This window comes from Stenomitos frigidus ULC18, assembly GCF_003003795.1.
Classification (GTDB): Bacteria; Cyanobacteriota; Cyanobacteriia; order Leptolyngbyales; family Leptolyngbyaceae; genus Stenomitos; species Stenomitos frigidus_A.
The window spans coordinates 1-53,553 of record NZ_PVWK01000133.1; the positions used below are offsets into that span (position 1 = coordinate 1).

49 protein-coding genes are annotated in these 53,553 nt (G+C 51.4%); 26 read left to right on the forward strand and 23 right to left on the reverse strand.

The features are described from left to right. Window positions 1-51: 51 nt before the first annotated feature. Both C7B82_RS24530 and C7B82_RS24535 read right to left on the reverse strand, forming a co-directional pair. Window positions 52-255: a response regulator transcription factor gene (locus C7B82_RS24530; protein ID WP_146141254.1), complete on the reverse strand. Its 204-nt coding sequence runs from the start codon at window positions 253-255 to the stop codon at window positions 52-54. A 193-nt stretch (window positions 256-448) separates the two neighbouring features. Then, window positions 449-1,543, reverse strand: coding sequence for a cysteine peptidase family C39 domain-containing protein (locus C7B82_RS24535; RefSeq protein ID WP_219904676.1), 1,095 nt, complete (start codon window positions 1,541-1,543; stop codon window positions 449-451). A gap of 586 nt (window positions 1,544-2,129) precedes the next feature. On the opposite strand from C7B82_RS24535, the gene C7B82_RS24540 reads away from it, so the two are divergent. Next, the gene (locus C7B82_RS24540; RefSeq protein ID WP_106259394.1) at window positions 2,130-4,616 is read left to right on the forward strand and encodes a tetratricopeptide repeat protein; all 2,487 of its coding nucleotides are present in this window, start codon (window positions 2,130-2,132) and stop codon (window positions 4,614-4,616) included. Here the strand turns inward: C7B82_RS24540 and prmC are convergent. From prmC to C7B82_RS24555, 3 genes are all read right to left on the reverse strand, one after another. Beyond that, window positions 4,604-5,566 (reverse strand): peptide chain release factor N(5)-glutamine methyltransferase, encoded by a 963-nt coding sequence (gene prmC / locus C7B82_RS24545; RefSeq protein ID WP_245940076.1) that lies wholly within the window; start codon window positions 5,564-5,566, stop codon window positions 4,604-4,606. The two genes, C7B82_RS24540 and prmC, sit on opposite strands and share 13 nt — an antisense overlap. A 17-nt stretch (window positions 5,567-5,583) precedes the next feature. Then, window positions 5,584-6,387, reverse strand: coding sequence for a Tic22 family protein (locus C7B82_RS24550; protein ID WP_106259395.1), 804 nt, complete (start codon window positions 6,385-6,387; stop codon window positions 5,584-5,586). Between the two features lie 780 nt (window positions 6,388-7,167). Beyond that, a complete protein-coding gene (locus C7B82_RS24555; protein WP_106259396.1) occupies window positions 7,168-9,795 on the reverse strand; it encodes an O-antigen ligase family protein in 2,628 nt (875 codons plus the stop codon). 102 nt (window positions 9,796-9,897) lie between these two features. On the opposite strand from C7B82_RS24555, the gene C7B82_RS24560 reads away from it, so the two are divergent. Both C7B82_RS24560 and C7B82_RS24565 read left to right on the forward strand, forming a co-directional pair. After that, window positions 9,898-10,374 (forward strand): (2Fe-2S) ferredoxin domain-containing protein, encoded by a 477-nt coding sequence (locus C7B82_RS24560; protein ID WP_106259397.1) that lies wholly within the window; start codon window positions 9,898-9,900, stop codon window positions 10,372-10,374. 608 nt (window positions 10,375-10,982) lie between these two features. Further along, entirely contained in the window at window positions 10,983-11,630 is a 648-nt protein-coding gene (locus C7B82_RS24565; protein ID WP_106259398.1) for a response regulator transcription factor, read from the forward strand. 95 nt (window positions 11,631-11,725) lie between these two features. On the opposite strand, the gene C7B82_RS24570 is transcribed toward C7B82_RS24565, so the two are convergent. The 4 genes from C7B82_RS24570 to cysT form a co-directional block, all read right to left on the reverse strand. Next, window positions 11,726-12,103 carry a hypothetical protein gene (locus C7B82_RS24570; protein WP_106259399.1) on the reverse strand — a complete coding sequence of 126 codons (378 nt, stop codon included), beginning with the start codon at window positions 12,101-12,103 and terminating at the stop codon, window positions 11,726-11,728. 239 nt (window positions 12,104-12,342) lie between these two features. Further along, a complete protein-coding gene (locus C7B82_RS24575) occupies window positions 12,343-12,684 on the reverse strand; it encodes an NIL domain-containing protein (RefSeq protein WP_106259400.1) in 342 nt (113 codons plus the stop codon). Continuing rightward, window positions 12,685-13,563 (reverse strand): sulfate ABC transporter permease subunit CysW, encoded by an 879-nt coding sequence (cysW, locus tag C7B82_RS24580; RefSeq protein ID WP_106259401.1) that lies wholly within the window; start codon window positions 13,561-13,563, stop codon window positions 12,685-12,687. After that, window positions 13,556-14,407: a sulfate ABC transporter permease subunit CysT gene (cysT, locus tag C7B82_RS24585; protein ID WP_106259402.1), complete on the reverse strand. Its 852-nt coding sequence runs from the start codon at window positions 14,405-14,407 to the stop codon at window positions 13,556-13,558. Before cysT ends, cysW begins: the two co-directional genes overlap by 8 nt. Before the next feature lie 138 nt (window positions 14,408-14,545). Between cysT and C7B82_RS24590 the strand changes: the two genes are divergently transcribed. Next, window positions 14,546-15,028 (forward strand): gluconokinase, encoded by a 483-nt coding sequence (locus C7B82_RS24590; protein ID WP_106259403.1) that lies wholly within the window; start codon window positions 14,546-14,548, stop codon window positions 15,026-15,028. Between the two features lie 90 nt (window positions 15,029-15,118). Here C7B82_RS24590 and C7B82_RS24595 read toward each other — a convergent pair whose 3' ends face one another. Both C7B82_RS24595 and C7B82_RS24600 read right to left on the reverse strand, forming a co-directional pair. Next, complete coding sequence (locus tag C7B82_RS24595) at window positions 15,119-15,601, reverse strand: CYTH domain-containing protein (protein ID WP_106259404.1); 483 nt, start codon at window positions 15,599-15,601, stop codon at window positions 15,119-15,121. Window positions 15,602-15,719: 118 nt separating this feature from the next. Then, on the reverse strand, window positions 15,720-16,703 hold the full coding sequence (locus tag C7B82_RS24600) for a carbohydrate kinase family protein (protein WP_106259405.1): 984 nt from the start codon (window positions 16,701-16,703) through the stop codon (window positions 15,720-15,722). A gap of 329 nt (window positions 16,704-17,032) precedes the next feature. Here C7B82_RS24600 and C7B82_RS24605 point away from each other — a divergent pair, with 329 nt between their 5' ends. Then, window positions 17,033-17,341, forward strand: coding sequence for a hypothetical protein (locus C7B82_RS24605; RefSeq protein ID WP_106259406.1), 309 nt, complete (start codon window positions 17,033-17,035; stop codon window positions 17,339-17,341). A gap of 180 nt (window positions 17,342-17,521) precedes the next feature. Beyond that, window positions 17,522-17,716 (forward strand): hypothetical protein, encoded by a 195-nt coding sequence (locus C7B82_RS24610; protein ID WP_106259407.1) that lies wholly within the window; start codon window positions 17,522-17,524, stop codon window positions 17,714-17,716. A 416-nt stretch (window positions 17,717-18,132) separates the two neighbouring features. Here C7B82_RS24610 and C7B82_RS24615 read toward each other — a convergent pair whose 3' ends face one another. Next, entirely contained in the window at window positions 18,133-21,735 is a 3,603-nt protein-coding gene (locus C7B82_RS24615; RefSeq protein ID WP_106259408.1) for a sensor histidine kinase, read from the reverse strand. A 381-nt stretch (window positions 21,736-22,116) separates the two neighbouring features. Next, window positions 22,117-22,599 (reverse strand): hypothetical protein, encoded by a 483-nt coding sequence (locus C7B82_RS24620; protein ID WP_106259409.1) that lies wholly within the window; start codon window positions 22,597-22,599, stop codon window positions 22,117-22,119. Between the two features lie 390 nt (window positions 22,600-22,989). On the opposite strand from C7B82_RS24620, the gene C7B82_RS24625 reads away from it, so the two are divergent. Beyond that, entirely contained in the window at window positions 22,990-23,463 is a 474-nt protein-coding gene (locus C7B82_RS24625; protein ID WP_106259410.1) for a globin family protein, read from the forward strand. A 97-nt stretch (window positions 23,464-23,560) separates the two neighbouring features. Beyond that, window positions 23,561-24,268 carry a phycobilisome rod-core linker polypeptide gene (locus tag C7B82_RS24630; protein WP_106259411.1) on the forward strand — a complete coding sequence of 236 codons (708 nt, stop codon included), beginning with the start codon at window positions 23,561-23,563 and terminating at the stop codon, window positions 24,266-24,268. A gap of 240 nt (window positions 24,269-24,508) precedes the next feature. Here the strand turns inward: C7B82_RS24630 and C7B82_RS24635 are convergent, their stop codons facing one another. Together C7B82_RS24635 and C7B82_RS24640 are read right to left on the reverse strand one after the other, a co-directional pair. Next, complete coding sequence (locus C7B82_RS24635; protein ID WP_106259412.1) at window positions 24,509-25,330, reverse strand: alpha/beta fold hydrolase; 822 nt, start codon at window positions 25,328-25,330, stop codon at window positions 24,509-24,511. Window positions 25,331-25,334: 4 nt separating this feature from the next. Continuing rightward, window positions 25,335-26,057, reverse strand: coding sequence for a lysophospholipid acyltransferase family protein (locus C7B82_RS24640; RefSeq protein WP_106259413.1), 723 nt, complete (start codon window positions 26,055-26,057; stop codon window positions 25,335-25,337). Window positions 26,058-26,602: 545 nt separating this feature from the next. On the opposite strand from C7B82_RS24640, the gene metG reads away from it, so the two are divergent. The 3 genes from metG (at window position 26,603) to lptC (ending at window position 30,259) form a co-directional block, all read left to right on the forward strand. Beyond that, window positions 26,603-28,210: a methionine--tRNA ligase gene (metG, locus tag C7B82_RS24645; protein WP_106259414.1), complete on the forward strand. Its 1,608-nt coding sequence runs from the start codon at window positions 26,603-26,605 to the stop codon at window positions 28,208-28,210. A gap of 69 nt (window positions 28,211-28,279) precedes the next feature. Then, entirely contained in the window at window positions 28,280-28,885 is a 606-nt protein-coding gene (locus C7B82_RS24650) for a LabA-like NYN domain-containing protein (protein WP_106259415.1), read from the forward strand. A gap of 189 nt (window positions 28,886-29,074) precedes the next feature. After that, complete coding sequence (gene lptC / locus C7B82_RS24655; protein WP_106259416.1) at window positions 29,075-30,259, forward strand: LPS export ABC transporter periplasmic protein LptC; 1,185 nt, start codon at window positions 29,075-29,077, stop codon at window positions 30,257-30,259. Between the two features lie 96 nt (window positions 30,260-30,355). Here the strand turns inward: lptC and C7B82_RS24660 are convergent, their stop codons facing one another. After that, window positions 30,356-31,057: a uracil-DNA glycosylase gene (locus tag C7B82_RS24660; protein WP_106259417.1), complete on the reverse strand. Its 702-nt coding sequence runs from the start codon at window positions 31,055-31,057 to the stop codon at window positions 30,356-30,358. Window positions 31,058-31,156: 99 nt separating this feature from the next. Further along, complete coding sequence (locus C7B82_RS24665) at window positions 31,157-31,882, reverse strand: phosphoribosyltransferase (protein ID WP_106259418.1); 726 nt, start codon at window positions 31,880-31,882, stop codon at window positions 31,157-31,159. A 553-nt stretch (window positions 31,883-32,435) separates the two neighbouring features. On the opposite strand from C7B82_RS24665, the gene C7B82_RS24670 reads away from it, so the two are divergent. Continuing rightward, window positions 32,436-33,335: a DUF2259 domain-containing protein gene (locus C7B82_RS24670; RefSeq protein ID WP_181357649.1), complete on the forward strand. Its 900-nt coding sequence runs from the start codon at window positions 32,436-32,438 to the stop codon at window positions 33,333-33,335. Between the two features lie 235 nt (window positions 33,336-33,570). Here the strand turns inward: C7B82_RS24670 and C7B82_RS24675 are convergent, their stop codons facing one another. The 3 genes from C7B82_RS24675 to C7B82_RS24685 form a co-directional block, all read right to left on the reverse strand. Beyond that, window positions 33,571-34,218: a hypothetical protein gene (locus tag C7B82_RS24675; protein WP_181357650.1), complete on the reverse strand. Its 648-nt coding sequence runs from the start codon at window positions 34,216-34,218 to the stop codon at window positions 33,571-33,573. Window positions 34,219-34,275: 57 nt separating this feature from the next. Further along, entirely contained in the window at window positions 34,276-35,031 is a 756-nt protein-coding gene (gene pyrF / locus C7B82_RS24680; protein WP_339375112.1) for an orotidine-5'-phosphate decarboxylase, read from the reverse strand. A gap of 195 nt (window positions 35,032-35,226) precedes the next feature. Beyond that, a complete protein-coding gene (locus C7B82_RS24685) occupies window positions 35,227-35,409 on the reverse strand; it encodes a hypothetical protein (RefSeq protein WP_425443663.1) in 183 nt (60 codons plus the stop codon). A gap of 329 nt (window positions 35,410-35,738) precedes the next feature. Between C7B82_RS24685 and glyA the strand changes: the two genes are divergently transcribed. Then, window positions 35,739-37,022, forward strand: coding sequence for a serine hydroxymethyltransferase (glyA, locus tag C7B82_RS24690; protein ID WP_106259439.1), 1,284 nt, complete (start codon window positions 35,739-35,741; stop codon window positions 37,020-37,022). 69 nt (window positions 37,023-37,091) lie between these two features. Here glyA and C7B82_RS24695 read toward each other — a convergent pair whose 3' ends face one another. Further along, a complete protein-coding gene (locus C7B82_RS24695; protein ID WP_106259421.1) occupies window positions 37,092-38,123 on the reverse strand; it encodes an AEC family transporter in 1,032 nt (343 codons plus the stop codon). A gap of 102 nt (window positions 38,124-38,225) precedes the next feature. Next, window positions 38,226-40,580 carry an IMS domain-containing protein gene (locus C7B82_RS24700; RefSeq protein ID WP_106259422.1) on the reverse strand — a complete coding sequence of 785 codons (2,355 nt, stop codon included), beginning with the start codon at window positions 40,578-40,580 and terminating at the stop codon, window positions 38,226-38,228. 235 nt (window positions 40,581-40,815) lie between these two features. On the opposite strand from C7B82_RS24700, the gene pdhA reads away from it, so the two are divergent. The 5 genes from pdhA (at window position 40,816) to C7B82_RS24725 (ending at window position 44,216) form a co-directional block, all read left to right on the forward strand. Then, a complete protein-coding gene (pdhA, locus tag C7B82_RS24705; protein ID WP_106259423.1) occupies window positions 40,816-41,850 on the forward strand; it encodes a pyruvate dehydrogenase (acetyl-transferring) E1 component subunit alpha in 1,035 nt (344 codons plus the stop codon). 31 nt (window positions 41,851-41,881) lie between these two features. Then, window positions 41,882-42,148 (forward strand): ssr2422 family thylakoid membrane protein, encoded by a 267-nt coding sequence (locus C7B82_RS24710; RefSeq protein WP_106259424.1) that lies wholly within the window; start codon window positions 41,882-41,884, stop codon window positions 42,146-42,148. Between the two features lie 97 nt (window positions 42,149-42,245). Continuing rightward, entirely contained in the window at window positions 42,246-42,461 is a 216-nt protein-coding gene (ndhO, locus tag C7B82_RS24715; protein ID WP_106259425.1) for an NAD(P)H-quinone oxidoreductase subunit O, read from the forward strand. A 158-nt stretch (window positions 42,462-42,619) separates the two neighbouring features. Then, window positions 42,620-43,597: a malate dehydrogenase gene (gene mdh / locus C7B82_RS24720; RefSeq protein WP_106259426.1), complete on the forward strand. Its 978-nt coding sequence runs from the start codon at window positions 42,620-42,622 to the stop codon at window positions 43,595-43,597. 73 nt (window positions 43,598-43,670) lie between these two features. Further along, entirely contained in the window at window positions 43,671-44,216 is a 546-nt protein-coding gene (locus C7B82_RS24725; protein WP_106259427.1) for a nuclear transport factor 2 family protein, read from the forward strand. 66 nt (window positions 44,217-44,282) lie between these two features. Here the strand turns inward: C7B82_RS24725 and C7B82_RS24730 are convergent, their stop codons facing one another. Next, on the reverse strand, window positions 44,283-45,971 hold the full coding sequence (locus tag C7B82_RS24730) for a serine/threonine protein kinase (RefSeq protein ID WP_106259428.1): 1,689 nt from the start codon (window positions 45,969-45,971) through the stop codon (window positions 44,283-44,285). A gap of 91 nt (window positions 45,972-46,062) precedes the next feature. Between C7B82_RS24730 and C7B82_RS24735 the strand changes: the two genes are divergently transcribed. The 8 genes from C7B82_RS24735 to C7B82_RS24770 all read left to right on the forward strand — a co-directional run bounded on the left by C7B82_RS24735 (window position 46,063) and on the right by C7B82_RS24770 (window position 53,511). Further along, a complete protein-coding gene (locus tag C7B82_RS24735; RefSeq protein ID WP_245940077.1) occupies window positions 46,063-46,911 on the forward strand; it encodes an ATP-binding cassette domain-containing protein in 849 nt (282 codons plus the stop codon). Between the two features lie 13 nt (window positions 46,912-46,924). Next, window positions 46,925-47,575 carry an ABC transporter permease gene (locus C7B82_RS24740; RefSeq protein ID WP_106259429.1) on the forward strand — a complete coding sequence of 217 codons (651 nt, stop codon included), beginning with the start codon at window positions 46,925-46,927 and terminating at the stop codon, window positions 47,573-47,575. Next, window positions 47,572-48,477, forward strand: coding sequence for a glycine betaine ABC transporter substrate-binding protein (locus tag C7B82_RS24745; RefSeq protein ID WP_106259430.1), 906 nt, complete (start codon window positions 47,572-47,574; stop codon window positions 48,475-48,477). Before C7B82_RS24740 ends, C7B82_RS24745 begins: the two co-directional genes overlap by 4 nt. Window positions 48,478-48,574: 97 nt before the next feature. Then, window positions 48,575-49,555 carry an acetyl-CoA carboxylase carboxyltransferase subunit alpha gene (locus C7B82_RS24750; RefSeq protein WP_106259431.1) on the forward strand — a complete coding sequence of 327 codons (981 nt, stop codon included), beginning with the start codon at window positions 48,575-48,577 and terminating at the stop codon, window positions 49,553-49,555. Between the two features lie 459 nt (window positions 49,556-50,014). Continuing rightward, on the forward strand, window positions 50,015-50,737 hold the full coding sequence (locus tag C7B82_RS24755; protein WP_106259432.1) for an SDR family oxidoreductase: 723 nt from the start codon (window positions 50,015-50,017) through the stop codon (window positions 50,735-50,737). A 116-nt stretch (window positions 50,738-50,853) separates the two neighbouring features. After that, window positions 50,854-51,555: a GTP cyclohydrolase I FolE gene (gene folE / locus C7B82_RS24760; protein ID WP_106259433.1), complete on the forward strand. Its 702-nt coding sequence runs from the start codon at window positions 50,854-50,856 to the stop codon at window positions 51,553-51,555. A gap of 209 nt (window positions 51,556-51,764) precedes the next feature. Then, window positions 51,765-51,983 carry a KOW domain-containing RNA-binding protein gene (locus C7B82_RS24765; protein ID WP_146141255.1) on the forward strand — a complete coding sequence of 73 codons (219 nt, stop codon included), beginning with the start codon at window positions 51,765-51,767 and terminating at the stop codon, window positions 51,981-51,983. A gap of 256 nt (window positions 51,984-52,239) precedes the next feature. Continuing rightward, complete coding sequence (locus C7B82_RS24770; protein WP_106259435.1) at window positions 52,240-53,511, forward strand: IS4 family transposase; 1,272 nt, start codon at window positions 52,240-52,242, stop codon at window positions 53,509-53,511. Window positions 53,512-53,553 lie beyond the last annotated feature (42 nt).

Genomic DNA, 53,553 nt, shown 5'->3' on the forward strand with positions numbered 1-53,553 from the left:
ATTGTCTTTGATGAGTTTCTACCGCAATGGAATTACACGGCTAAACCAGAATTACAGGTTATTTAATCCACGTTCCTTAGGAGGTGATGCTTCTGCCTTTGCTAACGCGACAGTGCCATTATGGGCAATATCAACGGTGTAACCCTCAGATTCTAAAATAGCTTTGAGTAAGAAGCAGTTATCTGCCATGTCATCAACAACCAGAATGTATCCAGTCTCGATGGGTTGGTGTCCTTGAAGGAGCGGCTTGGTCATTAATATCATCACAACAAATGGTTGTATAAGTGATCGGGATTTTTAAAGTGCTTTCGCAAGCTTTACGTATAGCTTTAATCATCGTTCCGATGCTACTGCTCCAGAGGGATCATCTCAGGCGGCTCAAGCGATCGCACGGTCTGCGCTCAAATGTACGGCGCTAGAATCGGTCGATCGACAATCGCTGTGCGGTCTACTGCGGCGGTGGCTGGTTAGGGGTCAGGGTCGGGACACCCTGTAAGAAAGGGCCGGCTAGTAAGAGCACTGTTTCAGTATTTAGTTTGCCTGTAGCAGCGATGCCAACAGCCGTTTGAAAGCGTCGGATAGCCCGACTAAGATCCTGTGAGGGTGGCCTGAGATAGCCAAGCCGCTGTAGATAATCAGTGGCTTGCTCGGTTGTAAGAGTACGATCGCTGCCTCGAAAAATGGGTACGTACTGCTGTCGCCAAATCTCAGCAAACTGGGCTTGGTTCAGGGTGTAAATTTTGCCACGCGCCGGATCGCCGATCGCTACATGTTCGTTATCCATCGCTAGCAGGGCGACTGCATGAGGCAATTTATGTCCACTATCCAATAACCAAACACCAAGTACGCCGGGACGATTAATCCGCTGCATCTGCTCCCACGTTGGCGATAGCTCCATCCCATCCAGTCCTAGCTCATGGGCAGCGACAATTAACTGTGGCATTGAGGTGCCTAACCGACTGGTGCCAGCCAGCCGCGCGACCCCCGCTTCGGTTGCCTCAAGCTGCCAGCGCCGCAGCACGGTTGCTAGGGCAGCAGGCGCACAACTGCTCATGGAGGTCTGCTTATACACCCCGTTCGGCTGCAGATTGTTGTAAAGCGAGGCGTAAATCGGAGCCAAAAAGTAGGCTTCAGCACCACTAAAGCCAGTGACACCCAACACCCCAATCAGCACGACGGCGACCACCTGTACCCGCGCAGTCTGCCAACTGACGATGTATGCCAACCCGCAAAAACCGAGCAGAACAGCACGCATAATCGTCCAGGTAATGCGCATCCCATACACACGCCAATCGATGGGGAGAAACTGCATTTGAGGCACATTCAAAGCCAGTAAAATCAGCCCAATGTAAAACCCCAAGAACAGCAGCGAAAGGGATGTTTTGCCTTTGAACAAATCATTTGCTGTCGCACCTTTACGCAGCATCAGTGTGCCAACACGCATGCCCCAGCGAAAAAACAGACCGCCCAGCAGTAACGTAGCGATAATCTCTAGCAGCATGTTGGCGATCGCATCCAGTGAGTGCAAAACGGCAGAATGCAAACGTCAGCCAGAAGCAACGCCTGCTCCACAGGCTTCTGTTGCGTTGCAAGAGTAGATTGTGGCGACCCTGCCGCACCAGCACATGTGCCGTTGAGAGACTCTGGCGCTCTTGCCAGTGTAACGCTTGAGTTTATGCGTCTCAATCCGTCACATCACCGAGAAGGCGAGGTGGTCATCGCCACTTGCCTGTCTGTTATAGCAATAGACAGATGGGTTAGGACGGGGTGCAGGGGTTCCACCCCTAGCTGGGGGCAACGCCCACACACACCCTTTGATCCCCATGTCCTAAACGTTGTGACGATCGCCATAACAGAACTACAGCCGTTTTGCAGGACGATCCGTAATTAATGGTTCATTTGGAAAAGGATTCAGTATCCTTACATAGGTTCATTTGCCGAACGATGGCACCCACATTAGATGAACGCGCTTTGAAGAACGCTAATGCAGACAGGAGTTTGGCGTTACTCAGATCAGGCTGTGAGATCAAGCCGATCGATCGGTTGATTTGCTATCGATCGGTTAATTTGCTTCTGTCAATTGAACGTGTGCCGACTAACGTGTGCAGAGGGAGACCGGAAGTGATGAGATGTCCAGAGTAGCGCTACTAATGGGGGTAAGTCGGTATGCAGCGGGTTTAGACCCCTTACCCGGCGTGCAAAAAGATGTGGAAGTGATCAAGCGAGTGTTGAAACAGCCGCGTTTTCGGTTTGAATCAGTGCAGTGCTTGTGCGATCGTCCACTGCAAGAGATGCAGGAAGCCATTGAGCAATTCTTTAAGCAACGGAGCGCTGATGACCAGCTTGTCTTTCTGTTTTGCGGCCATCTTTTGACAGAGGCAGATGGCAACCTTTACTTTGCAACCCCCAGCACTACGTTGAATGAGCAGGGTGCGATCGTCAAAGCCCAAACGATTCCTGCTAGCACTGTACAGGAGGCCATGAACCAGAGCCTTGCCAAACAGCAAGTGTTTATTTTGGACGCCTACAGCCAGTCAAAGTTGGATGAGCCTGTCATAGCAGAGTCAACGTTTGATCTCGCGGCTTCTTTAGATCTAGCAACTCATTTGGGGGGTGCAGGGCGCGTCATTTTAGCGGCTTCAAACATCAGCCAGCCAACTCTAACGCCAACCGCACTCGATCTTTGGACCTATTCGCGTTATTTAAGCGAAGGCATTGAGAGTGGCGCTGCTGATACCAATGATGATGGCATGCTGACGGCGGCTGATTTGCATCATTATGCTGCTCAGAAACTGCAAGTAGCAGCTCCAGCGCTCAAATCTCAACTGTACGGCAGTGCAGAAACCGCTCAGCTTACCCTGTTAGAGGTGCCGAACAACGATCCACAGCTGCACTATCGCAAAGTACTAGAGATAGCGCCGATCGCGCTTGATGCATCTGGTACACCCATGCTGGAGGGGCTGCCACTCCTAAAGGATCTGCGTCAGAGTTTGGGCGTATCGCCGCAGGAGGCTGAGGCACTTGAAGCGCAGGTGTTGCGTCCGACGCGGGAACATCACCAACGCACGGCGTTGTACCAGGAACAGGTGACAGCATTGGCACGATCGCACGATATTGCCGATCCGCAAGTGCGTCAGACGTTGAAGCAACTACAGCAAGCCTTGTATCTCAACGATCATGATGTTGCTCTGCTAACGATCGCGCCTTCTCTGGTCGGGCAGCAACGTCAGCAAGTGCACTATCAAAACAACCTGGCCCAGTACCAGCAGGTCTTGCTGTGGGCAATGCAGCGTCAGTATCCTCTGAGAGAGGGCGATCGCACAATGCTCCACCGCTTGCAGCAGACACTGCAATTAGGGGATGATGACGTTAAGACAATAGAAGCAAACATTACCGCGCAAGCAGAGCAATTTACAGCGTCCGGCTTGAGTGGAAACCCAGAGGTGGAACCCACAAACCCTCCAGACTCGCCCCCTGCCAGCGCGCCTAGCCTGACTTCGCCAGCACCCGAAGCGCTCAGCTCACTGCCTGCTTCACTGCCATTAGAGGCGTCTGAAACAGCACCTGCAGACGATTCGCGAACGAAAGAGGCCATTCTACAACGGTTGTTGAGCCTGAACGAGCCAGTCACGCCAACGTTGGCGCCTACGCCACCACCAGAAACGCACCTGAGACCCATACCCGTACGAGAAGAACCGCTTCCTATTCTGCCCAGCGCGGAGCCAAATCTTATGGATAGAGTTCGACGCTCTGCTTCTAACTATCAAGCTTTGATTATTCCGGCGCTCCTCCTGGCAGCCATTATTGGGTTGCTAGCAGCAATTCTGCCGTCGTCCAATCGTCCTAATTGGCTCAAATTTGGGCAAACACCTCCCGATCCTGCCGCTGCTCAACAGCTCAACCTTGCAGGACAAAAAAAAGCGCAGGCAGGCTACAACAAGGCAGCGATCGGTGACTATGATCAGGCAATTGAGAAAAACCCCAATGATGTTGCAGCGTATACGAATCGTGGTGTTTCTCAGCATCGACTGGGTGACACAGGTGCGGCCATCAGAGACTACGAGAAAGCGCTGAAACTTGACCCCAAATCGGCCCTGTTGCACAGCAATCTGAGCTATGCCTACTACGATCGCCAGAATTACGACAAGGCCCTGGAAGCAGGCAATCAAGCGGTGGCGTTAAACGGTAGTTTGGCGCAAGCACATATCAATCTGGCCAACGCACGGTCTAAAAAAGGCGATTATGAGGGTGCAACACGGGATTACGCGCAGGCGATCGCGCTTAGACCGCCTGCACCAATTTTGGCGGGTGCTCACAACAATCGGGGCAATGTCCAGCTTGCAATCAACAATCTTAGAGGCGCGATCGGAGACTACAGAACAGCGATTCGTTTGAAACCAGACTATGCCGATGCTTACTACAATCTTGGGCTAGCGCAACAGTCGTCGGGTGATGGGGCTGCGGCCATTCGCAGCTTGCGGATGGCCGCAACCCTTTACCAGCGTCAGGGTAAGGAAACATTACAAAAAGAGGCGACCGATCGCGCTAACACATTGCAGCAGAGCAATGTACAAAGCCTCTCAGAATCGCCATCGACAGTGGCTCAATGGCGGTAAGCCAGAACAAAGCGGTCAATGCCTGCCAAATCAGGGTAGATCTGAATCTGATGGTAGCTGCCCTGCTGTTGCAACAACGCAGCCACCGCGATCGCCTGTCCAGTCATCGTTTCCACCAGCCAGACACCACCAGGCTGCAAATAATCCGGTGCAGCGGCGACCAGATGTCGAAGGCAATCGAACCCATCCATACCGCCATCTAGAGCCAGGTGTGGTTCATGTCGAGCCACCTCGGGCTGTAAATCTGGCACCATCTGGCTGGGAATATAGGGTGGGTTGGCAACCATGCCGCTTAACTTGCCCTTGAGATGAGCCAACGGCTGCAGCCAGGAACCCTCATAAAACCGTATGCGATCTGCCAGGTTCAGCTTTTGGGCATTAGACTGCGCGATCGCCAAGGCTGCCGCACTGTAGTCAACGGCATGCACCATCGCAGCGGGAAAGGCTGTTGCTAGGCCGATCGCGATCGCGCCGCTGCCCGTGCCAAGATCAGCCCAATGTCCGTGGGTGAGGAGGGACGTCGGGAGGGGAGAGTCGGGAGGTGGGGTTGCCGCCGCGATCGCTAGATCGATCAAACACTCTGTTTCGGGCCTTGGAATGAGTACTGCGGGCGAAACGTTGAGTAGAAACTCTCTCCAAGGCGCAACCCCAGTGAGGTATTGCACCGGAACACGGTCTTGAATGCGGTGTTCCCAAAGGGTTGTAAGTTCAGAGAGGGGTAGACAGAGTAGGATTTCTGCCCTGTCTTTAAAGGTTTCTAGCCGCAGCGAAAGTCGGTCTAATCCAGCCAGATCTTGCAGTAACCAGTCAACTTCTTCAGCGGAAATATTGGCAGTGATCGCCTGTTGACGTGCCGCTGTCCGCCATTGCCAGAGCGTTTGCCCAGACACACAAAACTCTTGCCTCAATGATTGAGGCAAGAGTTTGTCTGAGTCTTCTCTAGCGGTCACCCGTCACTCCGTGCTGCCTACTTTTTAGGGGCAGGAGCGGCTGCAGGTTTGTTCGTTGCTGGTGCAGGGGCACCTTGCTGTGGTGTGATCGATTTAATAAATTCGATCGACTTCTGGGGCGGCACCAACACAATCTGGTTCAGTTGGGGATCGTCCTTCGTCCGTAAGACTTCCATGAGCCCTTCCAGATTCAGTACCTGAACCTCAATACTCGATGCCATGTTGGGCTGTTGCTGCTTAAAGCGATCGAGCAGATTCTGCAATTCTTCCTTGTTGAAAAACATCGGAATGATTGACTTACCATCCTGCTGAATCGTCAAATAGCCTTTGTCTTTGCCACCACGAGCGACAAACAGTGGTGTGCCATTAAACTGCTGTGGCTGCTGTCCACCTTGTTGCTTTAACAACGAAACGGCAGTATCAACCTGCTGTTTTGAGGGCACGTAAGCAAAATCGAGCTGTTCGGGCTTGCCTTTGTTAGTTTGGTTGAGCTGGTAAACCTCAGCCAAGGAGACCGGTACTACCTTGACATTCTTTGCCAAGTCGGGATTTTTGGTCTTGAGGTTGTTCAGAAAGTCTTGAGCATCTTTCTGGTTGATAAAGACACCTGCTACAGCCGGTCCTTTCTGCCCAGTGGGGGGAGACGCTACTAGAGGGGCACCCTGCGCGTTGGCGATCGTAAAGACAGGGACGGGGCGAAGCTTCTGGATAATTTGCTCTTGGGGAATAGCAAGCGCCTGCAGGGTACCGACTAAAAACGACCCCATGAGAGCGCTTCCAACTAGCCCAGCGGTTGCACTCCAGCGAACCAATGATTTCATGACTGCTCCTGGCACTTAAACGGCAAAAAGTTTACGGGAAACTGGATGTATGTCATTAATCCAGATGAACGAAGAGACGGCTAAACTCTATGGCGCTTGTTTGCCTAACCATTCTGATGCATCAGGCGCGATTTGTAAAATCAGCGCCACAGTTAGCAATGACGAATGTCTAGACCAAACGATGCGCTCAAGACAGCCCAATTTAACCTTTACATTTAATCCTTACGTGATCATGCTTTAACTCAGAAATGAAATTGTAGCGCTTGCATGATCAGTGCGAACATGTGCCTTCTTTTGGCGATCGCACAGCCAAACTTTGACAGCCCACGTTGCCGCAGCGTGACCGGATGGCACTGCCGAGACAAGTTCTTGGTATCGCACCAGGTCAATCGAGAACACGTTTCATGGACACACTATCGTCAAAGCATCATGGTTCGAGCTCTTCCCTACTGACCCGATCGGGCTAGAAAAGTTCCAACGATCAGTAGTCAGCGGCCAGCAGTCAGCAGTCAGCAGTCAGCGGTCAGCGGTCAGCGGTCAGCGGTCAGCAGCCAGCGGCCAGCGGCCAGTAGTCAGCGGTCAGCAGCCAGTAGTCAGCGATGAGTACACTTCTGAGCAGTAAAGCTGTTGAAGGCTGGCCACTCATTGCTTGCTCGTAGGAGATTTCTAGCAAAAAAGATACCCACAGGAACAGGTTTGGCACCAAAGCGATTGGCTGGATGCAAAAACGCTGGCAAAACCTGTCCCCTACCAAACGGTTTATTTTTCTCGGAAATCAGCTTATAGCTTTAAGACCCTCTGTACCAGAGCATCCCGTTTTGCTTGCAAGGCGACGTCCAGATCTGGCGCATAGTCGAGCGACAGGATCAGATTCTTGCAGAATTGGGCAATGGGAACATTGTCTACCACTGTCATAAAGTCGATCGGAATGGGGCCGTCAATATGACGACTAAGCACACCAAAGCCAGCGCGTTCACGCCGGTATTGCTGACTAGGGGCGTTTTGTTTCAGCCACTGGTCAAACGTTGCCGAACGTGACATCGTGGCCGTCAGCGTAGACACAAGTTGGGGGGGTGGATCAGTGCGATTTGCCATAATCCAGGCTTGCTGGAGCAGATTCTGGCGGTTTGTGGGGTCTAGCCATGCCGCGATCGCCAGAGCGCCACTCCGATCCGCTGAGTTCCCAGTACTGCCCCAGGAGGTTGTAAGGGGTGATGACACAGGCTTCCCTTCCGCTAAATCGAGCACAAGATGGCTCAACTCTGTCCCAAAGGTTGTGAGATCGAGCCGTGCACCAGCAATGTCTCCTCGCCACCAGCGCAGCCCACCGCGAATCTGGTGCAACCATGCTGCCAGCAGTTGAGTTTCTTGAGTGCTGGCGAGCAAGGCAGTCAGATCGGTCTCAACGCGACGGGTGACGGGTTCATATAAAGGTTTTAGCTCCGGCAATTGCCAGATGGGGCTAGTCAGCAAGATAGGGTTGCGGATTGCTTCTAGCGTTATAGCAGCGATCGCCAGCTCCGACTCTTTCTGTGCCAAAAGGCTCAAGCCTAACCCATAGAACACGCCTCGTTTAGCTGGCACTAACTGAGCAGACTGAGCAAACGCATGACTAGCAGCCTTTGGTTCGCGGTTTAGCAAAAGCCACGCCAGACTCGTATAACCAAATTCCTGGTTTGGTGCACTCTGAATCCCCTGCCGCAACCAAGAAATGCCCTCTCCGAGCCATTGCTGCTGCTGTTTGGGGTCACGGGTCTGGAGACCCAGGTTCCCTAGATTCCAACCCAGTTCGTAAGCGTAGTACGGTTCCCAGTTTGCTAACTGATGCGACCGGCTCAAACGCTGGACAAAAGTTGACACATCCCCTCGACTAAGTGCTGAGAATCCTTGACTAGAGAGAAACCAGGCACGATGGACGGGAATCAGCCAGATCACGGCGGCAAGGAGAATACCGCCACCCATTAAAGGAAGAAAGGGGAGGGGGAGCAGTCGCAGTGAAACAAAAGGAGGGTGCGACGGGGCAGAAAGTTCAACGGGAAGCAACTCGTCCCTTGTTGGGTTGCTGAGACTCCGACGATCGCGAAACTTGGCTATCAAAACGGCTAAAAACACCACAAGCGTGCCGCTAATGCAGACGTTATCGAGTTGGTAATCCGTTAGACTCACCACACTGTAGCCAAGCAAGCTACTCAAAAGGCAACCGATCAGTACCGGTGGCGTTTGAGCTGGTGCTTCAGCGTCCTGCAGCCAGGTAATCGCTAGAAACCCTAGTAAGCCGATCGCGCCCACACTTACCACGATCGCCCAAAGTCCCAACTCTGCCCATAGTTGAGCAGGCGTGCTGTGTAGCTGGTAGGCCCACTCTGCCTGCTGCCCCGCCCACCCTGGACGATAGCGCTGAAATAGCAGTGGCACGCCTCCTGGCCCCGCGCCCGTTGGCAAGTGGCTCCAGCCCATCAACCAGCCTGTTGTCCCTGTAATCAGCCGATAGGCTACCTCACCGCCAATTTGTCCGTTGAAGCCACCTGCCAGCAACAACCGTAAGCGGCTGTTTGTCAGTGCTAAGCCGCCTAGCAACGTCAGACCTGCCACACCGATCGCGCTCAGCCAACCGCGAGGCAGCCGACGACGCCAAAGTAAAACCCCAAAGGCGACGATGGCGATCGTCAACAGGCCAGCCAACCCACCCCGTGAACTGGTGGTATAGAGGTCAAGCAGTCCCAACCCCAAGCCCAACAGCCACAGTACCCGTCGCCAGCCAGTTTGCAGGATTCCCAAGCCCAAGAGCAGCGGTAGAGCCAGTACGAGGTAACCTGCTACGTAGTTTTGGTGCCCAATCGGTGCCCAATTGCGAAGCTCGACGATCGAGAAATCGAACGGCAATGTCACCCCATCCTGCTGCCAGACTTGGAGGCGAGCCAGTTCTGGCACCCACGTGGTGTAACTCCAAAGTGCCAGGCTGATCACAATGAACGCCAGACTCAAATAGCCTTGGGAGACCAGCAAGGTCGATCGTCGTCCGGGTACATTCAACCAGCTACTTAGTGCATACAGCGCCGCTAGAAAACAAAACGTCGCCCAACTATACCAATGTGCTTGCATGGGGGCTGGTGCCAACCCAGCTGAAAGCACCAACCCCACAATTAACAATCCGACCAGCCAATCGAGCCGACGCCCCAACCAAAGCAGTCGCCGCTGCCACAATAGACCCAGCAGCCACAGCACCGGGCAAAAGAGCCCAATCTGCCAGACAAACACCCAGGGCCATGCAACCATCAGGCTATTGCTGTTCGGCAAGAGCGTAAACAAGCCGTAAAAAACAGCGGTTAGCAAACCAATCAGGTTGCCTTGAGCAGCGTTATCGACGCTAGGGGTAGAGAGTTTGGCTGGAAAGTCAGGATTGGTCATCTAAGCTTTAGAGTAAAGTTGGCAGCTTGATATCACAATATTATTGCCCCTTGTACGCCTAGCTTTACCGTTGCCACAATAATCGTCCATGCACGATCGCCCATGACTTCCCACACACCGCTTCCGTCCTCAGAAACTCCAATGCTGCCTCTAGCGGCTTGCGCGCAGACATTAGGGTTACCCTACATACAGCGCCACATCTTCCTTTGCGCTGATCAAACCAACCCCAAATGCTGTGCCAAAGCGGTTGGCTTAGAAGCCTGGGACTATCTTAAACGCCGCCTTAAAGAATTGAACCTTGACCGACCGAATGAAACGACGCCGGGCTGTCTCTTTCGGACAAAAGCAAATTGCTTGCGAGTGTGTCTACAGGGTCCCATCTTGGTTGTCTATCCAGATGGGGTGTGGTATCACAGTGCTACGCCTGAGGTGATCGAACGGATCATTCAAGAACATTTGCTTGGTAATCAAATTGTGCAGGACTACGCCTTCCTAGTTCATCCTTTACCCCAAGCCAGCCCTATAGAAGAATCACAGGAACCCTCAGTCGGGGCAAGCAGTGAAAAAGGCGATTCCTGAGCGCTCAGTCATTTCACATGGCATTGCAGTCGCTTTGTTTCAATTGTAGCAACACACATTTCACAGCTGCGATAGGGTAGCTTCACTGCTCTAAAGCCTTGTAGTCACTCTTTGGGTGTAAAAATCATCATTGAGCGCGATCGCCACACTCACTTCTAGGCCAGGCTCAACGCCTTGTACGATGTAGGCTTTGACAGCGCAGTCAAACTCTTGTTGGCTAGAATAATAAGACCGAAACTGCCTGGTTCACATCAAAAAGTTTAGCTTCATCAGGCTATGGAACAATCTCATCACTCAAGGAAAGTAGCATTCCTTTAGGAAAGACCATATTTTCAAGGAAGCTATATAATGACACAGTGAAATACGATCTAAAATTGTGCTCCTACCCCAGTAGTCAATTAGGATTCAATCAGTATTTAGATTTATTGAGATTTCAGCGATTCTCTTGATGCTACCGACAATAATGTTTCAAAGGCTAGAGCCCATATGGTTTGCGCAGGTTCATTATCCGTTCAAACGTTTGTAGCAAATTTAGGGAATTTGTCCAGAAATTTCAGAGAGCTTATTGCCATCAAAGATATCGACCCAGGAATAGTGAGTAGCACAGCATGAAGGAAACCAGCGTGGGCAATCATAAGCGACTGCTGCTGATTGACGATGACCCTAACCTAATCTTGCTCGTCAAGGACTACCTGGAGTTTCGGGGCTATGAAGTCGTCACTGCTGAGAATGGGCGAGAAGCTCTAGAAGTCTTGGAGCAAGAGATTCCAGACATGATCATCTGTGATGTGATGATGCCTGAGATGGATGGCTATTCGTTGGTGAAGCATGTTCGGGAAAATCCTCGCACCAGTTGGGTTCCAGTGCTTTTCCTGTCTGCGAAAGGGCAGAGTCAGGATCGCGTCAAAGGGCTCAATACGGGTGCAGACGTTTACATGGTCAAGCCGTTTGAGCCCGAAGAACTCGTCGCTCAAGTCGAGTCATCGCTCAAGCAGGCAGCGCGCATTGCCGATCGGCCTGGTAAGGGAAATGATAGCGGACCCAAAATTCAGGTGCCGTTTGATGTAGAGCTGACACCTACCGAGCTGCGGGTTGTGCAGTTTGTGGCACGAGGGATGGCAAACCGTGAAATTGCGGATCAGCTGAATGTCAGCCAGCGTACCATCGAAAGCCACGTGAGCAATATGTTGGGCAAAACGGGACTACACAACCGCACTGAGCTCGCTCGCTGGGCGATCGAAAACAGCATGGCGTAAGCAAACAAAACCACACGAATGGGTGAGGCATAATCATGATTTACGAATCAATAACCTCATACCGTTTTTACTGGTAATTGCTTTGCTCCAATGTCTCATCCACTGGTTGCGCCCATGCTGCGATCGGTAGTCGGCTCACAGCATGGATGCAACAGCGCGACCCAAAAATCAGATTGTGCTGCATCATAGTCAATTTCATCAACTTGATAGCGAGCATCATAAGAGGCATTTTGCAGCACAATGTAGTCGTCTCGCTGAATTGTGCTGCCGCCACAACCCCGCAGACAATGCTTGTCACCAGCAAACGACAAAAAAGTGAAATTCTGTTCCCAGTCGCGTTGAGCGAAGCGATGCACAACCCGCACAGAAACAGCCTGAAAGGCTTTCGCTTTTGACGACAACACGATCATCAAGGTTGCTAGTCGCTCAATTTGTTCCGCATTCGTCTGAGTTGCATCAAGCACAAGCTTCATCATTCTGCTCTCTCCTCGATTGCCAAAGTGACACGTTGATTGCGCTTCTTGGGATGCTGCAACACTTTGGCTGCAAAGGTAGTGCGGCTATCATATGAAAACAATAGACTCACTAGGCTTAGTACTGGACATTTTTTTTACTGTCCTACGGTGACATCTACTGAGCTTGTAAGGCGTTCTCTAACATGTGAACCGGATGGAATGTGTGCCGCAAAGGTGGTTGCGATCGTGGCATGGCGCTACCAGCCATCACTCTGATCCTCGGTGTTCTCCTTCCAAATTTCTAGGTCAAGCTCGTTAAAATACAGCAAAGCACTGCGAATTTGCTCACTGGTGCCTCGAAGCTCAAGATCAAACCAGCCATCATCTCTAGCGTTTGCGCCCAGCAAGGCAGCCGTAATATTGACAGTCAAACCGTAGTGGGATGTCAACCGCGAGATCACAGGCTCATCTTGATAGTTTTTAGGAATTCGGATTCTGATGCGAGTTTGAGTGGGACGTCTATCATCCTCATTGCCATTAGTGACAACAGCATCCGGTTCTGCCGCTGCCCGTGAGTCGTCAGAAACGCTGCCTGACATTTATGCCTCCTCTTTGACGTCTTTGATACGAGTTTTTCGCTCCAAAATTTCTTTTAAGACAAGAGTAACAACCGCCAAAAGCGCTAACAATACAGCCGCAGAGTAAGCCGCTTCTGTCTGATATTGTTTATAAGCCTCTTCTACAAATAAGGGTAGAGTCTGAGTTTTGCTGGCAATGTTGCCCGAGACCACGGAGATGGCCCCAAATTCACCCATCGCTCTAGCATTAGTGAGTAGAACACCGTAGAGCAAGCCCCAACGGATGCTGGGTAGAGTGACGCGCCAGAAAATCTGCCAATTGTTTGCCCCTAAGGTTTGAGCCGCTTCTTCCTGATCAGTCCCAATCTCTTCAAGTATTGGAATCACTTCACGCGCTACAAAGGGTAAGGTCACAAAGGCCGTTGCTAGAATCATGCCCGGCAGCGCAAAAATGATTTTGATGTCGTGAGCTTCTAAGAAGGGACCAAACCAACCGTTACGTCCGTAGAGCAGCACAATCATCAGACCCGCAACAACAGGCGATACGGAAAAGGGAACATCCAGAATACTGATTACAAAGGCACGACCTCGAAAGCGCTTGCGAGCAATCACCCAAGCAGCGCATAGCCCAAAGACGGTGTTGACGGGTACCGCGATCGCAGCAATGATAAAGGTCAACCGCACCGCATTCTGAAAGGCTGGCTCAGTCAGGTTAGTAAAGAATGGCCCGAGACCTTTACTGAAAGCTTGTACAAACACATTCAGCGCGGGGATGAACAAAATTAGGGTGAGGTAAAGCACCGCCACCGCAATCAAACCAATCTTTGCCCAATCACGCTGCTCTACTTCCACAGGTGGGGATACAGGTGGCCTGTTGAGTGATGAACCAAGATTAGTCATAGCGACGCCCCCAAGCCTGCAGAAGATTAATCAGAATCAACAATGTTAGCGAAATGCCGAGCAAAACCGCTCCAATAACGGTGGCTCCCGCGTAGTCATACTGCTCTAGCCGCTGAAAGACCAGAACGGGTGCAATCAAATCTTTGTAAGGCGTATTGGACGAGACGATCACAACTGAGCCATACTCACCGACCGCACGCGAAAAGCCCAGAGCGACGCCAGTTAAAGCGGCTGGCAAGATCGGGGGGAGCAACACACGCCAAAACGTTTGCCATTTGTTGGCACCCAAACACCAGGCAGCTTCCTCAATCTCTCGTTCTAAGTCAGCTAGAACGGGCTGCACAGTCCGCACGACAAACGGCAAGGAAATCAGCAGCATGGCGATCGCAACGCCCCATTGGGTAAAAGCCAGCTTGAGGCCCAACGGCGCAAAGATCGAGCCAATCCAACCGTTTTCGCTGTAAACCGTCGCTAATGTCAAACCGGCCACTGAGGTTGGCAGTGCAAACGGCAAATCAACCGCAGCGTCAATGATTTTCTTAAAGGGAAACTCATAACGCACCAGTACCCAGGCAACAAGCAAGCCGAAAATACCATTAATAAAGGCTGTGATCAAAGCCGTTACAAAAGTAACCCGATAAGCATCCAACGCGATCGGACTAGTAGCAATGCTCCAAAAGCGGGCAGGCCCTTCAGTACTAGCCTTCAGCAGAAGCGCGATCGTCGGCATCAACAGCATCACAAAAAGATAGGCTGTCGGCAGAATCCAAATCCAGGGAAACCGTGCAGTAACGCCCAGCCATTTGCGCCAGATTGGAGTAGAGTGCGAAGACGTGGCAGTCATAAGCAGGAAACAGCAGCGATTGATAGGATGACAGTCTGAAAAGTTCGGGCAGGCTTCAAGGAAAACTACTATAAGAAAGTAGGAATACCGTACTTATCATACACGAAACAGTTCTTCTGCATGAGTATGAGTGCAGCAATGATTATTTTGATCATGGGTGTCTCCGGTTCTGGCAAAACCACGATCGGCAAGCAGTTGGCAGAAACATTACACTGGCAATTTCAAGATGCTGACAGCTTTCACCCCGCTGCCAACGTTGAGAAAATGCGTTCTGGCCTTCCTCTAACCGACACTGACCGCATGCCCTGGCTCTTAGCACTGCAGCAGGCGATCGCAATCTGGCTACAAACGCAGACCAATACCGTCCTTGCCTGTTCTGCCCTCAAAGCTGAGTATCGCCACATGCTTTCCCAAGCATCGCAGGTGAAGCAAGTCTATCTCAAGGGGTCATTTGCACTCATTCAGCAGCGCCTACAAAAACGCCAGGGACACTACATGAAGGCCGCTCTACTACAAAGCCAGTTCGGCGCGCTGGAAGAGCCTACAGAGGCCTTCTGGGTTAATATTGATCAGTCTCCTGAAGCGATCGTGTCGCAGATCAGGAAAGCGTTGCATGTTTGAAGGAGAGCGATCGAAGTCACGAGCCAGGAGTTAGGGCAAACTTAGAACTCAAAACTCAAAATTTAGAACTCAAAACTTAGAGCGCAAAACTCAAAACGCCTCGCCCTTCTCCCACCGACTAAATGGATGTTTCGCTAGATTGGCATTAAAGTAGCGGGGATCGTCAGAGACTTCGCGGTCGATCCAATCGGGTAAGGTGATTGCCTGGTGCGGATCTGTCAATTCCACTTCCGCTACAATCAAGCCCTGATTGTCTCCTTCAAATTCGTCCACTTCCCAAACCAAGCCCGCGTAGGCGATCGTGTACCGTTTCTTTTGAATCAGCGGCGGATCGCACAGTGTACTCAATAGCTCCAATGCATCGTGCAAAGGAACCAGGTACTCAAATTCTGCCCGTGTAATACCAACGGTCGAACCTTTAATAGTCAGGAAACCTTGCTCTCCCACCACTCTTACGCGCACAGTGCGATCTGCAGACGAAGCAATGTAACCCTGACAGTAAGCAATGCCTGTTGCGAGCGATCGCCAAGCATCCCCTTTAACAAGAAATTTACGCTCAATTTCGGCTGGCATAGTGTGAGGAGTGAGGGAGCAGGAATGAAACGTTTTGAGCTGTGAGTTGATACTGACCACTGACTGCTGACCATCAACTAATTTCCTTCACTAACAACTAACAGCCAACCACGCACCCCTACCCCGGCTGTTGCTGCAGATACTGAAACGCTTCCACCTCAGCAGCAGTGGGTTGGGCAGCGATCGCGCCAGGCCGTGTTGTGGTCAAGGCACCCATCGCACTGGCATAGCTAACGATCCCCCTAGCTACATTGGGATCGGTTAGATTTTTGAGCCCGTACTGACACAGTTGATGCAATAAGCCTGCAACAAAACTATCACCAGCGCCAGTGGTATCTTCTACCTCAATCTTGAAAGCTGGAATGTTACCTTCATTGCCACCCAAGTAATAAGCACAGCCTTTTTCACCTGCAGTTACCAGGACACCTTCAACACTGCCGAGTCGGTGAGCAATCACGCCTGGATCGACTGTACCGTAGAGCCATTCGGCTTCTTCTTCAGACAGCTTGAGGAAATCAGCATGGCGAATCAATTCGTGAATGAGCGGCAAAGCAGTGGCTTCATTGTTCCAGAAAACAGGTCGCCAGTTCACGTCAACCAAAATTTTGACATAGTGCTGGTTCGCCGCCTGGAGCGCTCGACTGATTGCTGCTCGGCTCTCAGGGTATGCCAGCTCCAGAGTGCCTAAAACAAGGAAATCTGCTGTTTCAAATTGAGCGATCGGCAGTTGATCTGCTTGTAGATGCGTGTCAGCAAAGTCAGCCGTGTTGTGGTCTCCAAAGCCTGCAAACGTGCGATCGCCCGTGAGCGATCGCACCACATAGACGGCGCGAGTTGGTGCTGTAGGATGCTGCTGGATGCCAGTACTATCCACTCCGATCGACTGCAGCAACTTCACCAGGTCAAGGCCTAAAGTATCTTGACCAACACAGCCAATAAACCCGGATGGTGTACCCAACTTCGCCAATCCACACGCAACGTTAGCAGGTGCGCCGCCCGGATAGGGCGTCCAAGATTGCACCTGTTCAAGCGGTACTCCTGGCTGATCGGCCAAAAAGTCATACAACACTTCGCCAAGGCAAAGAACACGTGGCTGGCTCACAATAGCATTCCTTTACAAACTAATAGCAGCGTATCAGACGGCTGGGACGACGTTACAACTTGGTTTACTAGTCAAGTGAAATCAATACAAAGATGAAGATTGGCACAAGCACATCAATCTTTACAAGATGCTGCCATCATCAGCTTCACAATCGGTTATTCCTTTGAAGAGCCCTCGCAACAGAAAATTGAGCGCTGCAAGGCTCTGAAAAACCAGTAAATTTCCTTAGATAGCGATCGCACAGTTGCATTAAAATCCTGGGATCTACCGTAGGGAAGAATTCTGTCAATGAAGTTAAATCAGGACATCTTCGCTTGAGGGTTATTGTTATGTCCCTGGAATTAACTGTTGAAGATTCGCTCATGCTCGAAAAACATCGTCTAGAGCGTCTCCGCTCGTTTTTTGCCGATACCTTGGCAAAATGCTTTCTGCATCTTGATCAAAAGAACGTATTGACGATTCATTGCTCAGAACCCTGTCTTGTGGATCAGTTACTGAGCGAGGTCGAGCAGCTTCGCTGGTATGTCTGGATTATAGTCGGTGCACAACGCCTATCCATCTGTTTTGCTGAAGAAGAAATCTATCGCGCATCCACACGCAAGCCGAGAAAAAAAGCTCAGCGAGTGCACACGGCCTAGATGCTCTAGATCGTGACCGTATCGATCACCTCTAAACTTCATTTGGTAGAAAGTTCCCCCAATAAGGTGAATCCTTTAGGGGTGCCAATCGCATGAGCATTGAGAGAAGCTAAGTCTGTAAAAATTACATGAAGTTAGAGGCTGTTAATCCCACACTTCATGAGCAGGAGGGGCTTTCTCATGCCCGTACAAAACGACTCACCTCAATCGACGATCGCTCAAATGATCGATCGCATCGTGCGCTTTGGTAGCATTACCCGCGTTGACGAAAACTATTTCCTTCATGCACTGGTAGCTGAAACGCCGCTCAGTCAACAAGAGCAGAGCCAAGCTAGAAATGTTTTTGACCAGGATGGGGCTCTTGCAGGGTGTTGATTAACCGACTTAGCGACTTGCATACAAAGCGTACCCAGCGTAGGAGCATTGCAGTGCAATGCCCTACCAGCATTCATGGTGAACTGATACGTTATTCTGCCCCTGTCCTCAGAGGCTGTAAAGAATAACTTCACTGGTTGATCGCCTGTAGGGTGCTGTATAGCCGTTGGCGTTCAAGAAAAACGCCGCGTAACGCACCACCATAAGGTTATTTTTTAACAAGCCCTTATGATCAATCGACAACTTAGTTTCAGGTAGGGGCGCAGGGCTCGTATGCCCCTACGAGAAATACCGGAGTGATTAAATTCTTGTTCCTTAGGAACGCGAATTTAATCAGGTGGAATTCTTGCTGTAGGGACGTTCCATGGAACGTCCCTACAGACGGGGAGTGGTTCAGGTTAATTAATCCACGATCCTTAGCGACCGAGTACTGCTAAGTTTGCTGCTGGCAATGAACATTTAATTAAGGGCAGTTGAATGGAAAAGTGCGTCCAGCCGTTGCTGCTTTCAACCAAAATAGCGCCTTCAAGTTGCATAATCAGGCGTTGCACCAATGCCAGCCCTAGTCCTGTGCCTCCTTGCTTCCAGGGATCAGCATTGGGGACTCGATAAAACTTTTCAAAAATATGGGGTAGTTCTGTAGTGGGAATTTCTGCTTGATTGCCGATGGTGAAGGTAATGAGTGGTGCAGCATCCAATGCAGCATCAAGCGGTTCGTCACAGTGCACCGTTAAGGTGACTGCATTACCTGGAGAGGTGTATTTGCAAGCATTATTCAGCAATTCTGCCAGCACTCTCTGTAGGGTTGCTTTATCAGTCGTGATTACAGGCAGATGAGTCGGTAGATGCACAGTCAGCCTTTGTTCTCGATCGCTGGTGCGCGAGTAAAACGGTTCAATAATAGCGTTGAGGCACGCCTGTAAATCAACGGTTTCAAGCGAAACAGGATAAGCCGACGCCTCCAAACGTTGCAAATCAAGCAAGTCGTTGATAAGTTCAATCTCGCGTGAGCATTCCGACTGCAGAATATTAAGGTAGCGGGCTTGTCGATCGGTGGTCGAGACGGTTTTCAGCATGTGGATGGCCATCTTCATATTCGACATGGGTGTCCGCAGTTCGTGGGAAACCGTGCTGAGAAAGTCGTCTTTGAGCTGATTGAGTTCTTCTAACGCGGCGACTTGCGCTTGGGCAGCCTGGTAAAGCCGTGCCTGACGAATGGCGATCGCGCATTGGTTAGCAACTTGCTGCACCAGTCGAATCTCTTGACTGGTGAACGCATCTCCAGCAGGACGGAACAACCACAAATCGCCCATGACGCCCTGATCATCGACCATCGGGCAGGCCAAAATCGCGTGCTGCTGGCTCAGTAACCGTGGTGGGCTAGAGTGTGTACGGCAGAACTGGAAGCATTGTTCCTGTAAAAGCCAGTCGTAGATTTCAGAAAGGTCTTCCATCTGAACGGTGATCCCATTGGCGGTGGGTAAATCCGAGCGGATATGCTCGTAACAAACGGTCGATGTGCGGCGCTCAAGATCGTAGAGTGCAGCATCACAACCCATAATCTCTAGGCCGGATGCCAGTTCTTGAACAGCCGTATGCAAAATGCGACCTTCATCAAGACTGTCACGCACGGAATCTGTGATCCGTTTCAGCGTCGCTTCAAAGCGCAGCGCTTGCTGAAGTTGCGCGGTGCGATCGTGGACTTGAGCTTCCAATGCAGTATTAAGTTGCTGGACTTGGCGATACAGCTCTGACTGCTGGATAGCGATCGCCACCTGGGTGCCAAGTTGCTCCAGCAGACCCATTTCAAACGTTTCCCATTGCCGTTCTGCCGCGCATTGGTGCACTACTAACACACCCCAAATCGTGTTGCCATGCAGAATGGGAACGGCTAAAACTGCTTTCACTTGCCATCGGTCTAGAAAGCGTCTAAAAGAACTGAGCGGATCAATCGCCTGAACATTGGCAATCACCAAATTACTTTCTCGGTGATAGCCTAGATGAGACTGTTGGAAGTAGGTTTCCTCCATTCTCAAATGCATCATTGGTAGCCATGCTGAGTCAACAGACTCAGCTGTCACTAAACCTGTATCATTTGGTTCTACAGAAAAGAGCACCACACGATCAGCTTTTAAGAACTGCCGCACTTCTGACACTGTTGTGTTTAGAGTTTCTTCCAAATCCAGGGAATTGCGAATCCGTTGCGCGATCGTACTCATGAGTCGCTCCCGCTCCGCTTGCTGGCTCAACGCTTCCTCAAAGCGCTTACGATCAGTGGTATCCATTGAAATACCCAGTACCCGCACGGCTTTACCTGCTTCATCGTGAAAGGTATGACTGCGTTCCGCAATCCAACGAATGCTGCCGTCGGCTCGAACGATGCGAAATTCTTTGCTGTAATTAGTAGCTTGCTGAGTTTGCTGGATGACGTCTTGGCGTACGGCGGCACGATCATCGGGGTGCACGCAAGCAAGAAAGGCACTCGTTGTAGAGTCAAAGGCTCCTGGATCAAAGCCAAAGAGGTGGGCACAACTATCAGACCATTTCACAATACCCGTGTTGCACTCATAGTCCCAAATCCCCATTTGAGTGGTTTCCAACGTCAGCTTGAGCCTTTCCTGGCTTTCTACTAACGCAGCTTCTGCTTGCTTGCGCTCCGTAATGTCCTTAGTAAAGCAATGGTGCCCGATGAGTCGATCGTGCCAATCATAGGCTGCGACCATGACCATTTCTCTATAGAACGTTGAGCCATCCTTACGTACACCCATGCTTTCAGCTTCAGCTTTACCCTCAATCATCATCTGCTGATAGGCAGCGTTAACAACCCCCATATCATTGGAATGAACCGTTTGCTGCCAGGCCATACCAATCATTTCCTCTTGTTGGTAGCCAAGCGATGCAGCGTACGCCCGGTTGAGGGCGATATAGTGACCATTGATATCCAACCGGGCAATGCCCTCAACGGCGTTACCCAAAGCTGTACTCATCTCTAAGAGTTCTGCTTGCGCCTGTTTGCGCTCAGTCACATCTAAGAAGAATAAGGACATCCCATCGGCACAAGGAAAGAGCCGAACATCAAACCAGGCATTGAGGGACGGATGAAACTCTTCGAAGGTGACAGGCACCTGATGCTCTAACGCTCTGTGATATTCCCGATCGAAAACAGAGCCCACAATATCGGGAAACACATCCCAAAGGCATTGTCCCAGGAGCTCTTCGCGCGATCGCTGGCACAATTGTGCGGCCTGTTGATTGACATACGTCAGCCGCCATTGCTGATCCAACGACATAAACGCTTCTGTAATGCTTTCTAGCAGCGTCACCGTCTGTCGATTGGCTATGAGTAGTGCTTCCTCTGCTCGCTTGCGTTCGGTAATATCGTGGCAGTTGATCACGACACCATTAATAGTCGGTACATCCAATAGGCTGGTTGCCACAGCCTCAAAGAAACACCAGGAGCCGTTACGGTTCCGCACGCGATATTCGATCGCGGGCTGGCTCACTCTTGGGTGCTCGATGGCCTGTTCTAGCACCGTTACTATGATGGGGATATCATTTGGATGCACAAATTCGGCTGTGCTGCAGCCGACCACATCCTGAGTGGTATAGCCCAGCACTTTTACTGCCGAAGGGCTACAGTAGCGAAAAACACCCTTCCGATCCAACACCACGATGATATCGGTGGCATTTTCAATGAGTGATCGAAAGCGTTGCTCGCTCTCCTGAAGCGCTTTTTCAGCTCGCCTACGCTCAACATTTTCTTGTCGCCAGCGACCGCTCGTATTAAGCAGATCGGCTGCTCGCTCCATAACAAGGGCTTCAAGCGACTTGAGAGAGTGGCTACGTTTAGCGCTAGCCGCTATGCTATGAACTGGATTTGCCAGTAAAGATTGACAGAGAGTCTTTAGCTCTAAGTGCTGCTGCTCGACCTCTGCTGCTAACAGGATCTGCTGCATTCGTTCAAACGCGATATCACTCTCACAGCACTCGCGCAAGCTTTCAAGATGTTCAGGTTTCATAGCAGGGCCAAGGCTTAGAAAGACCTTAAAATATTTTGTCGGAAGAGGCTTTAGTCACAGGTCGCATCAGCTACCGTCAGACTTATCTAAGTGCGATCGCCTAACTCGTCAGTGCTTCAAAAAGCCCACCAGCCGCTTAAGAGCCAGCGTGCCAAGCACTAATTGACCAGTCGTCGCCCTTATGAAAAGCCTAGAGAACTGAATGACCGAAGGCAGACGCTAAGGATTTCATTAGACCAGAGTATGCCCAAACGTTTCTCAGTACTAACACGAATCACTTTCGAATTTAATAGGAGTGTCGCTCAGCCACTACTGTGGAACTATGGGTAAAACTACGGGTTGGGCTTTCTTTTGGCGATCGACGCTCTCACCCGTCTACATCTAAACCGTGGACTGAAGCCACTGGCGGATTGTTTGGCTCCACAAGCCGAAGCTAACAGCCTCAGGCAATAAGAGCGTTTCTTTGGTGAAGACATAATAAATATTGCCCTCATCGTTCACGTCGAACGTGGCAGAAAATTCTTTTGCCCAATGATCCAAATACTGACGTGCCATCGCAGGCTCTAAGCGCGCAGCGGCCGCAAAATCCAGAACGGACACCCTCCCCTGACTCACCCGGAGTACTTGAAAAAAGCGCTCTCTGAGTGCCTGGCGCTTGAGTCTGGCGCTGGCATGAAGCAACCAGGCACCGAGAGACGCTGGAGCGAGGCCGAAGAGGATCAGAAAGGTTGCCAGCACTGCCAAGAAGCCGCCCGTCGCCTGACTGGTGAGAATGGCAGTCACGAGCGCGATCGACAGAGTGCCACCGCCGAACAGAAAGAATGCACCAACGACTTTCCCGACCTTGCTCCAAAGTTGACTCATGGTACTAGCCTGCGACAATACTCTATTCTCCTCTTTCTAAGCTACCGCGCCGACGTCAGAACGTGGGCAGACGCAGCAGGTACGGGTATCCCCACTTTTACCGAGAATTGGCTTTTAAGCGACAAACAGCAGCCGTTTAAGATCTAATCGCTAGATAGGCTTGCGGTCGAGCAACTCTGTACAAAGCTTGTAAAGAAATAATTCGACGTGTTGCGATTTGCTGTGCGATACCCAAAACAATTCTTTTGGTGGGCAGTCTAAAAAGCAATGACGGTTGTGCGATCGATCGCGCCGGGTTGCCTTCACTGATGGCGCCAACGTCATGATCGTCAGGCCAGCAAAGGCGTTTACAAGCGTCCCTATTTTGGTGCCATTCCAATACTATTGACTATGCATACCCTTAATCACAGTCTGGAAAAGAGTGTTCTGGAGGCTGATGGTCGCTATCTCAGCGCTCAAGAGCTTTCTCCATTAGAGCAATACACTCAAAGCTATGCCGTACGCTTGCACACTTATCAGCAGCTACGTGATCACAGTGATGCCCTCATCGTTCAGGCACTTCGTAAACTCGCACAGACCTACCCAGAGTTAATTCAGCAGCATGGATCACGCTGTAAATATGACATGACTGAAGTGCTCCGTTATGTAGCGCTATCAATTCTGCGCGATGACGAAACCTTCTTCAAAGAGCAAATGATGTCCTGGTTAGACACGATTTTGCTGGCACATAAAAAAACCGCTCATTGCATGATGGCGTATCGCTTTTTGCAGGAAGCGATCGCTACGGCTCTGCCTGCTGAAAACTTTGCCCTGACGCGGTCTTATCTCAATATTGTTACACAATCGTTACAGGCTCACGCTTAAGAGTTTGTCGCCGATCACCTGAGCCTGCAACGTAAAACTTCTCTGACGCAGCCCTCGCGTTTCCTCAGATGCATCACCCATTCATTGAGGACACTGTATGCACTGCTTTCAACCGCTTACTGTCAGTCGTCATTCCTCTACAGAGGAACGACAGAGGGCGCTCTATCAGCTCTATCATCAGGTTTTGGAACGACAGCCCTACATTTTTGAGCGCCAAAGCCTAGCCAAAGCTGAGAAAGACTTTCTCGTCGATAAAATTGGTGTCAAGCGGTTCCTGAGCGAATTCGGACGATCGGACGTTTACCTCAACGCTTTTTACCACAACTCCTCCAACATGAAATTTCTGGAGCTGTGCTTCAAGCACTTTCTGGGGCGGGCACCCGTGAGTCAAGGCGAAATTAAGCATTACTGCGACATTATGATGTACGAGGGCGTGGCTGCTATGATTACCGCCATCCTTGACTGCGAAGAATATCGCAAGGCATTTGGCTGCTTTACGGTACCCCATCCCCGCCAACCGCTTTACTACGAGTCGCCAAAGGCCTATACAGAGTCTCAGTTACTCAATCGTGAGCATGTCGGGCAACGGGGGCGATCCATTCCCACAATCTATTGGCATCAACTAGGGCTGACCTGTGAGGGGGGGGTCTGCCGTCATCCTGAAGCCGACGAAGTCGTGGAGTCACACTTGCCTCCAGAAGATCTAGCGAAGCTGCTGCAATTACTCCAATCGCCCCAGACTGAACAAGCCCTCTCAGCACTATCGGCAGAGCAGAAGGCTTTATTACGTCGGGCGATCGGCTAGAAAACGAGAATGAAAGCATCTGTAAAGCTGTCATCCTGCAGGGACATGATATTCCATGTCCCTAGAAATTCGGCCTGATGAAATTTGTGCCCCTCAGAGGCTGACCAGCAACAACGTTATCGATCACAGTAGTCAGCCGTCAACGCAAACCGGTTGCAAAAACGTGCAGACACTTGAAAAATCGCTAAGGAGAACCACTTTTGGCGCAGCCACACATTAACAATTGTCTTGCCCCAACGGTTAGCGCGATCGCAGTAGATCTTGGCTACGCTCAGTCAAATCAGTCAAAAAGTTTTGCACTTTCATAATCTCGTAAAGATTAACGTCTGCTTCCAGTAAACAAGCGTGACCACTGTATGGCAGCACAAACACTTGGGCGTTGGGAAACCACAGCTCTAAATGTTGCACCTCTGCCAGCGAGGGCAACAACCGATCGGCTGCACTCGCCAAGAGCAAAACCGGCTGTTGAAGCTGCGACAGCTGCTCATTAGTAACGTCAAAATCGCCTAGCAGAGACAGACGCCAGATTGAGGTTTTCTGGGGCACTGAAAGTACAGCATCATAAAAGGCTTGTCGATCGCCTTCTGCTACGCGCCCTAAGTACGCGAGAAAGGGCATCAAGGCGATCGACGACAGACGATAGGCAAACTCTGGTAGCCAGCGTGTGACTTGCGATCCCCACGCAATGAGTGGTTTCCGATGAAACGAAGAAGCGGGATTAACCAGAATAAGACGGTCAAATAATTGCGGTGCAGCGAGCGCTACTTTCATCGCTAAGCAGCCACCAAACGACTCACCACAGAGATAGACTGGTCGATCGGGCGACGGCTCTAACTCTGCTTCAATCAGTGCAACGACAGTCTCAGTAAGTACCTGCCAATGGGTCAAATCATCGGTTGGAATCGACAGGCAGCGTACATCAAAGGCAGACTCCAGACCAGCCGTCTGAGCCCTTAGAAGGCGACCAGTACCATCCATACCGGGCAGAAACACAAACAGCGGCAGTTCTGGCTGCAAGCGTTTGGGCGTGAGGAAACAAGGATGGCTATGAACGTAAAGCATCGTCCTAATAGCTCCCTTGCTGCAACAAATCATGAATCTCGGTATAGCACTGTTGCGTGAGTTCAGTCACCAGTGCTTTGGCCTGCTTGCCTTGATAGTGTTCACGGTGGCTTGGACGAATCCAGTAGGGACGGCCGACCAAAAGATTAACGCGCTCGTAGATCACCATTGGGTGCCAGCCATCCTGAGAGAAGAGCGGCTCGGAGGGATCAATCAGGCTCAGCAATCTTAGAGGAAATGCTGCATTAACGGCTTCTGCGTCAGAGGCGATCGCCACCGGGAGCACCACCAAATCTTGCACAGGAGCCCTTAGGGCCAGATGAGCGAACCCACGCTGAAACCCACCCACCGTTTCTGGTAAAGTACGTTTAACCATCGGTTCAGCTCCTTCAGGAAACAGACCAACGACTTGCCGACCCTGCAACAGTTGGGCTGCCTGGTCAAAGAAGGTTTGCTGTCTCTGTTCTGGCAGCGATAAGGGAAAGCAACCCATTTTCTCAACGATGTCTCGCATCACGGGTACTTGCCCCATGTAATGATGGCAAGCAAAGCGAATAGGGCGATTCAGAGCAGCCATTAGTAATGGCGCATCTAAAAAGCTGCGATGGTTACTGACAATCAACACCGGGCCACAGCGAGGCATGCGGTTCTGATGGCAGGTATAAAGACGAGTCCCCAGAGCCGCTAGCAGCAGGCGTGAGAGCTGGAGTGGTTGGTCTGAAGGCATGGAACGAGAACGAGTTAGAATGCTCTACTGTAACGGAGATGTTAATATTACTTTACTTATTTTAACGCCTGAACTCATAGATTGGTTAGCCAAAACGCCTTTCCAGGCTAACCAATCCCATTTCCAGAAGAGTCTAAAATTCATGTAAATTACAGGCGTAGGGTGAGTAGACTTAACTGATTTACAACTCTGCCTAAGCTACTATATGGGTCAGGTTCAAGAGTTTTATTCTCTAAAAAGATTATCGCGTCCGAGTTTTTGTGTAAAAGAAAACTAGGTTTAGCGAGTCCAGGATTAACTTAAGCTTTTCTTAGCTGTTGAAACAAAGTTTATAGCTATTTGTAGCTAGAATTGTTAAAAGACTTAAATTTCTGGGCAGTCGAAGAAAAACACTTGTATAAGCAGACTCCGCATCTAAGCATTTGTGATGCTTATGCTAGCTGATAAAAAGCATTGTTTTCAACGACTCTTTATGACCTGAATTCTAGTTGCACACTGTCAGGATTATACTAATTTGTGCAACGTTAATTTTTTGTTCAAAATGCATGGATCTTAACCCCGTAAATAGCAATCTATTCACAATTACGACACCGCTCTACTACGTAAATGGGTTGCCTCATGTTGGTAGCGCGTACCCCACGATTGCAGCCGACGCGATCGCTCGGTTTCAGCGTTTACAAGGCAAGTCTGTGTTGATGATCACTGGCACTGATGAGCACGGTCAGAATATTCAGCGTACAGCCGAAGGTCGAGGCTTGCAGCCACAGGAGCACTGCGATCAAATTGCGGCAAGCTTCAAAGCGTTGTGGCAACAGTACAACATTCGGTACGATCGCTTCATTCGTACGACTGATCCCCGTCATGAGGCGATCGTCAACGAGTTTTTCCAGCGCGTCTGGGATCAAGGCGATATTTACCTTGGGCGTCAGCAAGGGTGGTACTGCCTTTCCTGTGAAGAGTTTAAAGAAGAGCGCGATTTGCTGGACGACCATCGTTGCTCGATTCACACCAATCGGGTCGCGGAATGGCGGAACGAAGAAAACTACTTCTTTCGCTTGTCGAAGTACCAAAGCAAGTTGGAAGCTCTTTACGCCGAGCAGCCCAATTTTATCCAGCCAGAGGCACGTCGCAATGAAGTCCTTAGCTTTGTAAGTCAGGGTTTGCAGGATTTTTCGATTTCCCGAGTCAATTTGGATTGGGGTTTTCGCGTGCCATTCGATCCCAAGCACACGATCTACGTTTGGTTTGATGCGCTTCTAGGCTATGTGACGGCACTCCTCGATCCCGATAGTGAACCAACGCTGGCGAAGGCGCTTCAACAGTGGTGGCCGATCGATACCCATTTGATTGGCAAAGATATTTTGCGCTTTCACGCTGTTTATTGGCCCGCAATGCTGCTCTCGGCTGGTCTACCGCTTCCTGGACGGGTGTTTGGGCATGGACATTTGACCAAGGATGGGCAAAAAATGGGCAAAACGTTAGGGAATGTGCTTGATCCAGTCGCCTTGGTCGATCGCTATGGCTCTGATGCAGTTCGCTATTATTTTCTGAAGGAAATTGAGTTTGGGCGAGATGGCGACTTCAGCGAAACGCGGTTCATTAATATCTTGAACGCCGATTTGGCAAACGATTTAGGAAACCTGCTCAATCGGACGCTGAAGATGGCTTATAAGTACTGTGGTGCATCTGTTCCAGACATTTCAAAGGAGGTGATTCAAGCAGAAAGTACGCTGGCTGAGATCGGTCGCGCGCTGAGCGATCGCGTGGTTCAGGCGTATGATGCACTTGCCTTCAGTCGCGCCTGTGAGGAAATTTTGACCCTGGTGAAAACTGGCAATAAGTATATTGATGACCAAGCCCCCTGGTCACTATATAAACAAGGACAGCAACAGGCCGTCGAACAAATTTTGTACACTGTATTGGAGGCAGTCAGACTTGCGGCCTATCTCTTAGCGCCGATTACACCCAAGCTTAGTACAGCCGTCTATCAACAGTTAGGCTTCTCAGTTGACTTTGATGAACAGTCTTTAATTAATGTTGCAGCTCCCTTTCCAGCCCATGCATCTTGGGGAACACTGCCATCTAAGCAAGCCTTGGGCGAACCTCAACCTGTTTTTCAACGATTAGAAATTTTAGAAGCTGTTTCAACTTGAACAACTCAAGCAACGCTCAGTCGTTGATTGATTAAACGATTCCATCATTAAAACCAAGGTATAACACTCATGCTAAGTAGTAATTTCGATAACGAATCTGTTTTTACTCAAGAACAAGTCCTCGAAAATCGTGGTCGAGTTGCCATTTTCATCGACGGTTCCAATCTGTTTTATGCGGCTTTACAGTTAGGGATTGAAATCGACTACACGAAGCTGCTCTGCCGCCTCACTGCTGGTTCACGCTTACTGCGCTCCTTTTTCTACACAGGGGTCGATCGCACCAACGAAAAACAGCAGGGCTTTTTGCTGTGGATGCGACGTAACGGCTATCGGGTCATTTCTAAAGATCTGGTGCAATTGCCTGATGGCTCTAAAAAAGCGAATCTGGATGTCGAAATCGCCGTAGATATGATGTCTCTAGTGGGTTCCTACGACACAGCCGTTTTAGTGAGTGGCGATGGTGATCTTGCTTACGCAGTGAATGCAGTCAGCTATCGTGGCGTGCGGGTTGAAGTGGTAAGTTTGCGATCGATGACGAGCGATAGTTTGATTAATGTGGCTGATCGTTACATTGACCTGGACAACATTAAAGAAGACATCCAAAAAACGCCACGTAGCTACACGTATCGTCCTCTCTCAACCGTAGGGCTGATGGACGATTCTGAAGAAGATTAAGGCTGAAGAGGCTTAAGTGAGTGGTCACTGCTTCGTGTTGTCAGAATCTAGCGATCAAGTCGAAACGTCTGGATTCAGCTGGAACGCTGGCACTGCGATCGGCGTCTTGGCTTTCAGACACTTGGCCTTGGACTGTAAACTAAAGGACAGTCTCATGCCGAGTGTTTCACCTTGCCTGTAAATGCCATCATGTCCATTCTGTTTCTTCTGCGGCGCAATGCCACCCAGCAAAATAGCCGCAGCCATCGGGCGTTCAGTTCTACACTGCTGACCGTGTCGTTGTTACTCGTGCTCTTTACAACCGCAGGCTGCGGTAACCGCAACCGCACCGCCGAAAAACTCGCTCAAGATAGCAAGCAGGCCGAAGATTTTGATAATAGTCTCACATTCAACGCTGTGACGTTAGAGGAGTTTGACAACAAGGGGCGGCTGTGGTGGAAGGTGAAGGCAACCCAGGCAAGCTACAGCAAAGATAAAAAAATCGCGCGTCTCCAGCAACCCACAGGCGAATTTTTTCAGGATGGCAAATCTGTGTTGCAGGTGAAAGGGCAACAGGGTGAAGTGCAGCAAAATGGTCAGACTATTTTCTTGCGAGGCAAAATTACGGCGACCGATCCACGCGATGGCTTAGTGATGCAGGGCGACGAACTAGAATGGCAACCTCGCAACGATCTAGTCATCGTTCGTAACAACCTGACGGGCACACATCGCCAACTTAAGATTGCTGCCAAAGAGGGGCGGTTGTTTACTCGTACACAGCGCTTGGAGTTGCAGGGGCAAGTGCAAGCGCAGGCAACCAACCCAGATTTAAAGTTCCAGTCTGAACGTCTCATTTGGCAGATTAAGCAACAGACATTGATAAGCGATCGGCCTTTGCAGATTGATCGTTTCAACAAAGCCGTCTTGACCGACCGAGCAAGCGCTAACCAGGGCATCGCAGATCTCAAAGCAAAAACCATCATGCTCAAGCAAAATGCCCGGCTTACGCTGGTTGACCCGCCCGTCCAGTTAGCCAGCAATGATCTGGTGTGGGATTTGCAAGGTCAAACGGTTGCGTCTGACCAACTGTTGACGATCGATAACCGTCAGCAGCGAGTGACCCTCAGCGGCAATGAAGGACGCATTGACCTTAAGTCTAAGATGCTTTACTTAGCAGGTGATGTACGCGGCACTGGCGAGAAAAATCAATCGCAGCTCAACTCAGACCGTTTGAACTGGAACATTTCTACACAAAAATTTGAGGCGGACGGTAATGTCAGGTATCAACAGGGACAACCGCCGTTAAATCTAGCAGGGCCGAGAGCAACGGGCACCCTGCGTGACCAGAATATCCTCGTAAGTGGTGGCAGAGTGGTGACAGAGTTTGTCCCTTAGGATCGTGGATCAAACAAAATCGGTAAATTGTCTACAGGTAAAGGCGCACGGCTACGCGCCTCTATGGAGAATGCGGGAGTGATTAGACTCCTGATCCTAACCTTCTTGAAGTTCATCCAGCTTTGCTTTTACTGACTGAATATCTTGCCACATCAGCCACTTGGGTTGCCCCCGCTCCCGTGATTGATTACGCAGCAGGTAAGCAGGGTGAAAAATCGGCATGTAGAGCCGATCGTCCTGCTCAATCCACTGTCCTCGTACTTTTGTAATGCCTTGTTTAATCCCCAATAAGCCCTTGAGTGCCGTCGCCCCGGTTAACAGAATAATCTTCGGGTTCACGATGCGGATCTGTTCCAGCAAATAGCCTTTACAGGCTTCGGCTTCATCGTTGGTAGGCGTCCGATTTTCGGGGGGACGACATTTCACCACATTGCAGATGAAGACATCCTGCTCAGCGCTCAGCTCCACCGATGCCAGAATCTTGTCTAGCAGTTGCCCAGATTTGCCGACAAACGGTTTTCCCTGCTCATCCTCATTTTGTCCTGGGCCCTCGCCCACAATCATAATCGGAGCCAGGACGCTGCCCCGTGAAACCACTGCATGCGTGCGGCTCTGCCCTAACCCGCAGCGAAAACAGCGACTGCAATGGGCCTGCATCTGCTCCATCGTCTGATAAGTGCCAACTGGAATAGGCACTTTGGCATCCACAGGAATTTGCTCAGGGTCAAAGTCTTTGGGTGGTGGAGACTCTTGACTGGTCGGAAGGTTAAACAGGCTGATCTGGTCTTCGGTTGCCATGAATCTGCAAATGCGTAGAGCGGTTGGTAAATGCCCGTTGGGAGTAGGTTTCTCAAGAGGGACATACTCCTGAGTCTCTAAATTCTAGGGTAATCGTTCTTAATATTGTAAGTACGCGGCAGCTTCTGCCATCGATACTTGTGGAAAGGCTTTGTAAAAGCGGCTGACGCTGTAAAAGGGATGCGGCGTTGCAAGCACAATCACCCGATCGCCATAAGACTGCAGTAACGGCATCAGCTCAAGCGGCGCAACAGGCGCACATAGCCAAATTTGGGCTGGTCGTTGCGATCGCACCGCCTTCACCGCCGCCGCTATAGTCATACCCGTTGCAATGCCATCGTCTACCAGAATAGCGATCGCTCCCTGCGGACTGAAGCGAGGACTGTCAGGAGACAGTTCTGCTAACTGAGCCTGAGCGTGGCAAAGCGCCTCATACAGCGCCTCATCGTACTGGTTGGAAGGCGCAAAAGTTGCCACAGAAGTACGCGGGTCTATATAGGAGGGCAAGACGGATAGACCACGACGATGAGCATCCCAGACCACATGCCCATCTGCCGTTACGGCTCCGATCGCCAATTCCACATTATCAGGGCGGGTAATCTTTTTCGCCACAATGACATCTAGTGGACAGCCTAGCAAGGCTGCAATGGGGGCAGCGATCGGCAAGCCACCTTTCGGCAACGCATAAACGACAAACCGTGCAGTCTCCAATTCAGGCTGTTGCTTGACCTCGTACAAAACAGCCTGCGCTAGCTTTTCACCCGCCTCATGGCGATCGGCAAAGTAGGCGATCGAGTGTGTGTCTCGAAACGGTAAAAATGACATTGTTACTCCCTCAACACAGTCGCAGGGATAGTTCAAAGCTTGCACCTTTCCCAATCGCCTGCCCTCACATGAATTTGAGGCTTATTGCTTAAACCATTAAAATGGGCTAAAAGCCTGATCAATGCAGCGTTTGAGTCCGTTTGAACGGACTTTGCCCCTTAGTCCACAATTCACCGTCTAGCGGGTGTAACGAGTAGTGCAAGATCTCCAATACTCTTCATCATGACCGATTTTTTCCAATCGGCTCACCCGGTTGCCGCCTCAATGCAGTGACACCTCTGCATAGACAGTGTTAGGACTTGTTAAAGAATAACTGCATACTTTTGGATTAGCTATCGGCTATCAGCTATCAGCTTTTCTCTGATGGCTGACCGCTGATGGCTGACGGCTAAGGTTCATGACATTATTTCTTTACAGTCACTTAGTGCGTACTCCGGAATCACTTCATCAAGCAGCGTATCTGCTTAGTATCCCTAACAGCAGTGTTGGCTTGTTCCTCCGAAAGCGATACATTGAGCCAACTGCTTGTGTTTCCTGTTTCTTTAACACTCCCATGTGGCAACTATCTCAAACGATCCTCCGCTCGGCTCCCTTAGCATTAGCAGTGGTGCTATTTACTGCCTGTTCGCAATCAACGTCGCCCAATTCGACGACTGATGATTCCAGTCCCATTGCGACACAACCCGAAGCTTTTCCATCGCCAACGCCATCCATAGCACCTTCAGGAAGGAACACGCCTGCACCCTCGGCAGCGGGCCAGTCAAAACGGTCGATCGTGCCCAGTGTAGCCCCTTCGCCGCAAGCACCGATCGCCGCAAAACCGACTAAAACACTGCCGCTTGAGCGCACTCCAACCTTTCGGGCCACCCCGCGAATGGCTGGTTTTTCACCTGACGGCAACTACTTTATCTATCTGGAAAGCTCGCGCGATACAGGTGCTGGCGTGCCGAAGTCTATGTTGCAGCTAGTTGATGTCGCCTCTAATCGCTGTGTCGAAAACGGGTGCATCGAAACGCGTTACAGCGAAAAAGAAGCAGAAATGAAGACGGCTGAAGCCGAAACCGATTTATTGAAGCAAACCTGGAAAACGCGCCAGGATCTGAACTTGACGCCCCCCGTCGCAGGGACAGAAATACCAATCCTGTCACGATCGCGCGCCGTTGATGGCAGCGAAACCGTTACAGTTCGATTACAAAACAACCAACCCCTAACGCTTCATTTACAGCAGAAACGCAGAGCAGACAAAGCTTCAATGCAGCTAGGAGTGACTTATGACGGACAGCAGCGATCGCTCGACTCCCTCAACAACTTTAGAGACAACGTGCTGGACTATTCCATTCGTCAGGTGACGCTATCGCCCGATGGCAAGCGAGTCGCTGTTCTCATCACTACCACCAAACCAACCTTTGAAGGCACCTTGGGAACGACGATCGTGCAAGGGTTTGCTCTGTGAGGCAGAGGGCAGAAGGGTAGTTGGTTGTTAGTTGTTAGTTGTTAGAACGCCGGCAGAGGGCAGGAGGCAGAATTAATGCAAAACTCAAACTTTTCCCTCACGCTCCTCTTCTCTCCTAAAACTCAAAACTCAAAACTCAAAACTCAAAACTCAAAACTAAGGGTCAGGTCAGGAGTTCGAAAAAAGCCGACCGCTGACCGCTGATCGCTGATCGCTGATCGCTAACTAATACCCCTCAAGACTTGACGGCTCCTGCTTCACAGCTGCGTAGCCAGTTTCGAATCGCTTCAGCAGTAGCACTTTGGCTGCTGTCGCGTGGTGGCGTCACGGGCTGTCGATCGCTCGGATAAGAGCCAATACGAGAGAAGAGGAGCGCTAGTTGCCAACCGTCAGCCGTTTGCGTCAAAAATAGCCAATGAAATTGCTGAAACTCAACTACCTGCTTGCCTGCATACTGTCGTTCTAAAACAGTGAAAAAGACCTGATGTAGATTGGCATCCTTTGGGCTTGGATACTCGCTAGAATCGGCTGGCAACGGCACAAAGTCCGGCTGGCTAGCAACAATGGCATATGTTGGGTTCGTTTTGGGCCGTGAAGCCAGGCGAAAATTGGAACGGTTGATATAGCCTGGCAAGTCTCGCAAAAGAGCAGCCGTCAGCGGTTCAAGTACAGCAGGGCAGGAGAACTTGCGGGTGAGAAGAGAAGGGAGACGTGAGGGGTGTGGGGTAAGGAGCGAGGGCTTTTGGAGAAAGGGGTGATTCGGTTGAGTAGGGAGGCGATCGCTAGGCAGTGTGGCAGCATCGATTGGCATGGCTAATAGTCCAACCATTCCCAGGCCAGTCAGTGCGTATTGACAGCGAGTGCCGTTCCGGTTGATCACCATATGTCTCCGCTTTCCTCTATCCCTATCCCATAACCTACACCCTTTACAACCTGGCCCCTACACCACCGTTGCCAGTTCTTCGCAGATGCGCTCGAAAGCCGCAGCTGGATCATCTGCAGCTGTAATCGGACGACCAATCACCAGGTAATTCGCACCCGCTTTCAGTGCTGCTGCGGGTGTAACAGTGCGTCGTTGATCGTTTGTGTCTGCCCAAGTGGGCCGGACGCCAGGGCACACCAGTAAAAAGTCATCGCCACAGGTTTGCCGCAGCTGCTCTACTTCCTGAGGGGAACAGACGGCTCCGGCAAGCCCGTTTTCTTGTGCCAGTAGCGCCATGTGCAGTACATATTCTGGCAGCTCAAGCGGAATTTTCAGCTCGAAGGCGAGCGATCGCGCCGTTAAACTCGTCAACAGCGTGATCGCCAGTAGTTTTGGCGTTGGATGTCCTACTGCGGCGGCACCCGCTTCTGCGGCCTTCTGAGCCGCTTGCAATGCTTCTTTACCGTTTGTCGCGTGTAGTGTGATTAAATCCACGCCATGACGAGCGGCCGCGCCACAGGCACCAGCAACCGTATTGGGAATATCGTGAAACTTAAGATCCAGAAAAACCCGTTTCTGTCTTGCCTTCAGTGCAGTTAAAATAGCCGATCCGCTGCTGACAAAGAGTTCTAGCCCGACCTTCCAAAAAGTGACTTGAGGCAGTTGCTCAATGAGGTCGATCGCTGCGCGCTCACTCGATACATCCAGCGGGACGATGACACGCTCTGCAACAGACACACTTGCAGCAGAACTATTTGCAACAGACATATCCATGCGGCTCACTCGACGAATCCAGTTTACAACCTGAAGCAACCAGCGCTAGAACTTCTGAGCCTGAGTTTTGAGTTTTGAGTTTTGCATTAATTCTGCCTCCTGCCCTCTGCCGGCGTTCTAACAACTAACAACCAACTACTCTTCTGCCTCTGCCCCCTGCCTCTCATCCATGCCGCTGTATGCAGTTCATTGTGGCTACTTTATATCTGCAACCCGAAAGCCCATTTGGCACTCAAACTGGTCGGGCTGCTGTTCTGCCGCCTTGCGAATGGCATGACCGCAGCGAAGCTGACCGCTCTGCCAGCGAGGTTTGCCGCTTTGATCTGCCATCAGACACGTTTCGCAGACCGTCTGCGGGGAAATGAGTTGATTGTCCATGAGGATGACCAGCATACAACACCTCTGGTGAACGATCGATCCCTAACTCTATTGTATGAGGCCGTCAGACGAGTTGAGGTTCGCTGGTACACAGCTTAATACGCCCCGCTTCGCACCATCGTATTGCTGGACTCATTTTGAGCAGGACTGTAAAAGCCGGGTTTCTTTCGGGTGCATGCCGCCAAGTTTTCCAATTGATTCAGAAACCCGGCTTCTTACGAGTTGGTGATTTTTCTCGACCAGCATTGCGGCTGCTAAAGTGGAAAAGGACGTTTGGCTTAACGATCGTTCTGAACGCTGTTATTCCGCTTTTTGAGGGGTTTCCTCCTGTGACTCGAACCAACTTTGACTTTCTTGCCGAGACTGATCCCGCGATCGCTACCATTATCCAGCAGGAACTCCAGCGTCAGCAGGATCACCTGGAACTCATTGCTAGTGAGAACTTTACCTCTGCGGCAGTGATGGCAGCGCAAGGTTCTGTGCTGACGAACAAGTATGCCGAAGGGCTACCTAGCAAGCGCTACTACGGTGGCTGTGAGTTCATTGATGCGGCAGAAACTCTGGCGATCGATCGTGCCAAGCAGCTGTTTGGAGCCGCCCATGCGAACGTACAGCCGCATTCTGGCGCACAGGCAAACTTCGCGGTGTTCTTGAGTCTGCTGGAACCTGGCGACACTATCATGGGCATGGACTTGTCCCACGGCGGACATTTGACCCACGGATCGCCGGTCAACGTGTCGGGTAAGTGGTTTAAGGCACAGCATTACGGTGTGAGTGCTGAAACAGAGCAGTTGGACTATGACCAGATTCGAGCACTGGCGCTACAGCATCGCCCCAAGCTGTTGATCTGTGGCTATTCCGCTTATCCTCGTGTGATTGAGTTCGACAAGTTTCGAGCGATCGCCGATGAAGTCGGCGCTTACCTGCTGGCAGACATTGCCCACATCGCTGGACTCGTTGCTACAGGGCACCATCCCAGCCCCATCCCTTACTGTGATGTCGTCACGACGACGACCCATAAAACCCTTCGTGGCCCCAGAGGCGGCTTGATTCTGACTCGTGATGCGGAATTGGGCAAGAAATTGGATAAAGCGGTATTTCCTGGTAGTCAGGGTGGCCCGTTGGAGCATGTCATCGCTGCGAAAGCTGTGGCGTTTGGCGAAGCACTTAAACCTGAGTTCAAAACCTACAGTGGTCAGGTGATCGAGAATGCTCGCGCTCTGGCGGCTCAACTACAGGCACGGGGGCTGAAGACGGTCTCTGGCGGTACCGACAATCACTTGCTGTTGGTAGACCTGCGTTCGATTGGCATGACGGGTAAGCTGGCTGATCAGTTGGTGAGCGGTGTTAACATCACAGCCAACAAGAACACGGTGCCGTTTGATCCAGAATCGCCCTTTGTCACCAGCGGTCTACGGTTAGGTTCACCCGCAATGACGACACGCGGTATGGGTCAGACAGAGTTTACAGAGATTGGCAACATTATTGCCGATCGTCTGCTGAGCCCGGATGACGCCACAGTCGCGCAGGACTGCCGCCAGCGTGTTGCCAACCTATGCAGCCGCTTTCCGCTCTATCCGCATCTGAATGTTCCGGTGCCAGCCTTGGTGTAGGAGCTAGGAGATCAGTGGTCAGCAGTTAGTCGTTAGTGGTCAGTAGTTCATTTCACTGACTACTGACTTTCAACGAAATAGCAACAACCAGAGCGGGATAGTAAAGAGAAGCACGATCGTGCTTAGGGCAATGCTACTGGCGATGAGTTCTCTGTCTAGCTCGTATTCTTCGGCGAGAATGAGTCCTGCGAAGGCGCTGGGCATACCTGCCATTAAAACCAGCGCTAAGCGGGCATCGCCTGACAAACCTAGCAGCGTGGTACCCAGACCTATGGCTAGAGGTAGCACAAGCATCTTTAACAGCGTGGGAAGAATTGCAAGCTGGAGGCTGTGCCAACCTTGAAGCTGACTCAAGCGCATCCCCATAAGTAAAAATGCGCCGGGGATGACGAACCAGAGAGAGGCCTGTAACCCTTGCTCGATCGCGTCGGGGAGTGGGACGGATCGCGTCAGGGAGCCGATCGCAAAGGCCCATAAAGACGGCACTGACAGCACATCGCGCAGTTGCACCGACCAGTGGTTTTGCAGCTGCGATCGGCCATAGTAGCTGGCGAGAAACACCCCAACGCCATAGGTGCCGACGATGTTGTGCGTCACGCTATAGAAAACAGCCCACCCTAGGTAAGGCTGACTAATCAGGGCAGGCACCAATCCCAAGCCAATAAAGCCAGTGTTGCCGATCGTCGCTGCCAGAATAAAGCTGCCACGTTGAGAGCGGCTTAATCCCACAGTGGCACCTTCGGCTGGTAAGGTTGCAGCAAGTGAGTCGATCGTGACTGCATTCGGCAGACCATGCGTTTCAGGCAATGGTAAGGGAGCGTGCACTAATCGTGCTAACCAGCGCTGATAGGCTTGCAAACTCAGCCATGCAAGGAGTAGCCCCAAAATGAGACCCGCGATCGTCACTACTGGAGCTAGCCCAATATTTTGGGCATAGTCTGTTTGCCGTGCCAGCGCTAAAATCTGCCAGGGAACGCCAACCCAGTAAAGCGCCCGACCCAAAAAGCGAGGAAAGGCTTGCGGGATAAACCGAAAGGTAATGAGCCCCAGTCCAGTCCACAAGACCAGCGGCAAATAGGCGTCAAAGAGCGTATCAGCCATGATTTAGACATCTACGGCTTGAAAACCGACACTGAACTCTAAACAGCTCGCCAGCAGTAAGATGACGCGATCAGCACCAAGCTACAACGCAGCTACAAAACCTTACTTTAAAAGCTTCCAGTTTTGAATCAGCCAAACGCCATCTTTCCGTACCAACTGATAATCAATGCGCAAATTAGGGCTGGACTCAGCACCTTTACGCTGTCCGGCTTCATAGTACTCAGTCGCTTCAGTCACATCTGCTAAGACACTTGCCTGGTCAGGGTTAGTTTGGTTCGGCTCCACTGAGCTTACCTTGACGCTATGCTCGTATTTTCGGTACTGATTACTGCGCTTGGCATCTGCCGCTGCACCCTCCCATTCAGCCAGCTTTGGTTCTTCAAGAATTTTTGCTAGCGGTGCCACGTTGTGATCGGCCCCCATTGCATCTGCTTTAGCAGAGAGCCAGGTTTGAATCACTTTTTCGGCAATAGTGGCAGTGATGAGTCCCGTAGATGCGGTAGGGCTGCTACCGGGGGTCGCAGTGTTAGTGGGTGATGGCTGGTCAATCAAAGGACGATCGAGCCGCAAATTTAGCTGTTCTTCCTGTACCGTTGGTGTCGAAGCACGTCGCCACAGTGAGCCTGCCATAAAGCCCAAGGTCACGATCGCCGCAATGAGCCCCAGCGGGAGGAGCCAGGGGAGCAAAGCGGCTAATTTGGTTTTGGCAGGTCGTTCACCCCGACGGTAAGCAGCAGGGTTGCCGCGGCCATCACCGTTACCATGCGAACGGTTGGCTGGGCGAACACGGTCAGCCGCCGGACGAGTTGCAGTTGCGGTAGGAGTCCGTGAAGACTGTGGTACGCGCTCGGCAACGGGCAGTGTACCCTCAGCGGAATGCTCAGGAGAGATGGTTGCGGCGCCTGTGCGGGCAGCAATATGGGCACGAGCGGTATTAATCAGGTACTCGTGGCTCATCTCTTGTTCAAGGGATCGCTCAGTCGCCACACGGTTACCCTCGGCCACATTGCCGACTGCCTGGATGCCATCGCGCCGCGAGCGACCATTCATGCCAACGGTCAGCGGTTCGGTCATGCCCCGATCACCGCGGCTACGGTTAGCAGAATCCCCGATCGTGTTGTCTAAACCAGCGTTGGCGACCGATGCGTGCAACGGGAGCGACCAGGCGGCATCGGCATCAGCATCCTCCGGCAGTTCTTCCAAATAGGATTGCACTTGCTGATCCGCAAAATAGTCTTTCAGGGAGGCTTGTTTCTGCATCAAGTCGCGGAAGTGCGGAAACACTTCATCTTGCAGCCAGCGCTCACCATAAAGACACAAGCCAGGAAGGAGATCAGGTGCTCCCTGGGAATGTTCGCGAATAAACGCGATCGGACCATAGTCTTGACTGCGCTCTAGTGCCTGACTAGCTTTCTCTGTCTGCCCTAGCAACAAAGCACAGACAGCCTGCTCCAAATGGACATCCTGGCGACCACTCAAACGAGTGAGCATCAGTTTGGCTCGTCGCACTAAGGCTGGTTGACGTTCAGCAAAACCACGCGCTAGCAGGGCATAAACTGCTAAGTAGGTTGCCACTGGTGAAGGACGCTGCGCTTCTTGCTCAAACAACACCTGTTGCTCAGCAGCGGTTAAGTAACCGCGCAACTGCTGAATGAAGCGCAAAAAGTCATCAATATTTAACCCAGACTGATCATCACCCGCACCATCAATGCCGTCCCGCTCTTGCAGCATGTCTTGCAGTAGGTGCATGCCTTGATAGCGCAAAGTTGGCTGGTCTTCGGGAAGCGCTAGCAGCTCCAGGACACGATAGGGGCGCAGTTTGTAAAGATCCGACTGGATTTCGCCACGCACTTCAGCAAACAACCCTTCGCGCAAGAGCAGTTGCTGACCCGTTTCCAGCGCTTCTGAGGCATTTTCATATTGCCGCTGCTGCCACTGCTCTCGCCCTAATTCCATACAGGCAAGCGCGACCGTCAGCACAATATCTGAAAAAACAATGCTGGGATCGCCAAACTGTACCTGTTTCAGGCTGGCGCTACCGCCCGTCAAGAACGGTCGCCCTAGCCGTAACACGAGCTCGTACTCGCCTAAATCTTGCAGTACTAGCAGAGCGCCAACAAACTGGTCGTCCTGAATTTCAATACTCGGTGTATGGGAGTCGCTGCCAGCATCGGCTTCTGGCGACTGTCCATGCGGTTTGTCGATCGCAGCTCCGTTTTCTGGTTCAAGCTCATAGGCTCTGGCAAGGAAGCGGGTATCGTAAAGCTGGCGCTGTTCCACATCGGAAAGTACCGCAAACGCTTCGTCAAAAAGCTTTTTACGGGAGGCGATCGCCGCATCCGAGTACTCCCGCCTGGGCAGCTGCAGGGTGCGATCGCGGTGTGCCTGTCGCAACTGTTCAGCAGTAGCCTGAATCGGCAAACCCAGTATCCGATAGTAGTCGAGCGGTATACGCACGGTGCACTTTCCTAGCGGTAAGCAGTAAGGTTAAGCTATGGTAGCGGATAATCGCCAGCCAAAAAGGTGCCATTATCATAGCGCGTAGATGCCAGAGTGGCAGTCTATCTCAGGATAAGCAAAAAAATCCTGTAAGTAACATTAATTCTAGAAAACTTGATTCTAGGAAACTTGACCCGTTCAAGCGAAGATAGAAAATCTCCCTGCCAGGATTCAGTCATTTAGGATAAAGTCAATGGTTCAAGAAAGAGTCTTCCCAACATTTCAAGCCGCCACCGCTACAGTGACCAAAGAAGAAGGGCTGTGGCTCTACGAAGACATGGTGCTGGGGCGTTTTTTTGAAGATAAATGCGCTGAGATGTACTATCGCGGCAAGATGTTTGGCTTTGTCCACCTCTACAACGGGCAAGAAGCGGTGTCAACGGGCGTGATTCAAGCCATGCGACCCGGTGAGGACTATGTTTGCAGCACCTATCGCGATCACGTTCATGCGCTGTGTGCGGGTGTCCCTGCGCGCAACGTGATGGCAGAACTCTTTGGCAAAGAAACGGGTTGCAGCAAAGGGCGTGGTGGTTCCATGCACCTGTTCTCGGCAGAACATCGGCTGTTGGGCGGCTATGCGTTTATTGGTGAAGGGATTCCCGTCGCAACGGGTGCGGCCTTCCAATCCAAATATCGCCGGGAAGCGATGGGCGATGCCTCCTCGGATCAAGTCACGGCGGCGTTCTTCGGCGATGGCACCACAAACAACGGTCAGTTTTTTGAATGCCTCAACATGGCAGCGCTGTGGAAGTTGCCGATTCTGTACGTGGTGGAAAACAACAAATGGGCGATCGGCATGGCGCATGAACGAGCCACCTCTCAGCCCGAAATCTACAAGAAAGCCAGCGTGTTTGGCATGCCCGGTTACGAAGTTGATGGCATGGATGTACTTGCAGTGCGCGCTATTGCTCAGGAAGCCGTTGCCCGTGCGCGTGCTGGCGAAGGTCCCACGCTGATTGAGTGCCTCACCTACCGCTTCCGGGGTCACTCACTGGCAGACCCGGACGAACTGCGATCGAAGGCAGAAAAAGAAGCCTGGTTTGCCCGCGACCCGATCAAGAAATTGGCAGCACATCTGTTGGAGCAAAAATTGGCGAGTCAGGACGAACTGAAGGCGATCGAGAAGAAAATCCAGGCAGTTGTCGAAGAAGCCGTAACGTTTGCGCTGGAAAGCCCAGAACCAGATCCAAAGGATCTTTACAAGTACGTCTTTGCAGACAACGATTAGGCAATGACTCACACTTTTGCGGTGATGCAGGATGCAAGCAGATAGCACGCCAGAGAACTTTCAGCAGCAGGTTTTGAGTGAGTTGAAGCAGATCAGCCAACGGCTCGATCGGCTAGAAAGGGAGGTCGAAAAAATCGACTACAAGTTCGACACTTATCAAAAAGCCTCTGATCAGGTCGTGCGACTCGCCACAACCATCATTATCGCGGCTGCATCGGTGTTCATTCTCTCACCTGCGTTCCAGGCGTTTGCTCCAGTCATCCGGGCGTTGGTTTCTGGCGAGGCTGCCAGTGGTTGAGCGGCTTAAGTCGCTGAGAGATTCATTGGGAGTACGATCGCCCGTTCTGCTTCCGCCGTACAATGCTGAAAGATGTGAATCATTGAACGGTAGCGCTATGCCAATCAAACGCGGTGATTTTGTTCGAGCAGTCAAAGAGAAGCTAGAAAACAGCCTGGAAGCGCAAGCCAGCGATCCTCGCTTTTCGTCCTATATCTTTGAGTCCAAAGGTGAAGTCGTTGACCTGAGCGGCGACTATGCCCTGATTAAATTCGGCATTACTCCGACTCCGAATATCTGGTTACGACAAGATCAGCTCGAGTCCTTTGAGTAAGGTGTGAGGAGAGAGGAGTGAGGTGTGAGTAACAAAGCCTTTCATGATGGGTAGTTCGCTTTACGATTAGGGAACGCTGCCAGACATGCTTCTTCCGACCTCGTTGCCTTTAACTCACCTCACTCCTTACTCCTCACTCCTTACCCCTCACTCCTCTCATGGTTTTAACCCCGTCTACGATCGCTTGTGCGAGTACTCGCGTTACCGTTGTTGGTTCTGGTAATGTTGGTAGCGCTCTAGCACAGCGTCTTGCCGAGAAAAATCTTGCTGATGTGGTGCTGCTGGATGTGGTGGAAGGTCGTCCACAAGGGCTGGCACTTGATTTGCTGCAAGCACGGGGCATTGAGCGGCACGATCGCCAGATTATTGGCACCAATGATTATGCCGATACCGCCCACTCGGACGTGGTGGTGATTACAGCGGGACTGCCACGCAAGCCGGGCATGAGCCGTGATGACTTAATGCTAACGAACGGCAAGATTGTTCTGGCGGTGACGAAGCAGGCGATCGTCCACTCTCCCAATGCAATCTTTATCGTTGTCACCAATCCACTGGATCAGATGACTCACATCACCTGGAAAGCCAGCGGTTTACCCATACATCAGGTGATGGGCATGGCAGGTGTCCTCGATTCGGCTCGTTTTCAGACCTTTGTGGCAATGGAGCTAGGCGTGTCTACCAGTGACATTCACGCCACCGTTCTGGGCAGTCATGGCGATTTGATGGTGCCGTTGCCCCGCTACACAACGGTGAATGGCATTCCGATTACCGAACTCATGTCTGTTGAAACCGTAGAGCGGTTGATCGATCGCACCCGCAAAGGCGGGGCTGAAATTGTGGACTTGATGAAAACAGGTAGCGCCTTTTATGCACCAGCTTCGTCCACCTGCGTCATGGTGGAGTCGATTTTGCTCAACAAGTGCCGTATTTTGCCTGTCACAACCTATCTTGAAGGTCAGTACGGATTGCGCGATGTCTTTGTCGGCGTGCCCTGTCGGTTAGGCTGTCAGGGCATTGAAAGCGTGCTAGAACTGGACTTGACCGATGCAGAACTTGTAGCACTACACACATCAGCCGAAGCCGTGAGGCAAACGAGCGATCGCGTTGAGGCCTTGTTAGCATCCAGTCATTCATAGCAGCGATTAGTCGTCAGCGATTAGCCGTCAGCTTTTTTCTGATTTCTGCCTTCATTGCTTAACAACCGTCCTTATGAACCGAGTCGATCGCATCAGTATCTTGCTTACCAGCCTGCTGTTTGGCATAGCCGTACCCAACGTTGGGTGTGTGGTTACAACCGCTCATCAAGTCCCAGACTTTATCAAACAGGCACGCGCTGTTGCTATTAGTGAACGCCAGATTCGCGATCTTTTTAATGCGATGGCAACAGCAACGGATCAAAGAGATGTGGATGGCATCATGAAGTACATGGCTCCCAAGATCGCCATTAAGATGACCATACGATTAGGCACTCATTCCCAGACGCTCAATCTGACACGAGAACAGTATCGTCAGTATCTTCAGCAGGGCTTCGAGGTCACGCAACGTTACAGTAGCCAGTACAAAAACCTCAAAATTAAGATTGCCCCCAATGGTCAAACGGCAACAGCCACCTGCACGCTTGTAGAAGAATCAACCCTCAAAGGACAACCGGGAACGCTCGCATCCATCTCTCAAGAAACAATCAAATTTGAGCGCATCAAGGGACAAATTTTGGCAACAGCAGTGACAAGCAATTCGACGATCGAGGTGAAGTAGAAACGGTAAATAAATCAGTGTGATCGCACCTGGAAGACTTAATAATCATCTAGCAGCAGTCTTTTATCAATTGTGTAGATCAGCATCCCAAACGCCAATGTAAATCCGATCGCGATCGTTGCGCTGAATGATGCCTTTGAGGTTGCCTTTGGTGAATGTGTATTCGTTTGTTTTTCGCTGCTTCACCGCTTCCAACTTGTCTAGCAGATCATTAGCCTGACCGCCTGTCATGTTGTTGAGGGCGACTTTCATTTGCAGTGAGTCAACCGATTGAGCGAAGGATGCTTCGGTTTGACGCACATTACCGGAATTGCGATCGTAGATATACCCCAATGTCACTTTATTTGGCACCACCTCATAAAGCGCAGTGCGGGTGTTGTTCCAGAAGCCTTTTTCCGCCTTACTGGTGGGTTCTCCCAAGGCGGCTTTAATGTCACCTTCCGAAGTGCCTGGAGGAAAGCCTGGAATAGTTGGGACTGCGGTTGTAGGCTGATCCTCTGCTTTCTCCTCAGACTCTACAGATGGCGATGGTGACGGCGATCGCTCAACCTTGGGCGTTTCAGTCAGTTTCGGCGACGGTTTTGGTGACGCTGTCTTAGGCGAGGCTTCGATCGAGGGAGATGGCGATGGCGATGGGGCAGAAGGCTCCAGCGTTAATTGGTTGCTTGGTTGCGGTTTGTAGAAAATGGCGATCGAGGCCGTACCAAGCATTGTTAACAGCATCAAACCCAACAAAATTGGCAGCGTACGACGCGTCGTACTGGGGGAATTTGTCCCAGCCCGTGCAGGGGCACGTGGTGCAACGGTTGCAACGGGCGATCGTGCCGCTCTCGCAGGGGATGATTGTCCTTCTGCCCGCCGTCCTACAGCCAGGGTGGCAGCCGTTCGAGTAGATTCGACAACAGGCTGAAAAAGCGGTGGAATGGGTGTAGAGCCGATCGCGGAGGGAGACGGCAACAGAGCCAGCCATTCATCCATACTGGCAGGTCGATACTGAACCTCTACTGCCATACCGCGAATAACAGCCTGATTTGTGGCAGCACTGAGTTCTGGACAGAGTTCACGCGGATCAGGCAACGGTTGACGATCGCGCAAAATCGACGCAGTGGGCATCCGTGCCGTCAGCAGGGCATACAGGGTCGCTGCCAGTCCATATACGTCAGTAGCAGGCGTACGCTGTTCTTGAGACAGGTATTGCTCGATCGGCGCATAGCCAGCCGAAATCAAGCTGGTGTGGGTCTGCGTGGAACCGGGCGTAAATTCGCGGGCAATACCAAAATCAATCAACACTACATCCTGAGTGCCCTGACGCAGAATAATGTTTTGGGGTTTGATATCTCGATGCAGCAAGCCGTTTTGATGCACCACTTTCAGCGCATTGCCGATTTGACGAGCGTAGTGGATGGCGATCGCCTCTGCTAACGGCTTATTTGGAAACACTAGCGCTTCCAAATTGGGGCCAGGAATATAGTCCATCACCATATACGCCTGACCAGCTTCAACAAAAAAATCGCTGATGCGGACAATATTGGGATGCACGCATAGGGCTAATCGCCGCGCCTCATCCTGAAACTTACGCTGATAATCGGCGTAATCTGGCTCGTAGCGCAGAGACTCGTTCAGGGTTTTGATGACAACCGTTTGTCCCAAGAAGTGATGGGTCGCTTTAAAGGTGATGCCAAAGCCACCACGCCCCAATTCTGCCTCAAGAGTATACTTACCGCCTTGTAGCTGCTGACCAATCAGGGAATTCATAGGCGCTCCCGTTCCACGTCTCATCACTCTATCTATTAGACCTGATCTATGACACAGGGTCTATGACACCTGATCTGAGGCGCCTCTTTGGGTGTCTCATTTTAGCTGGAGTGGTAAGTTTGAAGAACTCAGTTATCTGGAGCGGCTCATGGTGCCGAATGACGCAAAACGCGAACCAACTTTTGCAGGCGCTGCCGTAGAATTTGTGGACGTTGGCTTTATGGCGGGCGATCGCTCACTCCTCTCAGGGCTAAATTTTGCCATCCAGTCTGGAGAAGCACTGGTGCTGTTGGGTCGGAGCGGTTCCGGCAAAACCACCACAATGAAGCTCATCAATCGGCTACTGACCCCCACTAGCGGCAGCGTTCGCGTGCAAGGGAAAATAACGACAGAGTGGGATGTCATTCAACTACGGCGACAAATTGGTTATGTAATCCAGGAAACGGGGCTGTTTCCCCACTTCACGATCGAGCGCAATGTGGGTCTTGTGCCGTCTCTGCAAAACTGGCAGCCCAAACGCATCAAAGCGCGAGTGCACGAATTGCTGGATCTGGTCGGTTTAGAGCCAGCGCAGTTTGCCGATCGCTACCCCAATCAGCTTTCAGGCGGACAACGCCAGCGCGTTGGGGTTGCCCGTGCCCTGGCAGCCGATCCGCCCATTCTGCTGATGGATGAGCCGTTTGGTGCCCTTGACCCCATCACACGGTTGGAACTCCAGCAAGAATTTCGACGACTCCAGCAAGAATTAGGCAAAACGGTTGTCTTTGTCACCCACGATATTCAAGAAGCCTTTGTACTGGCATCGCGCATCGGCTTGATGCAGGATGGACGGTTGGTGGTGCTAGAAACACCAGAGGAGTTTTTGCGATCGTCCGAACCAGAGGCGCAAACGTTTCTCAAAACCCTGCGCACATTGGATTCGGTGAGGAGTAAAGAGTGAGGGGTGAGGAGTAATGAATAACTTTTTTCTTGTTCGATACGCGCCGGAGATTTTGCAACGTACAGGTGAGCATCTGTATCTGGTGGCGATCGCCATTCTCATCGCCACTGCGATCGGTATCCCGCTGGGCATTCTCATCACGCGCAAACCAGCGCTACGTCAGTCCGTCCTGGGTACGGCAAACATTCTGCAAATTATTCCCAGTCTGGCGTTGTTTGGGTTGTTGGTGACGGTGCCACCCGCGTTGGGTGGAGGCATTGGCGATCCACCTGCGATCGTGGCTCTCACGCTCTACTCCTTTCTGCCGATTATTCGCGGCACCTACACAGGCATCATGAGCGTCGATCCAGCCATTCGGGAAGCGGGGCGCGGTATGGGCATGACAGACTGGCAGTTGCTTTCGCAGGTAGAAATGCCGCTGGCGTTGGGCGTGATCCTATCGGGCATTCGGGTCGCGACGGTGATCGCGATCGGTACGGCAACCATTGCAACTGCGATCGGTGCGGGTGGTTTGGGCATCTTCATCTTCCGGGGCATTTCGGCGCTAAATAATCAACTCATTCTTGCAGGCGTCATTCCGGCAGCAGTGCTGGCACTGATTGCAGACTTTGGCATTGGTTGGCTAGAGCATCGACTAACGAGACGAGGAGGTAAGCCCGCATGAGATTCAAACCGCTGCTTGCGTGGATTCTCATGGCGATCGTGCTGGTGATGTCGATCTCAAGCTGTAGCGCCAATCACGCTGGCAGCAATAGCCGTGGTGATATCGTCATTGGTGCCAAAGCGTTTACCGAGCAGGATCTTTTAGGCGAACTGCTGGCGCAACAAATTGAGGCAAAAACAGGCTTAAAGGTCGTGCGTCGTCTGCAGCTCGGTGACACGCTCGTTTGCCATAACGCCTTGCTGTCGGGACAAATCGACCTCTACCCCGAATATACGGGTACGGCCTTTTCCACCGTTCTCAAGCAAAAGACAATCGGAGATGTGAGCGCAGTCTACCGACAGGTAAAAGAAGACTATGCCAAACAATTCAAGCTGGCGGTGATGCCGCCATTGGGTTTTCAGAACACCTTCGCGATGATTGTACGCGGTGATATGGCGCGATCGCTCAACATTAAAACGCTTTCTCAGGCAGCACCATACGTCCCTCAATGGCAAGCTGGCTTTGGCTACGAATTCACCGAACGCCAGGAATATGCCAACATGGTCAAAACCTATGACCTGAACTTTACCAAAGCACCACGCCTGCTGAATCTGGGTTTACTCTACCGAGCGCTCCTACAAAAACAAGTCGATCTGGTTGCAGCCAATTCCACCGATGGGCAAATTACCCGATCGGATTTTGTCATTCTTGAGGACGATCGCCACGCCTTTCCGCCCTATGAAGCCGCCGCGATCGTTCGTGAGGCAACGCTACAAAAATATCCTCAAGTCCGCACTGCTCTTGAGCAACTGGCAGGCAAAATTTCTCCCGACGAGATGCAGCACCTGAACTATCTGGTGGATGGCGAACTGCGCGATATCAAAGACGTGGTGCAAGCCTTCCGTCAGTCTAAAAATCTCTGAAGCACCAAAAATCTCTACGCTAGTGTGGTCTAGAGAAACCTCTAGAATGACAATAGTGCATTTTTTCCTCCATCCCCAGTTTTTGTCTCCTTGACCTATGGCAACGATCGACCGCAAACCAATTCTGCTTGACTTTGAAAAACCCCTCGCAGATTTGGAAGCCCGAATTGTGCAAATTCGTGAACTTGCAGAAGAAAATGACGTCGATGTCTCTGATGAGATCCGTCAGCTTGAGGCGCGTGCCGTGCAGCTTCGTCAGGAAATTTTCAGTGGGCTGTCACCGACCCAACAGTTGCAGGTGGCACGGCATCCTCGCCGACCCAGCACGCTGGATTACATTCAGGCCATCAGCGATGAGTGGATGGAGCTACACGGCGATCGGGGTGGTTTTGACGATCCAGCTGTGGTGGGTGGCGTTGCCCGGTTGGCGGGGCGTCCTGTAGTCATGTTGGGTCAGCAGAAAGGGCGAGACACCAAAGACAATATCACTCGAAATTTTGGCATGGCGTCCCCTGGTGGCTATCGCAAAGCCATTCGGTTGATGGAGCATGCCGATCGCTTTGGGATGCCGATTATGACGTTTATCGACACACCCGGTGCCTACCCTGGTCTGGAAGCCGAAAAACTCGGGCAAGGTGAAGCCATTGCCTACAATTTACGGGAAATGTTTCGCTTGAGTGTACCGATGATCTGCGTCATCATTGGTGAGGCTGGTTCTGGCGGGGCGTTGGGCATTGGCGTCGGTGACCGTCTGCTTATGTTTGAGCATTCAGTCTATTATGTCGCCTCACCAGAAGCGTGTGCCTCCATTCTCTGGCGTGATGCTAGCAAAGCACACCAGGCTGCCGAGGCGTTAAAAATCACGGCACCAGATCTAAAGCAACTTGGCATTATTGATGAAATTCTGCCTGAGCCAGTGGGTGCAGCTCATGCTGATCCACTCAAGACAACCGAAATTCTCAAAGAAGCACTGTTGCGGCATCTCAACGAACTTGACCAGATGACCAGCCAGCAGCGACGCGACTTACGCTATCAGAAGTTTCGAGCGATCGGTGTTTTCAGTGAGCATCCCCTTTAAGCCGTTCTGGAAGAGCGCTTATACCGCGATCAAACAACGCGAAACCATAGAAATGGTCATGCATCCATTGATTCATTGATCGATTTTCTTCTCGGTTTTTAAAAGCATGAGTGGTATAATAATTTTGTAACAATTGTTTACATTTTACAATTGTTTACATCTTTTCGGAATAACCGCGTTTTCACTACGCACTTTAGTATTCTTTGTTTCCTGCGATTGACCGTTGTCTGCGACACAGATCTATATTTAGCACCGACCAAGGTTTTCACTCCATTGAAACGCGACAATAACGGCTCTCCGTGTTTGCCTCGGCTTTTGGTATTGAAGTTGCTCACTGCAATGCACCCTCTTCTCATTTCCGACTCAGCTTAAGTTGTTAGGATCATTGACCTTGGGGGTAAGGACGTTACGGCTCAGAATCTCTACATTATTTAGGCTTTAGGATAGCAAGACTGCTTCATGACTCAAATCGAACGATACGCTCTCGTTACAGGAGCAGGCAGCGGTATTGGGAAAGCAACGGCGTTGGCCTTTGCCCAGGCAGGGATGCATCTTGCCTTGGTTGGTCGCACTCAATCGAAGTTAGAAGCTGTTGCAGCAGTAGCCACTCAGCATGGGGTAAAGGTGGCATGTTACCCCATTGACTTGCTGCAGGTGGAGCAGGTGAGCGAAAAAATAGCTGCGATCGCCACCAGTTTTGGACCGATCGATATCCTGGTTAACAATGCTGGGATGGGCTACACCGCAACGCTGTCTGAGACACCGTTAGCCGATTGGCAGCGCGTGCTGGCATTAAACCTGACCAGCGTTTTCCAATGCATACAGGGCATTCTGCCAAGCATGCGCCAACGTAAACAGGGAACAATTATTAACGTCTCCTCGATCGCTGGACAGCAAGTGTTTCCTGAGTGGGGCGCTTACTGCGTCAGCAAGTTTGGGCTGGTAGCGTTGTCCAAAACACTGGCGGCTGAGGAACGTGCTCACGGCATCCGCGTTGTAACCATTTCGCCGGGTTCTGTGAACACGCCCATCTGGGACACAGACACTGTTCATGCTGACTTCGATCGCTCATCGATGCTCACGCCAGAAACGGTTGCTCAGTCGATTCTTTACACCGCCCTTCTGCCTCAGGAAGCGGTGGTTGAAGCGCTCACCCTTATGTCAAACGCAGGCACGTTCTGATTGCTTTGCTTTCTTTTTGGCAGGCTCTGTAGCCTGTCTCTCGATTGTCTTTGCCTGACTTTCTCAACCACATACGTTTGCTTTCACACTGTCACGTTATCTACATTTGAATCACCATGACTATTGCGTCTTCTCAAGGTTCTAACGGCTCCGAATCGACTGCCAAAAAGACTAAAGGTTTAACCACCCGCCCCGATCGCAACACGCTGGGTGGTGGACAAGAGCCCAAACTGCAAACGCCTCCTGAAGCCCTTCAAGACGATATGATGGATGCCGTTAAAACCATCCTGCTTGGAGTCGGCGAAGACCCCGATCGAGAAGGCTTACTGAAAACCCCCAAACGGGTGGCTGAAGCCATGCGGTTTCTGACCAGCGGCTACCATCAATCGCTAGAAGAACTCGTGAATGGTGCCATTTTTGACGAAGGTCATAACGAAATGGTGCTGGTGCGGGATATCACCGCGTTTAGCCTTTGCGAACATCACATGCTGCCGTTTATGGGCAAAGTTCACGTGGCCTATATCCCCAACCAAAAAGTCGTTGGGCTCAGCAAATTGGCACGGATTGTCGAAATGTATTCTCGCCGTTTGCAAGTCCAAGAACGCCTCACCCGACAGATTGCCGAAGCCGTCCAGACAATTCTGGAACCACAAGGGGTTGCCGTGGTCATGGAAGCGACCCACATGTGCATGGTCATGCGTGGTGTTCAGAAGCCGGGTTCCTGGACGGTCACTAGCGCGATGGTTGGTGTTTTTCAAGAAGATCAGAAAACCCGCGAAGAATTTTTGAACTTGATTCGACACCAACCCTCCTGGTAGCACACCTTCTAGTTACTGAAAGTGCCTGGGCAGTCGAGTGCCTGTTACAGTGACGTTCTTGTTGAAAATCCCTCTCCCTTCAAAGGAAAGGGATTTTTGCTGGAAACGTGAACAATTTACCGTTAAATGCAGTCTCACAATCTGGAACAGTGACGTACCTGCTTGTATGTCCCTATGTGTTTTTACAGGGCTGTTACTGTCATTGCATCATGATGAAATCTGTTCGACGGACTGCTTTAAATATGGGCGATCGTGTGCGTCTCGTAAGCGGACTAATGCGAGGACACACTGCAACGATCGCCGCCATTAACGAAGACGCTTACTTTTTGATCGGAGACTGGACAAAGCAGACGGGTTTCGTCCATGTCAAATACGGCCCTGTTGAGCCTGACTCTCTAGAAAAGTTAGAAAAAGTTATAGACAACTAGCCCCAATTAGGGGCTTTTCAAGCAAAATTTTACCGTTGGGTACGGGCAGATTCTGCCAGAGTCTTGCCATTTAGCCGTTAACCTAGTGATCAAACCTGCCCCTAGTGGTCTTTTAGGAACACAGATTAAATAAGGTCGAATGTCTCGCGTAGGGGCATTGCCATGCCCACTGGTGTCAAGTTAAGAAAAAGAAGCCAGAGTCAAGGGGGCTTTCAGGGCGCGTTAGGCTGAGGCTAGCCGCTTTCCACACAGTGCCATGAGCCAACAGCGTCGCGGGAATCCTGATTTACGCCGAGCCGTTACCGCCCCTGCTCCCAGCAATGAGGCACTCGAAGCCCGCCTGCGCGATTGGGTCAGTCCCGGTACGTTTGCCGGGCTCAAAACGGTGCAGGACAAGGGTCGACACTTACGCGACCGGGTGCTGACGTTGCCTGTGATGGCAGCGATTGTGTTGAGTCTGGTGTCTCGGCAAATCAGTGGGTTGAGCGAAGCCTTGCGGGTGCTAGAGCAGGAGGGACTGATGTGGGCAGAGGCGCAAGCCGTGAGCAAACAAGCGTTGTCCGACCGCCTGCGCACGTTGCCTGCGAGTCTCTTCGCACAACTGTTTGAGCAGGTCTTAGCACGTCGGCAAGCCCAACCACGCACAGAAGTGGAAGTGTTGCCCGCCCACTGGCAGACCGTCCAACAACAGTTTGGTGTGGTATGGTGCGCCGATAGTTCCACCTTAGAGTCGTTGGCGAAAAAACTCGCGACCCTCGAACAACATGCTTCCGGCTTAGGTGGCAAGATGATGATGGTCGTCGAAGCGTTTTCGCGCTGTCCCGTGGCTGCTTGGTATAGCGTTGATGCTTACGCCCATGACCAGCGATGGCATGACTGTCTCCTGGAGCGCTTGCCCCAGGGTGGGTTACTCCTGTTTGACTTAGGCTTCTTTAATTTTGCCTGGTTTGATGCCTTCACACAGGCAAACAAGTATTTCCTCACCCGGTGGAAGCAGAAAACTGCAGGCAAGGTGCTGCGGGTGCTGCGTCAAGGTCCCCGGTATCGGGATGAACTCTTGGCCTTGGGGGTGTACCGCTCCAATCCTTGCAGCTATCCTCTGCGGCGGGTCTCGGTACAATGGGGCACCACCTGGCATACCTACCTCACCAATGTCCTCGACCCAGAGCGGTTATCGGCACAACAGGTGTGTGATCTCTACGCCCAACGCTGGCGGATTGAGGAGGCGTTTTTGCTGACGAAGCGCTTGCTCGGTTTAGCCTACTTGTGGGTCGGTGGCAGCAATGGTGTCCAGATCCTCTACGCTACCTGGATCTTTTATGCTGTGTTGATGGACCTCTGTGCTGATGTTGCCGTAGCGTTGCGCCAACCCTTAGAACGCATTTCCGTCGAAATGGTCTTTCGCTCTCTGTATCATTTTAGTCGGGCACGGCAACAGGGACGGGCAGAAGCCTTGCTGCCGTTTTTAGTGCAATTTCACCACTCCTTTGGCTTAAGTAGATCAGGCTTGAAAAGCTCCGGTATGTAAAGTTAGATGGAGGTATCGATTTCAACGATTTGGAGGTGCAGC

Bases quoted from the DNA above. Each gene is read 5' to 3' on its own strand.
- C7B82_RS24530 (WP_146141254.1), bottom strand. From the start codon at position 255: ATGACCAAGCCGCTCCTTCAAGGACACCAACCCATCGAGACTGGATAC.
- C7B82_RS24540 (WP_106259394.1), top strand. From the start codon at position 2,130: ATGTCCAGAGTAGCGCTACTAATGGGGGTAAGTCGGTATGCAGCGGGT.
- C7B82_RS24550 (WP_106259395.1), bottom strand. From the start codon at position 6,387: ATGAAATCATTGGTTCGCTGGAGTGCAACCGCTGGGCTAGTTGGAAGC.
- C7B82_RS24555 (WP_106259396.1), bottom strand. From the start codon at position 9,795: ATGACCAATCCTGACTTTCCAGCCAAACTCTCTACCCCTAGCGTCGAT.
- C7B82_RS24560 (WP_106259397.1), top strand. From the start codon at position 9,898: ATGACTTCCCACACACCGCTTCCGTCCTCAGAAACTCCAATGCTGCCT.
- C7B82_RS24565 (WP_106259398.1), top strand. From the start codon at position 10,983: ATGAAGGAAACCAGCGTGGGCAATCATAAGCGACTGCTGCTGATTGAC.
- C7B82_RS24570 (WP_106259399.1), bottom strand. From the start codon at position 12,103: ATGAAGCTTGTGCTTGATGCAACTCAGACGAATGCGGAACAAATTGAG.
- C7B82_RS24575 (WP_106259400.1), bottom strand. From the start codon at position 12,684: ATGTCAGGCAGCGTTTCTGACGACTCACGGGCAGCGGCAGAACCGGAT.
- cysW (WP_106259401.1), bottom strand. From the start codon at position 13,563: ATGACTAATCTTGGTTCATCACTCAACAGGCCACCTGTATCCCCACCT.
- cysT (WP_106259402.1), bottom strand. From the start codon at position 14,407: ATGACTGCCACGTCTTCGCACTCTACTCCAATCTGGCGCAAATGGCTG.
- C7B82_RS24590 (WP_106259403.1), top strand. From the start codon at position 14,546: ATGATTATTTTGATCATGGGTGTCTCCGGTTCTGGCAAAACCACGATC.
- C7B82_RS24595 (WP_106259404.1), bottom strand. From the start codon at position 15,601: ATGCCAGCCGAAATTGAGCGTAAATTTCTTGTTAAAGGGGATGCTTGG.
- C7B82_RS24605 (WP_106259406.1), top strand. From the start codon at position 17,033: ATGTCCCTGGAATTAACTGTTGAAGATTCGCTCATGCTCGAAAAACAT.
- C7B82_RS24610 (WP_106259407.1), top strand. From the start codon at position 17,522: ATGCCCGTACAAAACGACTCACCTCAATCGACGATCGCTCAAATGATC.
- C7B82_RS24615 (WP_106259408.1), bottom strand. From the start codon at position 21,735: ATGAAACCTGAACATCTTGAAAGCTTGCGCGAGTGCTGTGAGAGTGAT.
- C7B82_RS24620 (WP_106259409.1), bottom strand. From the start codon at position 22,599: ATGAGTCAACTTTGGAGCAAGGTCGGGAAAGTCGTTGGTGCATTCTTT.
- C7B82_RS24625 (WP_106259410.1), top strand. From the start codon at position 22,990: ATGCATACCCTTAATCACAGTCTGGAAAAGAGTGTTCTGGAGGCTGAT.
- C7B82_RS24630 (WP_106259411.1), top strand. From the start codon at position 23,561: ATGCACTGCTTTCAACCGCTTACTGTCAGTCGTCATTCCTCTACAGAG.
- C7B82_RS24635 (WP_106259412.1), bottom strand. From the start codon at position 25,330: ATGCTTTACGTTCATAGCCATCCTTGTTTCCTCACGCCCAAACGCTTG.
- C7B82_RS24640 (WP_106259413.1), bottom strand. From the start codon at position 26,057: ATGCCTTCAGACCAACCACTCCAGCTCTCACGCCTGCTGCTAGCGGCT.
- metG (WP_106259414.1), top strand. From the start codon at position 26,603: ATGGATCTTAACCCCGTAAATAGCAATCTATTCACAATTACGACACCG.
- C7B82_RS24650 (WP_106259415.1), top strand. From the start codon at position 28,280: ATGCTAAGTAGTAATTTCGATAACGAATCTGTTTTTACTCAAGAACAA.
- lptC (WP_106259416.1), top strand. From the start codon at position 29,075: ATGTCCATTCTGTTTCTTCTGCGGCGCAATGCCACCCAGCAAAATAGC.
- C7B82_RS24660 (WP_106259417.1), bottom strand. From the start codon at position 31,057: ATGGCAACCGAAGACCAGATCAGCCTGTTTAACCTTCCGACCAGTCAA.
- C7B82_RS24665 (WP_106259418.1), bottom strand. From the start codon at position 31,882: ATGTCATTTTTACCGTTTCGAGACACACACTCGATCGCCTACTTTGCC.
- C7B82_RS24670 (WP_181357649.1), top strand. From the start codon at position 32,436: ATGTGGCAACTATCTCAAACGATCCTCCGCTCGGCTCCCTTAGCATTA.
- C7B82_RS24675 (WP_181357650.1), bottom strand. From the start codon at position 34,218: ATGGTGATCAACCGGAACGGCACTCGCTGTCAATACGCACTGACTGGC.
- pyrF (WP_339375112.1), bottom strand. From the start codon at position 35,031: ATGGATATGTCTGTTGCAAATAGTTCTGCTGCAAGTGTGTCTGTTGCA.
- C7B82_RS24685 (WP_425443663.1), bottom strand. From the start codon at position 35,409: ATGGACAATCAACTCATTTCCCCGCAGACGGTCTGCGAAACGTGTCTG.
- C7B82_RS24695 (WP_106259421.1), bottom strand. From the start codon at position 38,123: ATGGCTGATACGCTCTTTGACGCCTATTTGCCGCTGGTCTTGTGGACT.
- pdhA (WP_106259423.1), top strand. From the start codon at position 40,816: ATGGTTCAAGAAAGAGTCTTCCCAACATTTCAAGCCGCCACCGCTACA.
- C7B82_RS24710 (WP_106259424.1), top strand. From the start codon at position 41,882: ATGCAAGCAGATAGCACGCCAGAGAACTTTCAGCAGCAGGTTTTGAGT.
- ndhO (WP_106259425.1), top strand. From the start codon at position 42,246: ATGCCAATCAAACGCGGTGATTTTGTTCGAGCAGTCAAAGAGAAGCTA.
- mdh (WP_106259426.1), top strand. From the start codon at position 42,620: ATGGTTTTAACCCCGTCTACGATCGCTTGTGCGAGTACTCGCGTTACC.
- C7B82_RS24725 (WP_106259427.1), top strand. From the start codon at position 43,671: ATGAACCGAGTCGATCGCATCAGTATCTTGCTTACCAGCCTGCTGTTT.
- C7B82_RS24730 (WP_106259428.1), bottom strand. From the start codon at position 45,971: ATGAATTCCCTGATTGGTCAGCAGCTACAAGGCGGTAAGTATACTCTT.
- C7B82_RS24740 (WP_106259429.1), top strand. From the start codon at position 46,925: ATGAATAACTTTTTTCTTGTTCGATACGCGCCGGAGATTTTGCAACGT.
- C7B82_RS24745 (WP_106259430.1), top strand. From the start codon at position 47,572: ATGAGATTCAAACCGCTGCTTGCGTGGATTCTCATGGCGATCGTGCTG.
- C7B82_RS24750 (WP_106259431.1), top strand. From the start codon at position 48,575: ATGGCAACGATCGACCGCAAACCAATTCTGCTTGACTTTGAAAAACCC.
- C7B82_RS24755 (WP_106259432.1), top strand. From the start codon at position 50,015: ATGACTCAAATCGAACGATACGCTCTCGTTACAGGAGCAGGCAGCGGT.
- folE (WP_106259433.1), top strand. From the start codon at position 50,854: ATGACTATTGCGTCTTCTCAAGGTTCTAACGGCTCCGAATCGACTGCC.
- C7B82_RS24765 (WP_146141255.1), top strand. From the start codon at position 51,765: ATGATGAAATCTGTTCGACGGACTGCTTTAAATATGGGCGATCGTGTG.
- C7B82_RS24770 (WP_106259435.1), top strand. From the start codon at position 52,240: ATGAGCCAACAGCGTCGCGGGAATCCTGATTTACGCCGAGCCGTTACC.